Annotated in this window: 54 protein-coding genes and 2 pseudogenes (1 of these 56 only partly in view); 39 read left to right on the forward strand and 17 right to left on the reverse strand. The window is 39.2% G+C overall.

Annotated features, from left to right (window positions below):
* The 15 genes and pseudogenes from NT175_04960 to NT175_05030 all read left to right on the forward strand — a co-directional run.
* A protein-coding gene (locus NT175_04960; GenBank protein MCX6234065.1) for a hypothetical protein crosses the window boundary here: on the forward strand, window positions 1-101 show its end. It extends 436 nt beyond the left edge of the window; 101 of the gene's 537 nt are visible here — the last part of the coding sequence; its start codon lies off the left edge, out of view; its stop codon occupies window positions 99-101.
* 33 nt (window positions 102-134) lie between these two features.
* Entirely contained in the window at window positions 135-473 is a 339-nt protein-coding gene (locus NT175_04965) for a cupin domain-containing protein (protein ID MCX6234066.1), read from the forward strand.
* 130 nt (window positions 474-603) lie between these two features.
* Window positions 604-759: a lmo0937 family membrane protein gene (locus tag NT175_04970; protein MCX6234067.1), complete on the forward strand. Its 156-nt coding sequence runs from the start codon at window positions 604-606 to the stop codon at window positions 757-759.
* Between the two features lie 27 nt (window positions 760-786).
* Window positions 787-1,107 (forward strand): hypothetical protein, encoded by a 321-nt coding sequence (locus tag NT175_04975; GenBank protein MCX6234068.1) that lies wholly within the window; start codon window positions 787-789, stop codon window positions 1,105-1,107.
* Between the two features lie 19 nt (window positions 1,108-1,126).
* Window positions 1,127-1,405, forward strand: a complete 279-nt coding sequence (locus tag NT175_04980) for a YtxH domain-containing protein (protein MCX6234069.1) — start codon at window positions 1,127-1,129, stop codon at window positions 1,403-1,405.
* A gap of 21 nt (window positions 1,406-1,426) precedes the next feature.
* Window positions 1,427-1,768: a hypothetical protein gene (locus NT175_04985; GenBank protein ID MCX6234070.1), complete on the forward strand. Its 342-nt coding sequence runs from the start codon at window positions 1,427-1,429 to the stop codon at window positions 1,766-1,768.
* A 6-nt stretch (window positions 1,769-1,774) separates the two neighbouring features.
* Window positions 1,775-2,173 carry a hypothetical protein gene (locus tag NT175_04990; GenBank protein ID MCX6234071.1) on the forward strand — a complete coding sequence of 133 codons (399 nt, stop codon included), beginning with the start codon at window positions 1,775-1,777 and terminating at the stop codon, window positions 2,171-2,173.
* Window positions 2,170-3,297 (forward strand): AI-2E family transporter, encoded by a 1,128-nt coding sequence (locus NT175_04995; GenBank protein ID MCX6234072.1) that lies wholly within the window; start codon window positions 2,170-2,172, stop codon window positions 3,295-3,297. The genes NT175_04990 and NT175_04995 overlap by 4 nt, the downstream gene beginning before the upstream one ends.
* A gap of 310 nt (window positions 3,298-3,607) precedes the next feature.
* On the forward strand, window positions 3,608-3,769 hold the full coding sequence (locus NT175_05000; protein ID MCX6234073.1) for a DUF5670 family protein: 162 nt from the start codon (window positions 3,608-3,610) through the stop codon (window positions 3,767-3,769).
* A gap of 217 nt (window positions 3,770-3,986) precedes the next feature.
* Window positions 3,987-4,133, forward strand: a complete 147-nt coding sequence (locus NT175_05005) for a hypothetical protein (protein MCX6234074.1) — start codon at window positions 3,987-3,989, stop codon at window positions 4,131-4,133.
* A 226-nt stretch (window positions 4,134-4,359) separates the two neighbouring features.
* A complete protein-coding gene (locus NT175_05010; protein MCX6234075.1) occupies window positions 4,360-4,719 on the forward strand; it encodes a hypothetical protein in 360 nt (119 codons plus the stop codon).
* Between the two features lie 193 nt (window positions 4,720-4,912).
* A complete protein-coding gene (locus NT175_05015; protein ID MCX6234076.1) occupies window positions 4,913-5,398 on the forward strand; it encodes a universal stress protein in 486 nt (161 codons plus the stop codon).
* A gap of 22 nt (window positions 5,399-5,420) precedes the next feature.
* Window positions 5,421-5,570 (forward strand): annotated as a pseudogene (locus NT175_05020) (alkene reductase).
* A 470-nt stretch (window positions 5,571-6,040) separates the two neighbouring features.
* A complete protein-coding gene (locus NT175_05025) occupies window positions 6,041-8,971 on the forward strand; it encodes a PAS domain-containing protein (GenBank protein MCX6234077.1) in 2,931 nt (976 codons plus the stop codon).
* Window positions 8,968-9,531 (forward strand): PAS domain-containing protein, encoded by a 564-nt coding sequence (locus tag NT175_05030; GenBank protein ID MCX6234078.1) that lies wholly within the window; start codon window positions 8,968-8,970, stop codon window positions 9,529-9,531. Before NT175_05025 ends, NT175_05030 begins: the two co-directional genes overlap by 4 nt.
* Window positions 9,532-9,599: 68 nt before the next feature.
* On the opposite strand, the gene NT175_05035 is transcribed toward NT175_05030, so the two are convergent.
* From NT175_05035 to NT175_05045, 3 genes and pseudogenes are all read right to left on the reverse strand, one after another.
* Window positions 9,600-11,186 (reverse strand): hypothetical protein, encoded by a 1,587-nt coding sequence (locus NT175_05035; GenBank protein MCX6234079.1) that lies wholly within the window; start codon window positions 11,184-11,186, stop codon window positions 9,600-9,602.
* Window positions 11,187-11,227: 41 nt separating this feature from the next.
* Window positions 11,228-11,440: a hypothetical protein gene (locus tag NT175_05040; protein MCX6234080.1), complete on the reverse strand. Its 213-nt coding sequence runs from the start codon at window positions 11,438-11,440 to the stop codon at window positions 11,228-11,230.
* Between the two features lie 43 nt (window positions 11,441-11,483).
* Window positions 11,484-11,639, reverse strand: a pseudogene (locus tag NT175_05045) (lmo0937 family membrane protein).
* A 302-nt stretch (window positions 11,640-11,941) separates the two neighbouring features.
* Between NT175_05045 and NT175_05050 the strand changes: the two are divergent.
* The 4 genes from NT175_05050 to NT175_05065 all read left to right on the forward strand — a co-directional run bounded on the left by NT175_05050 (window position 11,942) and on the right by NT175_05065 (window position 14,697).
* Window positions 11,942-12,301, forward strand: a complete 360-nt coding sequence (locus tag NT175_05050) for a hypothetical protein (protein MCX6234081.1) — start codon at window positions 11,942-11,944, stop codon at window positions 12,299-12,301.
* Window positions 12,302-12,431: 130 nt separating this feature from the next.
* The gene (locus tag NT175_05055; protein ID MCX6234082.1) at window positions 12,432-13,319 is read left to right on the forward strand and encodes a J domain-containing protein; all 888 of its coding nucleotides are present in this window, start codon (window positions 12,432-12,434) and stop codon (window positions 13,317-13,319) included.
* A gap of 17 nt (window positions 13,320-13,336) precedes the next feature.
* Window positions 13,337-13,636, forward strand: coding sequence for a chaperone modulator CbpM (locus tag NT175_05060; protein MCX6234083.1), 300 nt, complete (start codon window positions 13,337-13,339; stop codon window positions 13,634-13,636).
* A gap of 500 nt (window positions 13,637-14,136) precedes the next feature.
* Complete coding sequence (locus NT175_05065; GenBank protein ID MCX6234084.1) at window positions 14,137-14,697, forward strand: AraC family transcriptional regulator; 561 nt, start codon at window positions 14,137-14,139, stop codon at window positions 14,695-14,697.
* 119 nt (window positions 14,698-14,816) lie between these two features.
* Here NT175_05065 and NT175_05070 read toward each other — a convergent pair whose 3' ends face one another.
* From NT175_05070 to NT175_05085, 4 genes are all read right to left on the reverse strand, one after another.
* A complete protein-coding gene (locus tag NT175_05070) occupies window positions 14,817-16,493 on the reverse strand; it encodes a hypothetical protein (GenBank protein MCX6234085.1) in 1,677 nt (558 codons plus the stop codon).
* A gap of 244 nt (window positions 16,494-16,737) precedes the next feature.
* Complete coding sequence (locus NT175_05075; GenBank protein MCX6234086.1) at window positions 16,738-17,481, reverse strand: MlaD family protein; 744 nt, start codon at window positions 17,479-17,481, stop codon at window positions 16,738-16,740.
* A 43-nt stretch (window positions 17,482-17,524) separates the two neighbouring features.
* A complete protein-coding gene (locus NT175_05080; GenBank protein MCX6234087.1) occupies window positions 17,525-18,310 on the reverse strand; it encodes an ATP-binding cassette domain-containing protein in 786 nt (261 codons plus the stop codon).
* A gap of 58 nt (window positions 18,311-18,368) precedes the next feature.
* Window positions 18,369-19,070, reverse strand: coding sequence for an ABC transporter permease (locus NT175_05085; protein MCX6234088.1), 702 nt, complete (start codon window positions 19,068-19,070; stop codon window positions 18,369-18,371).
* A 791-nt stretch (window positions 19,071-19,861) separates the two neighbouring features.
* On the opposite strand from NT175_05085, the gene NT175_05090 reads away from it, so the two are divergent.
* Together NT175_05090 and NT175_05095 are read left to right on the forward strand one after the other, a co-directional pair.
* Window positions 19,862-21,466, forward strand: a complete 1,605-nt coding sequence (locus NT175_05090; protein ID MCX6234089.1) for an OmpA family protein — start codon at window positions 19,862-19,864, stop codon at window positions 21,464-21,466.
* A 165-nt stretch (window positions 21,467-21,631) separates the two neighbouring features.
* Window positions 21,632-24,286: a DUF5110 domain-containing protein gene (locus NT175_05095; GenBank protein MCX6234090.1), complete on the forward strand. Its 2,655-nt coding sequence runs from the start codon at window positions 21,632-21,634 to the stop codon at window positions 24,284-24,286.
* A 7-nt stretch (window positions 24,287-24,293) separates the two neighbouring features.
* Here the strand turns inward: NT175_05095 and NT175_05100 are convergent, their stop codons facing one another.
* The 3 genes from NT175_05100 to NT175_05110 all read right to left on the reverse strand — a co-directional run bounded on the left by NT175_05100 (window position 24,294) and on the right by NT175_05110 (window position 27,177).
* Window positions 24,294-25,016: a prolyl oligopeptidase family serine peptidase gene (locus tag NT175_05100; protein ID MCX6234091.1), complete on the reverse strand. Its 723-nt coding sequence runs from the start codon at window positions 25,014-25,016 to the stop codon at window positions 24,294-24,296.
* Window positions 25,017-25,128: 112 nt separating this feature from the next.
* Window positions 25,129-26,316 carry a class I SAM-dependent methyltransferase gene (locus NT175_05105; GenBank protein MCX6234092.1) on the reverse strand — a complete coding sequence of 396 codons (1,188 nt, stop codon included), beginning with the start codon at window positions 26,314-26,316 and terminating at the stop codon, window positions 25,129-25,131.
* 60 nt (window positions 26,317-26,376) lie between these two features.
* On the reverse strand, window positions 26,377-27,177 hold the full coding sequence (locus tag NT175_05110; GenBank protein MCX6234093.1) for an RNA methyltransferase: 801 nt from the start codon (window positions 27,175-27,177) through the stop codon (window positions 26,377-26,379).
* Window positions 27,178-27,249: 72 nt separating this feature from the next.
* Between NT175_05110 and NT175_05115 the strand changes: the two genes are divergently transcribed.
* Both NT175_05115 and NT175_05120 read left to right on the forward strand, forming a co-directional pair.
* A complete protein-coding gene (locus tag NT175_05115) occupies window positions 27,250-28,167 on the forward strand; it encodes a class I SAM-dependent methyltransferase (protein MCX6234094.1) in 918 nt (305 codons plus the stop codon).
* A 13-nt stretch (window positions 28,168-28,180) separates the two neighbouring features.
* Entirely contained in the window at window positions 28,181-29,026 is an 846-nt protein-coding gene (locus NT175_05120) for a histone deacetylase (GenBank protein ID MCX6234095.1), read from the forward strand.
* 16 nt (window positions 29,027-29,042) lie between these two features.
* Here the strand turns inward: NT175_05120 and NT175_05125 are convergent, their stop codons facing one another.
* Window positions 29,043-30,071, reverse strand: coding sequence for a zinc-dependent alcohol dehydrogenase family protein (locus NT175_05125; protein MCX6234096.1), 1,029 nt, complete (start codon window positions 30,069-30,071; stop codon window positions 29,043-29,045).
* Window positions 30,072-30,481: 410 nt separating this feature from the next.
* Between NT175_05125 and NT175_05130 the strand changes: the two genes are divergently transcribed.
* From NT175_05130 to NT175_05140, 3 genes are all read left to right on the forward strand, one after another.
* Window positions 30,482-31,153 carry a hypothetical protein gene (locus NT175_05130; GenBank protein MCX6234097.1) on the forward strand — a complete coding sequence of 224 codons (672 nt, stop codon included), beginning with the start codon at window positions 30,482-30,484 and terminating at the stop codon, window positions 31,151-31,153.
* 36 nt (window positions 31,154-31,189) lie between these two features.
* Window positions 31,190-31,474 (forward strand): T9SS type A sorting domain-containing protein, encoded by a 285-nt coding sequence (locus tag NT175_05135; protein ID MCX6234098.1) that lies wholly within the window; start codon window positions 31,190-31,192, stop codon window positions 31,472-31,474.
* Window positions 31,475-31,669: 195 nt separating this feature from the next.
* The gene (locus NT175_05140) at window positions 31,670-33,067 is read left to right on the forward strand and encodes a hypothetical protein (GenBank protein MCX6234099.1); all 1,398 of its coding nucleotides are present in this window, start codon (window positions 31,670-31,672) and stop codon (window positions 33,065-33,067) included.
* A gap of 101 nt (window positions 33,068-33,168) precedes the next feature.
* Here NT175_05140 and NT175_05145 read toward each other — a convergent pair whose 3' ends face one another.
* The 6 genes from NT175_05145 to NT175_05170 all read right to left on the reverse strand — a co-directional run bounded on the left by NT175_05145 (window position 33,169) and on the right by NT175_05170 (window position 37,519).
* Window positions 33,169-34,068 (reverse strand): cation diffusion facilitator family transporter, encoded by a 900-nt coding sequence (locus NT175_05145; protein MCX6234100.1) that lies wholly within the window; start codon window positions 34,066-34,068, stop codon window positions 33,169-33,171.
* Between the two features lie 13 nt (window positions 34,069-34,081).
* Window positions 34,082-34,696, reverse strand: coding sequence for a class I SAM-dependent methyltransferase (locus NT175_05150; GenBank protein MCX6234101.1), 615 nt, complete (start codon window positions 34,694-34,696; stop codon window positions 34,082-34,084).
* Window positions 34,697-34,818: 122 nt separating this feature from the next.
* Window positions 34,819-35,886, reverse strand: a complete 1,068-nt coding sequence (locus NT175_05155) for a heterodisulfide reductase-related iron-sulfur binding cluster (GenBank protein ID MCX6234102.1) — start codon at window positions 35,884-35,886, stop codon at window positions 34,819-34,821.
* A 3-nt stretch (window positions 35,887-35,889) separates the two neighbouring features.
* On the reverse strand, window positions 35,890-36,522 hold the full coding sequence (locus NT175_05160; GenBank protein MCX6234103.1) for a 4Fe-4S dicluster domain-containing protein: 633 nt from the start codon (window positions 36,520-36,522) through the stop codon (window positions 35,890-35,892).
* 6 nt (window positions 36,523-36,528) lie between these two features.
* On the reverse strand, window positions 36,529-36,930 hold the full coding sequence (locus NT175_05165) for an iron-molybdenum cofactor biosynthesis protein (protein MCX6234104.1): 402 nt from the start codon (window positions 36,928-36,930) through the stop codon (window positions 36,529-36,531).
* The gene (locus tag NT175_05170) at window positions 36,908-37,519 is read right to left on the reverse strand and encodes a DUF134 domain-containing protein (GenBank protein MCX6234105.1); all 612 of its coding nucleotides are present in this window, start codon (window positions 37,517-37,519) and stop codon (window positions 36,908-36,910) included. The genes NT175_05165 and NT175_05170 overlap by 23 nt, the downstream gene beginning before the upstream one ends.
* 131 nt (window positions 37,520-37,650) lie before the next feature.
* On the opposite strand from NT175_05170, the gene NT175_05175 reads away from it, so the two are divergent.
* The 13 genes from NT175_05175 (at window position 37,651) to NT175_05235 (ending at window position 44,107) form a co-directional block, all read left to right on the forward strand.
* Window positions 37,651-37,833, forward strand: coding sequence for a DUF5320 domain-containing protein (locus NT175_05175; protein MCX6234106.1), 183 nt, complete (start codon window positions 37,651-37,653; stop codon window positions 37,831-37,833).
* A 26-nt stretch (window positions 37,834-37,859) separates the two neighbouring features.
* A complete protein-coding gene (locus NT175_05180) occupies window positions 37,860-38,117 on the forward strand; it encodes a DUF5320 domain-containing protein (protein MCX6234107.1) in 258 nt (85 codons plus the stop codon).
* Between the two features lie 207 nt (window positions 38,118-38,324).
* The gene (locus NT175_05185; GenBank protein ID MCX6234108.1) at window positions 38,325-38,684 is read left to right on the forward strand and encodes an iron-sulfur cluster assembly scaffold protein; all 360 of its coding nucleotides are present in this window, start codon (window positions 38,325-38,327) and stop codon (window positions 38,682-38,684) included.
* Window positions 38,685-38,900: 216 nt separating this feature from the next.
* On the forward strand, window positions 38,901-39,218 hold the full coding sequence (locus NT175_05190) for a dinitrogenase iron-molybdenum cofactor biosynthesis protein (GenBank protein MCX6234109.1): 318 nt from the start codon (window positions 38,901-38,903) through the stop codon (window positions 39,216-39,218).
* Between the two features lie 11 nt (window positions 39,219-39,229).
* Window positions 39,230-39,415 carry a DUF5320 family protein gene (locus NT175_05195; protein MCX6234110.1) on the forward strand — a complete coding sequence of 62 codons (186 nt, stop codon included), beginning with the start codon at window positions 39,230-39,232 and terminating at the stop codon, window positions 39,413-39,415.
* 27 nt (window positions 39,416-39,442) lie between these two features.
* Entirely contained in the window at window positions 39,443-39,676 is a 234-nt protein-coding gene (locus tag NT175_05200; GenBank protein MCX6234111.1) for a DUF5320 domain-containing protein, read from the forward strand.
* A gap of 63 nt (window positions 39,677-39,739) precedes the next feature.
* Window positions 39,740-40,132 carry an iron-sulfur cluster assembly scaffold protein gene (locus tag NT175_05205; GenBank protein MCX6234112.1) on the forward strand — a complete coding sequence of 131 codons (393 nt, stop codon included), beginning with the start codon at window positions 39,740-39,742 and terminating at the stop codon, window positions 40,130-40,132.
* A 129-nt stretch (window positions 40,133-40,261) separates the two neighbouring features.
* The gene (locus NT175_05210; protein MCX6234113.1) at window positions 40,262-40,600 is read left to right on the forward strand and encodes a NifB/NifX family molybdenum-iron cluster-binding protein; all 339 of its coding nucleotides are present in this window, start codon (window positions 40,262-40,264) and stop codon (window positions 40,598-40,600) included.
* A 126-nt stretch (window positions 40,601-40,726) separates the two neighbouring features.
* Window positions 40,727-41,473, forward strand: a complete 747-nt coding sequence (locus NT175_05215; protein MCX6234114.1) for an ARMT1-like domain-containing protein — start codon at window positions 40,727-40,729, stop codon at window positions 41,471-41,473.
* 13 nt (window positions 41,474-41,486) lie between these two features.
* On the forward strand, window positions 41,487-41,930 hold the full coding sequence (locus NT175_05220) for a CGGC domain-containing protein (GenBank protein MCX6234115.1): 444 nt from the start codon (window positions 41,487-41,489) through the stop codon (window positions 41,928-41,930).
* A gap of 6 nt (window positions 41,931-41,936) precedes the next feature.
* Window positions 41,937-42,815, forward strand: coding sequence for an ATP-binding protein (locus NT175_05225; protein MCX6234116.1), 879 nt, complete (start codon window positions 41,937-41,939; stop codon window positions 42,813-42,815).
* Window positions 42,790-43,653, forward strand: coding sequence for an ATP-binding protein (locus NT175_05230; GenBank protein MCX6234117.1), 864 nt, complete (start codon window positions 42,790-42,792; stop codon window positions 43,651-43,653). The genes NT175_05225 and NT175_05230 overlap by 26 nt, the downstream gene beginning before the upstream one ends.
* Before the next feature lie 58 nt (window positions 43,654-43,711).
* Window positions 43,712-44,107, forward strand: a complete 396-nt coding sequence (locus tag NT175_05235; GenBank protein MCX6234118.1) for a 4Fe-4S binding protein — start codon at window positions 43,712-43,714, stop codon at window positions 44,105-44,107.
* The last annotated feature ends 136 nt before the right edge of the window (window positions 44,108-44,243 follow it).

Genomic DNA, 44,243 nt, shown 5'->3' on the forward strand with positions numbered 1-44,243 from the left:
TCGATATACATATAGGAACAGAATACCACATAAATAAGCGGTTTGGAGTATTCCTTGACCTCTCAAGCGGTGTTTCAACTATTGGTCTAGCAATTCATTAATTTCAATAAAATGAGAATCAATAATCAAGCAAAATGGATAAGACAGAACTTGAAAAATCAAAAGCGCACATCATAGTAGAAATAATTGAGTATGTTCCTAATTCGGTCGTCTGCAAAACGATTCTAAAAAAATCAACAGGAAATATCAGCGTAATGTCATTTGACAGTGGCGAAGGGTTAACAGAAAAAACCACTCCCTTTGACACCTTCGCCCAAATCATTGAAGGTAAAGCTGAGCTCGTAATTGACGGAACTTCCATGTTACTTGAAACAGGTCAGTCCATTATTATACCTGCTCATAAATCCAATCTCATAAAAGCAAACGGACGCTTTAAAATGATTCAGACCGTAATCAAAAGCGGTTACGAATAACCTGTCTGCCGATAGGCAAATGTGTGAATGATATAATTTATTTCCGAAATTATGTAACGGTTCCCGGAATAGAGGGAGATACCTTTGTTAATGTAATAATTTACTCACAAACTTAAATAAACTTACAGTCATGCGAAATTTACTTTATGTCATAGCCGTAATCTTGGTTGTCGCATGGGCAATTGGTTATATTAGGTACGATGCCGGCGGCATCATACACATTCTTCTTGTTATTGCAATTATTGCAGTAATACTTAGGATTATTCAAGGTAGGAGATCAAATTAAATCAAATAATTTTAAAAATCAAACAACATGAAAAAGATTGCTCTTTGTTTAATGGTAACATTTTTGTCATTAACATTTTGCCCGATTTTATCAATTGCTGCAACTACTGCTGCATCTTCTTCTCCAGTTACTTCAAAACCAGCAGAATCAGCAGAAGCTAAAACCTTACTGCTAAGGTTAGACGAAATTAAGGCGATGGATAAGTCAAACTTAAAGCCGTCAGAGAAGAAAAATTTACGAAAAGAAGTACGTTCAATCAAACACCAGCTTAAAAGAATAGGTGGTGGCGTGTATCTTTCAGCGGGTGCAATAATTATTATCATATTGCTGCTGATTATTTTGCTGTAAACAATTTAAAACAAAAATCATGAGCTCAGGAAAAGTATTATTAGGCGTCTTGGCTGGCGTTGCTGTCGGTGCATTGTTAGGGATATTATTTGCCCCAGATAAAGGTTCGGAAACCCGAAAAAAAATATCAAAAAAGGGAGAGGACTATGCGGAGGCATTAAAAGAAAAATTCAATGAATTTCTTGACAGTATCTCCGAAAAATTTGAACAGGTAAAAGAAGAAGTTTACGATTTCGCTGAACAAGAACAGGCCAAATCAGATGAAGTAAAAAAGGACGTGAAAACTGCCAAGGGTTGAACTGTTATCAAAACCGAACCCATGGAAGATAATTCGAAATTGATTGAATCATTGCTGGAAAAAGCTGCCGACTACGGCAAAGCAAGCTATGAGTTAGTAAAACTTAAAGCCCTGGACAAAACATCGGATGTTGTTTCTTCATTCATACCTCATACTGTTGTCCTTGTCTTAATTGCGTCATTCATTCTTTTCCTCAATTTGGGATTAGCTTTTTGGCTTGGCGAAATCCTTGGCAAAACCTGTTTCGGATTCTTTGTGGTAGGTGCTTTTTATGGTATTATAGCGATTGTTTTACATTTTTTTATGCATAAATGGCTTAAAAAGCTTCTCTGCAATTATATCATTAAACAGGTGCTTAAATAAAATCACATGCAAAACATATCTACCACTGCCGGGCTTAAAAATGCAATTCAATTATTAGAAGTTGATCAAGCTATTAAAGGGCAGCTATTGAAAGAACAATTCTACCTTACTTACGAGCGTTTTAAGCCTATTAACCTACTCAAGGGCACTTTGAAAGATATAGCTTCATCGCCATATTTGATCGATAACATTTTAGGCGCTGCCACGGGTTTAGCTGCCGGGTATCTCTCAAAAAAAATATTTATAGGTGCATCAGACAACATGTTTAGAAAGCTTATCGGCTTTCTTCTACAGTTTGGTGTTACAAAGGTTGTTGCTAAACACCCTGATGCTATTAAATCATTCGGTACGTTTATCATTCAAAATATTCACCACAAAAAAGAAATGAATTCTAAAAAGCCGTGATAATTAAAGAAATAAAATTACCATTTTACGCAAAGGCAATTTTTCTTTTCATCGGCTTATTTGCCTTGTTAACGGTGTTGTATATCGCCCGGGGCATTATTGTTCCTCTCATTTTCGCACTCATTATTGCCATCCTACTCCATCCGGTCGTAAATTTTTTTGTACGGCTAAGAATAAACAGGGTAGTAGCTATTGTGATTACTTTAATCCTTACCTTTTTAGTCATTGCCGCGTTTGGTGGTTTTTTATTTGCGCAGGCACGCCGGTTTAGCGAATCATGGCCAATGCTGGTCGATAAATTTACCGGGATGCTCAACCAAGCCATCGCCTGGGCTTCCGGTTATTTCGATATTGACCCACAAGAAATCAATGAATGGATTACAAAAACCAAAGGTGAAATCATCAATACCAGCAGCGCTGCAATCGGGAAAACACTCATCAATGTCGGTAATGGGTTAGTGATATTGTTTTTAGTTCCCGTTTACGTCTTTATGATATTGTTTTACCAACCCCTCTTACTTGAGTTTATTCGCAGGGTTTTTGGCAAAAGTAATCAAAGTCATGTGAGCGAAATAGTTACCCAGACCAAAACGGTTATTCAACGCTATCTGGTAGGACTGGTTATCGAAGCTGTCATGGTGGGAACACTCAATTCCGTTGCTCTTTTGATACTTGGAATCGATTACGCTATCCTGCTCGGGATTATTGGTGCAATGCTCAACGTCATTCCATACATCGGAGGACTGGTGGCAGTAGCATTGCCCATGATGATTGCCTTGGCCACCAAATCGACAGCCTGGTACGCCCTTTACGTTCTGATAAGCTATTATTTCATCCAACTAATAGACAATAACTACATCGTTCCCAAAATAGTTGCCTCAAAAGTAAAAATCAATGCGCTTTTCTCTATAATAGTGGTACTTGCCGGGAATGCGTTATGGGGCATACCCGGTATGTTTCTTTCCTTGCCGCTCCTTGCCATTATAAAACTCATTTTCGACCATATCGAACCCTTAAAACCCTGGGGATTTTTATTAGGCGACACCATGCCCCATTTATTAAAAATTAAACCGATCCGCCTGAGACGGTTTAAAAATAAAGCTACATGTAAGGGATTAAAATAGAAGCATAGAAGTAAATGTTCGGAAAAAATAGTCATGGGAAGTGTTACGGAAAAAGTTTTAGGTCACACTTCTATACCGCTTTTTATCATTCCAACTAGAAAACACAATTAATTTAAAAAGTCTTAAATACTAACATCTTCCCTATCCGGCAAATTATGCATAAGAGGCACAAACCATTCGAAAATGTGTGAATGATGTAACTTATTTCTAAAGTTGTGTAACATTTTTTTTTGAGGTTGATCATACCTTTGATCCTTAATATTTCATTAGTAGTAAATAAAAAGAGTATTCACATTGTAAATTTAAAGCCATGGCAAGATTGTTATTGATCATTGGGCTAATACTTATTGTCCTTTGGTTGCTTGGATTTTTAGCGTTTCATATATCCACACCAGTTCTTCATGCGCTAATTGTTATTGGTATTATTCTGATCATCCTCGATCTTCTTAACAGTCGCCGAAATTGGTGGTAATTGTCTTTAAATGAAAATTGTCATTAATAACAACAGGAAAATTTTCGCAATTCAGGAAGAATTTAGCAACATGTTTCCTGGTCTGAAAATTGTCTTCTTTGCTAAACCCAGTAAACCCTGAGCTGCTCCATCAACAAAACTGGTCAGGCATAGCAGTAAAACATTGCAGGAATGCAGAGCCATCCACAAGGAAGGGACAATTGAAATTCAACCATCCATGACCATATCGGATTTGAAAGAAAATTTTAGAGATATATATGGATTATCGGTTGAAATATATCAAAAAGCAGGAAACGGCTCTAATGAAAACCCTGTCAGCGATGACCTTACCATCGAAGAAATAAACAGACAGCATTCCATGTAAATGATCTCTCGGATCCTTTTTAAAAAATAAAGCAGACAATAATTATCTTTTAAATTAAAAATCGTTACACACTGAACGATGCAGTGGTTTTTATCATGATTTGCATGAACCAGCTCGTCCGGCGTTCCTTTTAAATGTGTGAATAATGTAACTCTTTTCAAAAGTTGTGTAACACTTATCCGGTTAAAGATTCGCAACTTTGTTCTCTCAAAATTTATTAATGCATATGAAAGAAAAGGGCGACAATACTTACCTGCCCAACCGGCGGGCAGGCGACGAAGAGGAAAATAACCTTCAGGGATACCCTTTATATCCTGCCAGTGAAGATATTTACAATAAATACCAAAAAGAGCAAAATATAAATCCTGAGGATATATCCAAAAAAAAAGAATCAAATGAAAATAATAAAGTTGGAACATGCAACGAAAAAGATTTTAATGACGATGTATCGGGCAGCGACTTAGATATTCCCGGCTCAGAATTAGATGATAAACAAGAAATTGTTGGAAGTGAAGATGAAGAGAATAACTATTACAGTTTAGGGGGAGATGATCATAACGATCTGGAAGAGTGTAAAGGAGAATGAAAAGCACATAAGTACCATTGGTATATTATGACACTAAAGGGTTATACAAAAAGAGGCTGTCTAAAAAAATTATTACTAATACGAATTAAGGATCAAAATAAGTTCTCTGAATTTAGTCTTCTGGGACTTGGTTCTTGACTCTTTGTTCTCATACAAATAGTAACCTCATTCTCAGATAAAACATACAACGAACATGAAAACAAATAAAATGACAAAAGTATTGATTGCGCTGGATTATGATCCAACCGCACAAAAAGTAGCAGAACTAGGGTTTTCATTAGCTAAAACTATGGGGGCTGAAGTTATATTGCTACATGTAATATCAGATCCGGTGTATTATTCCTCAGCAGAATATTCTCCGATAATGGGATTTAATGGTTTCATGGAAACAGGTCCATTGCAATTGAATAGTGTTGATGCTTTGAAAAGGGCATCCTTACATTTTCTTGACAAATCGAGACACCACCTTGGTGATAAATCCATTCAAACTTTAGTAGAAGAAGGTGATTTGGCTGAATCCATATTAAAGACTGCAAAAGACTTGCATGTAGATGTTATTGTCATGGGCTCTCACAGCAGGAAATGGTTAGAAAAAATAGTCATGGGAAGTGTAACGGAAAAAGTTTTAAGTCACACTTCTATACCGCTTTTCATCATTCCAACTAAAAGACACAACTAATTTAGGATTAATAAATAAAAATATGAAAGAATTCAAATTATTCACTCCTGAAAAGGTTGGAATCGTAGAAGTGAAAAATCGTGTTGTTATGTCACCTATGACAAGGTGCAGGGCAATTGGAAATGTGCCCAATGAACTGATGGCAGATTATAAACAACGGTCAGGGGCCGGGTTCATGCAATAATTCACCGTTTGTCTATGAAGCAGGCTTAAAAGCAGGGATTTGGAAACTTTTTGAAATATATGTATCTTTGCTGGTTTCTGACAATATTGTATCAATCACCAGATCATTCATTGCCAGGATACGTTTTGTTTTCAAATTGGATGCATTTGATTTGGTCAGACTGAAAAATGTGCCATAAAAAAAACCATGTATCACTAGTGTCCGATTAATACCAATGCTAAAACATTTAGCTCCTTTGAAGATTTCAAAAAACAATTTTCAAATGCGGGTAAAACAAGTTGTTTAGAATTATGATATTTTTTCATTTATTTTGTATTGACATGTAATCGGATATTACGTAATTCCGATATTTACAGACAATAAAAAACACCGCTCATGAAACATCCATGATACCTCAATCACAAAAAGATATATCATGGATGTTTTACGGGTCAGTAAATTATTTAAAATAATTACGAGTGAAACCCAAGAAACTGAAATCGACAGTATCTTCAAAAGAAAAAACTTCTGATTTAGATAACAGCCAGTTCCCAATAGTCGGTATCGGCGCATCGGCTGGCGGACTGGAAGCGTTGGAGCAATTTCTGGGTAATGTGCCTGAAAACAGTGGAATGGCATATGTTGTTATCCAACATCTGGATCCTACACAGAAAGGCATGTTGCCGGAGTTGCTTCAGCGAAATTCCAAAATGAAGGTTTTTCAGGTAAAAGACCGTATGCCTGTAAAGCCAAACTGTGTGTATGTAATTCCGCCAAACACGAGCATGTCCATATTAAAGGGGATACTTCACCTGTTTGAACCAATAGAAGCAAGAGGACTGCGCCTTCCGATTGATTCTTTCTTTCGCTCGCTTGCCGACGACCGGCAGGAAAGAAGTATCGGTCTCATTCTTTCGGGTATGGGCTCCGACGGCAGTATAGGACTCCGTGCCATAAAAGAAAAAAACGGGATAGTGATGGTACAGGACCCTGCTACGGCAAAATTCGACAGCATGCCCCGCAATGCCATCGATTCCGTGGTGGTCGATATTATGGCTCCCGCCAACGAGTTGCCTGCAAGGCTCATTGATTTTCTTAAACTTTTTCCTGCCATCAAAGCAAATCTGGAGCTAGAGATTAAAGACAAAAGCTCTCTCGAAAAAATAATTATTCTACTGCGGGCCTATACCGGCAACGACTTTTCGCTTTATAAAAAAAATACGGTGTATCGCCGCATCGAAAGGCGCATGGCCGTCCACAAAATTGATAAGATATCTTCATACGTCCGTTTTTTGCAGGAAAATCCAAATGAATTGGATATTCTTTTTAAAGAATTGATGATTGGCGTAACTAATTTTTTTCGCGATCCTATCGTATGGGAAAAGTTGAAAGAGACGGTTATTCCAACTATTATTGCTAACCTGAAAGCCGGTTCAATATTGCGGGCATGGATACCAGGGTGTTCTACCGGAGAAGAGGCATATTCGTTAGCCATAGTGTTCAAAGAAGCGCTTGAAAAAGTCAATCCGCGCGGAGGCTTTTCGTTACAGATATTTGCTACCGATCTCGACAATGACGCTATTGTGATAGCCAGAAAAGGCATATTTCCTGCAAATATTGCTGCCGATGTATCACCAAATCGCCTGAACCGCTTTTTTAATAAAACAGATGACGGCTATCGCGTCAATGATGAAATAAGGGAAAAGGTTGTGTTTGCACAACACAACATTACCATGCATCCGCCTTTTACCAAGATCGATATCCTTTCGTGCCGCAATCTGCTTATTTACATGGATACTGAGTTGCAAAAAAAATTGCTCGGGATGTTTTACTATAGTATTAACCCCGAAGGAATTATGCTGCTGGGCAGCTCCGAAACACTTAGAACGCAGAGTCATCTTTTTACACCTGTGGATGCCAAATTGAAAATTTTCAAACGCTCCGTTACTACCCTGATACCTGAATTATTCGATTTCCCCGCTTCATTTTCCCGGACCAAACCGACCAATATTGAAGAACAAATACCTGCCAAATCAACCCTGAATATTCAAACGCTTGCCGATCAACTGCTGTTGCAGCATTTTTCATCTGCCGGTGTTTTGGTGAACGAAAATGGCGACATCATTTACATCAGCGGACGTACAGGAAAATATCTGGAGCCGGCGGTTGGTAAAGCAAACATGAATATTTTTGCAATGTTACGCGAAGGTTTGCGCGACGAATTTTCAATTGCGTTCCGCAAAGCTGTATTGAAAAAAGAATCTGTGATTTTGAGCAATATCAAAGTAGGTACAAACGGGGATACACAAACCTTAAATATTAACATTAAATGGATTGATAAACCGGAGCCTTTAAACGGCTCGGTAATGATAATTTTTACTGATGTGCCGGAGATTACTGACATCAAACTGAAGGTAGAAAAAAGAAAAAAGACTTTAAGCAGTATCAGGCAATCGGAGTTGGAGAAAGAGCTGCAGCATACACGTGAAGAAATGCAGAACACTCTCGAAGAAATGCAGACTTCGCAGGAAGAACAGAAATCTACAAACGAGGAATTACAATCTACCAATGAAGAACTGCAATCTACCAATGAAGAACTCACGAGTTCCAAAGAAGAAATGCAAAGCCTGAATGAAGAACTTCAAACGGTGAACGTTGAATTGCAGTCGAAGATAGATGATTTTACGCGGGTGAACAATGATATGAAAAACCTGCTCAACAGCACCGATATTGCTACTTTATTTCTCGACAAAGAATTGAATATCCGTCGCTATACCATTCAGGCGACCAAAATTTTTAAACTCATAAAAAGCGACATAGGAAGGCCTTTTACCGACCAGGTTTCCGACCTTATATACCCCGAATTGGCTGCCGATGCCCTTGAAGTATTAAGGACACTAGTATTTATACAAAAACAAATTCCTGCCAAAGACGAGCGATGGTTTTCCATTCGCATTATGCCCTACCGCACCTTCGACGACAAAATAGACGGCCTGGTCATCACTTTTATCGACATCTCCGATCTCAGGCAGGTGGAAGTAAAATTACATGAAACAGGGCAGATGCATCGTTTGCTCTTAAATTCATCCTCAGATGTAATAATTAAATTATCAACCGACTGGAAAATACTGGAGTTTAATCCCGAAGCCGAAAAATTTTTCGGCAAAAAACATGAGGATGCAGTAAACCAAAATTATATTCAGATGTTTATTCCTGAACCGGTGCGAAAAAAGACTGAAAAAGATATGAATAGGCTGCTGAACAAAATGCTTGATGGCAAATTCAAAATGCAGGTAATTGAAGCCGGAGGTTATATGCCAGTTGTTGAATGGTCCGTAAATGTACTGCTCAACAACCTGAAAATGCCAGCAGGAATGATTATTATCACTAAAAAAATAACAAAGCCATGAGTAACGAAGAAATGGATTTTACAGATGCACAAATGCTGCGCATGAAAGCTGAAGAACAACTGAAAGAGAAGCAAAAAAAAATAGACAAGTCGGTTATGGAAACTGACGTGAAAAAGCTCCTGCACGAACTGCAGGTGCACCAGATAGAATTAGAAATGCAGAACGAAGAGTTGCGCCAGGCATATGAAACGGCAGAAACAGCCCTTAAAAAATACACCATGTTGTACGATTTAGCCCCAATGGGCTATTTTACACTCGATTCCGATGGCAGTATCTGCGATCTGAACTTCACTGGCGCCGAAATGCTTGGCGATAAACGCGTTAGTTTGATAAACAGCAACTTTAAGCTATTCGTTTCCGAAGATTCGAAGCCTGTATTTAACAATTTTTTCAGAAAAATTTATGCCAGTAATGCTAAAGAATCGTGCGAAGTGATGCTTGGTTATGACAATAATCCTTTGTGCTTTGTTTATATGGAAGGCATAGTTACAGGCGATGACCGGAAATGCCTTTTGTCGGTAGTTGATATTTCAGGCTTCAAAAAGCAGAGCAATCCTTAAATACTACCATTGAACATTCCAAGAAAGAGGAGTCCAAATAAATCAGCACATCAAATAGATAGTGTCTGTTACGAATTCCTACGCTTCTTCGGGCTTTTAGCAAGGCTGGATTTAATTCCTGACAGAATAGATTTGAAGCAATAATTAAAAAAGGATCTTTCGGGATCTCTTTCATAATCTATAATTCCCTCTCTTACATCTTCATCCGGAAGCGGATTTGAATCCAACACTTTTATATTGGCAATAAATGACATAAATCTCTCTCTAAAGGCGGTTGTATCATCCGTCCGCTTATTCTTAACTGCGATATTCAATCCATGATAAAGCATGGTCATTTTGCCGGTTGCTTTAGCGTTATTTGCCGTAAGGCTGAAATGCATCGCATCTATTTTACCGGATGTAGCATAAATAAAAGCATTTTTCTCCAGCATAGGATTCAATTCACTTGCCTCCATGTCCGAAATAGTTCCATTCAATGAAAAGGTATTATCACTGTCGAATATTCTTCCTTTTAATAAAACAGTCATCTTGCCTTTTCCCATTAACAAGGCATCAGCATTAAGTTCTATAGCAGCGTTTTCTGTTTTGTAAATAGTGTCGTTAGTGATTTTGTAGATTTTAGCATGGAGCGCATTAAAGCTGATCCTTCCTGGCTCGTTTGCCTCCTTAACATGTTCGGTGTACGTGATATTCCCGCTTATAAGACCGATTGAATCAATGCGGATAATGCCGGGATAGTTGTAAATCATATCCTGGAATACGGTCTTGTTCACATGCAAGAATTTTTTTCGATTATCACGAAAAACTTTCATATCCATTTTTTCGATTTCGATATAAGAGCTTATCAGGCTCCTGGATCTGAAATAACCTGCAGCAGAAAAATCGTGAACGTAAATGTTGCTGAACCAGGCTTCAATACGTTCCTTTTGAAATTTATACCGTGATGTGAAATCATAATCTGTGTAATTCGGCTGAATAGAAAAGCTGTTTACCGCTAAGGTATTTGAAGTTGCGGAATAGATTATACCGCTGGCTGTAAACGAATACATGCTGTCGGACGAAACCGAAAGGAGTTCTTCGGCCTCGAAATCAAATTGCCTAACAATGCCAGGGGATAAGGTATCCTGTTTCTCAACCTGTAAATTGTAAATTTTCAAAACGCCTTCTTTCATCGAATAAGACAGTGCGGATGAAGTGTTTTCCATCGCCAGGTCTATTTTATCAAAAAGTATTTTACCTATCCGGATGTTCAAAGGCGAAACTATTGGCGGTATTGCTTCCCCCGAAAATGGAATCTTACCCATAATACTACTATTGGAAATGATTACTTCACTGATGTAAATATCTTTTTTGAATATGGCTTTCGCGAGTTTGATTCCATTGAATCTTATAGACGCTATTTGCCCGTTTACATCCCGGTCGGCTCCCTGCTCCTGCTTTAAGCATACTGTAATACCTTCCAGTTCTATCCCTGATGACATTATCAAAACATGAACCTTGTCTACTTCAACCTTGTAATCTCTGCTGTTTTCATTTAATGCTGCCCGAACTTTTTTCCCAACCCAGGGCTCAACAATGACTAACATTAAGAATACCAGCAATACCGCCAGAGCAACTATCCCGAGTAAAATTTTCAAAAATAATTTCCTTTTCATGATGTGAAATCATTAAACACTTCTTTACCTGACAGGTAAAATCACTTCTTTTTTGCACTGTAGAATAATACAGCCCCACCAATCACCATGACTGCAACTCCGATTAACGGTGACCATGCTAATACATGTATTTTATCCCGGGTGATTTCCACTTTACCTATGTCCACTACTTTCTTTTTTGTTACAAAGTTGAATCCCGTGAAAACGGTAATCAGCAAACCTACTACCAAAATGATGATGCCTACTTTTTTCATAAATTTAATTTTAAGTGACAATTAAATACTGAAGCAGTTATTGTCACACCCGGCTTTTCCCACGGATAATCCGCAGTATTACAGCAATCAATGCAATAACCAGCAATACGTGAATGAGTCCCCCGGCATGAAAACCTATGAATCCAATTGCTCAACCTATTATCAGAATTACGACAACGATGTAAAGCAGATTTCCCATGATTTCGTGTTTTAAGTTGTTTGGAAATTTTAACAATGCAAAGATGCCACCACTTGTTTTCAAAACCGTTACACAATTCCATAAATGAGTTACATCATTCACACATTAGACTATATCAGCACTTTGCGCAACTTTACCTACATTGTAGCTCGCAGATTGTTCCTTCTCACTATAGGCATCTTAAACATAAAAGACGCAAACTACCTGAAAATGTGTGAATGATGTAGCTCTTTTCAAAAGTTGTGTAACACTTATCCGGTTAAAAATGCTCAACTTTGTTCTCTCAAAATTCATTAATGCATATGAAAGAAAAGGGCGACAATACGAACCTGCCTAACCGGCGGGCAGGCAACGAAGAGAAAAATAACCTTCAGGGATACCCATTATATCCTGCCAGCGAAGATATTTACAATAAATGCCAAAAAGAGAAGAACATAAATCCTGAGGATATATCCAAAATTAAAGAATCAAATGAAAATGATAAAGTTGGAACACGTAACGAAAAAGATTTTAATGACGATGTATCCGGCAGCGACTTAGATATTCCCGGCTCAGAATTGGATGATAAACAAGAAATTGTTGGAAGTGAAGATGAGGAGAATAACTATTACAGTTTAGGGGGAGATGATCATAACGATCTGGAAGAGTATAAAGGAGAATGAAAATTCATGAGTACCACTTGTCGATAATTCTGCAATGTGGGCCCCCGAGGTGCCAATGGAACTTAAGAAACTCAAAGGATATACCGATTATCCGCTCTATAAAGCCTGATCAACACAATTCAATAAATACATGATTTTCGTAGACTATTATAAAATATTGGGGATAGATAAAACGGCAACGCCAAAGGACATCAAAAATGCCTATCGGAAATTGGCCAGAAAGTATCACCCCGATTTAAATCCGAATGATAAAGAAGCTAAAAAGAGTTTTCAGCAGATCAATGAAGCAAATGAAGTATTGAGCGATCCCGAAAAACGCAAGAAATATGATCAATATGGAGAGGATTGGCAACATGCGGAAGAATTTGAAAAAGCAAAACACTATCAGGAACAATCATCAAACTCGCGTGGGGCAAGCTATTCAGAAACATCTTTTGGAGGAGATTTTTCCGATTTTTTTAAATCCATGTTTGCTGGATCCGCAGGTGCCGGCAGCAGCAGACAAGTGAAATACAGAGGAGAAGATTACAACGCGGAATTACATCTCGACCTTATCGATGCATATAAAACCCACAAACAAACGTTAACGGTAAACGGGAAAAACATAAGAATTACTATCCCTGCCGGAATTGAAAATGGACAAACAATTAAAATTTCAGGGCATGGAGGCCCGGGAATAAATGGTGGCCCGAACGGTGATTTATATATTACATTTTCAATAGCCAATCACCCAAAAATTAAACGTTTGGGAAATAATTTATATACTACGGTAGATTTAGATTTGTACACAGCTGTGTTGGGAGGTGAAATCACAATGGATACCTTAAACGGAAAAGTAAAACTTAAAGTAAAGCCTGAAACACAAAATGGAAGTAAAATAAAATTAAAAGGTAAGGGATTTCCTGTTTATAAAAATGTAGGGGATTTTGGAGATTTATATGTGACCTATGCCATTAAAATTCCAACAAATTTAACGGATAAGCAAAAAATATTATTTACCGAATTATCTAAATCGTAATTTTTTAAACGTAAACAATGCAAACAGGATATTTAATAGCTGTAAATGAGTTCTGTGCCAACCACAACATTGAGATTTCATTTATCAGTTCATTACAACAAACCGGATTGATAGAAATTACTACCATCAAAGAAACAGGGTTTATTGATGCAAGCCAGCTACAACATTTAGAGAAAATTGTTCGCTTATATTATGAGTTGGATATTAACTTGGAAGGTATTGAGACCATCACTCATTTATTACAGCGAATAAAATCTTTGCAGGATGAAATTATTGCGCTCAGAAACAGGCTTCGTCTTTATGAAATAGAAGTGTAAACTCACCTGAGTCAGCTAGTGTGCATAATTATTCAGCGTATTCTCTGATTGCCCCGATAAGACGATCTTGTCCTGAAGTTCTTGGAATAAATTTCCAAAACCACGTATTTTATGGCGTTCCTGTTCACCAATAGTGAACGATTTTTTTCTTAATTTAGACGAAGTATTTTTTGCAGTATAAAGATTTTGATGTTATATTTGTACTACATTTATTGAAAAGCTTTTCTCGTGGCAAGGCTCTGTCCGGGACAAAATTTATTGCTGTGCACTGCAAATGCCAGCACGTGTTGAAAAAAAATATGCCCGTCCGTGTGGGCATCTTAAATATAAGATTCTTAATTTTATGAAATAAAACAGATGCCCACCTGCATGGCTAACAACACGGTCGGGCCTCTGCAATTGAACGTAAGAGGCAATTGTTTTGACAACAGTACGAACATCTGACTTATAGAATAAAAACATTACGACAAAAAAACATTACCCTATAAGCAACGAATAAATTGAAGCTCTTCATCAAATATATGGTAAGCATTCGCTGCAAAATGGTGGTGAAGTCAGAGTTGGATAAACTTGCGCTGCATTACCGAAAGGTGGATTTAGGTGAAGTGGATGTCAGAGAGAATATTACTCCTGAACAGCGTGATCAATTGAAAACCTCATTATTGAAATCAGGGCTTGAGTTGATGGATGACAAAAAAGCCATTCTGATTGAAAAAATAAAAACTATCATCATTGAGATGATACATTATGCAGACGAACCTCCCAAAACAAATTTTTCCGATTATCTCTGTGAGAAACTCAACTATGACTACACCTACCTCGCCAACCTTTTTTCAGAAGTAACAGGCATCACTATTGAACATTATATTATCGCTCACAAAATTGAACGGGTAAAAGAATTGCTTATATATGATGAACTCAATCTTACCGAAATCTCTTACAAGCTGAACTACAGCAGCGTGGCGCATTTATCCAACCAGTTCAAGAAAGTGACGGGGCTAACGCCTACCTTCTTCAAGCAACTCAAGCGCAAGAAACGCCTCACACTTAATAATGTGTGAACAATGTAACTTAACCGTTACCCACCAGTCCGTTAATCCGCCGGAAAATTTCACCCCGCAAAGCTTCTGCACCAAAAAAGAGTCCGCATAAGCTTATGATGATGATGTATTATTTTACTTTATTGAAATACCATTATATCCGGTTTTCCTATTTCAAAATCTCTGAAGCCGAAATCAGTTGTTTTAAATGAGTTTATTTTAAAAACATTTTGTCCAATACCTGGAATTAAGGGATAAAATGCAATGGATATTTGAAATGTATTAAGAACCAGACTTTCATTTTTAATTAAAACTCCCAACCCTATTTGTGAATACACACTGCTGTTTTTAAATCCTTTTGCATCGCCAAGCATGCCAAGTGAATAAACAAGATAGGGGCCAAAACGGAATCCGATAAAATTCCATGGGGTGTATGATTGTGTTTGCAACGTAAATAATAGGCGGCTGGTACCGGACAATGCAGAACTGTTAAATCCATCCAGACCATAACCTTCATTGAGAGTTAAACTATCGTTAGGGAACCGGTTTATGCCAATAGTAACCTGCGATGTGGCAAATTGCCTGAATTTCCATTTCCCTAATTCTATCAATCCTGTAAAATAAATTACGCTAACCGATAACATTCCCTGCTGTACATGTGATGCACGAAAAAAAGTTCCGTATTCGAAGTCAGAGCTAAGGTATCCCCATGGATAATAATTGCCAAAAGAAATACGCGCGCCTAAATATAAACGGCCGGTATTATTTTTTTCCTGATAGCCACCTGTCAGACTGTAAACTTTTCCAATAGGTACATCTTCTGTTATGCCGTAATTAAAAATAAATTTGTCCTGCACATATTTTCGTGTCGATATTCCAATGCCTGCCAGGTAAAAATCTTCATTTGAAAACATGTGCTGCGTGTCAAACATCTCAATTGGCTTTTCGAGATAGCGGATTCGTAAAAAACGTACGGTAGAAATAAAATTAGTTGTACGATTATTTTCTGTATTGCCTTTGAATATTTGCAAGGCATTACCCGCCCAATAATCTTGTGCGTTAAATTTAAATCTCTGCAGCAAGAAAAGCGAATCGCTTGTCCGGATGGAATCCTTGCGAAATTGCTGCGTAAAATTTACACCTGCCGCCCACTTTGCAAAGGGCGAAAAAAACGGACGGTCAACTGCAAAACTCTTGGTAAAATTTCCGAATTCGTCCGTGCCATAATGAAGTGTTGTGTTAATATAAGTATTGCGGATGTTGGGAATGAAGTAATTTATATTGCAACCATAGTCACCGGTTGTATGATACCAGGTAAAACCATTTTGTGATTCGTGACCGAACCCTAAAAAATTTTTATCAGTTAAATTAATAGTGAAGTGTGAAGTGGTAACTGCTACTTTAGGAATAATGCTCCAATTATCCAATTCGCGAATAAAAATATCAACCGAGTCGGAGTTTTTTGAAGTAGCTATAACGAAAAATGAAACATCGCGTACATATCCCTGGCTGCGCACCAATCGTTCAGATTCTTTTACAAGCAATGAATCGAATGGTTGGTTTTGCCGGATAAGCAAGAGGTTGCGAATGGCCACACGCTGAGATTTTACATGCAACTTATTTCCGGCTTTAATTAAAAAGTTTTGCGATACTGCAATGGTGTCAGCTATTGAATAACCAAATGGGTCCAGTGTTACGATGTTAATATGCCTGATAATTTTTCCTTCAAAGGCGCTGTATGGTTTTTGTATCAGTTTCTTATATACTTTCTTTTTGGGTGAGGTGGTTGCAACCGGTTTAAAAATTAACCTGTACATAAATTCAGTAAACTTGCTTCGTTTGGAATAGGATTCAATATTCTTATAAAGATTGGTTGAATCTGTTTTGGGAAGAGTTTCTTGTGCAAATGCAAATTCACTTATGAAAATTGAAACAAAAAAAAATAAGAAAATATTTTTGAACCACATTTGCACTTGCCGTTTTTAAATATTGAGAAGTCACCATTCCTATGGCCTGCATCGTTTCCATATTGGTTATGAGTATTTTATATCCAAGTAAGAATTATTTCTTTTCATCTTGTACTTCTTGTTCCGCTGCTTTTTTTTCTTCAGCGTCCTTCTTCTTTTTTTCTTCCACTTTTGCCTTCTTCTTAAAATAACCTTTTAAAAGGAAATTATTTTTGGCTGCTTCCATATTTTCATTTAATCCTTTGGTACTTTGTTTAAGATTCACCATGGTCTGATTAAAATTTTCTGCAATGGTTGAATCATGAATTAATCTGCCAAGTGTTCCGTTTCCGCTGTTTATTTTAATCATAATCTCTGCAAGTTGTTGCGAAATAATTTCGGCATTACCTGCTGTTACCCGCAAACTTGCCATGATGGCATCTGTTTCAACAGGCTCGGTTGATGCAAGGTGTTGTCCTTCTTTTGCTAAAGGAGCATCAGAACTTCCACGCGTAATAATTAAAAGCCGGTCGCCAATAAGTCCTTCTGAACCTATTGCCACTTCACAGTCCGATTTAATAAACTGCTTAACATCTTTTTTAATCAACAAATCTACCTTTACAGTTGAATCGTTAATGATGCTGATGTTGTCAACAGTGCCTACATTAATTCCGGAGAAGCGGACATTATTTCCGACCTGTAATCCGCTTACATTGTAAAAGGTAGTTGTAAGTTTAAAAACAGGATTAAATAAATTCTTTTGCTTTCCGATTATAAATATGGCCAGTACAAAAAGTGCCAATCCTCCTGCGACAAACAGCCCTAAACGTACTTTAAATTTTTGTGTGTGCGTATCCATTTTATTTTTTGATTAAATGTGCTGAATTATTTATTTGACTCAATTATCCATTCAACATAAAGAAAGATTTAATTATCGTGTCGGTTGAGTTTTCAAAGTCCTTTACTTTTCCTTCCATATAAACTTCGCCATCCAATAACATGATAATTCGGTTTGCTGTGTTACGGGCACATTTGATATCATGTGTGATGATCAGTGAAGATGTCTTATATTTTTTCCGGACATCATTGATGAGTGAACTTATTTCATCGGAAGTAACAGGGTCAAGTCCTGTTGTGGGTTCGTCATATAGCATTATCATTGGATCCACAACAATAGTGCGTGCTAGGCTTATTCTTTTTCGCATGCCGCCCGAGAGTTGTGAGGGCATTTTATTCAGTGCATCAGCTAAACCGACATTTTCTAAAACCTCATTTACTTTTTCTTTAATTTCTTTTTCGGTAAGTTTCTTTTTCATTCTTCGCAATGGAAATTCCAGGTTTTGTTTCACCGTCATGGAGTCGTACAATGCACCACTTTGAAAAAGAAAACCAATTTTCTGTCTCAACTCGCCCAATTCTTTTCTGGTTAATGTATTCACATTTTTTTCAAACACATTTATTGTTCCGCCATCAGAACTTAATAAACGAACAATACACTTAATTAAGACAGATTTACCGCTTCCTGATTTACCAATCACGACTAAGTTTTCGCCATTATAAAGCTTCAAAGAAACATCTTTTAATACCTCTTGTTTGCCAAATGATTTCTTAAGATTATGAATTTCAATAACCGGTTCATCGCTTATCGTTTTAAATGAAGCATTATTTTCTGTATTGGCATTATTCATCATCATGATCAAATCTTCTTCTTACATTTTCAAATTTTCAAATTCATTTGTTTTCAAATTATATCAGCATGTCGGTAACTTGTACTGCAATCATATCGACAATTATCACCAGGAGTGATGCTAATACAACAGCAGAATTTGCAGCAATGCCTACACTTTCGGTTCCGCGCCCGGCATTGTATCCTTTATAGCATCCTACTACTCCAATTACTGCTCCGAAAAAAAAGGATTTTATGACAGCAGGTAAAAAATCCATAAACTCAACATGGCTAAATGCCTGTGCGAAAAATAAAACAAACGATACATCGCCTTTAATATTTGCGCCTACCCAGCTTCCTAAGATGCCAAGTGCATCTGCATATAAAATTAATAAGGGTATCATAAGCGTTGCTGCTGACACTCTTGTGACAACTAAAAATCTTATAGGATTAGTGGAGGATACCTCCATGGCATCAATTTGTTCGGTTACTTTCATTGAACCTAATTCTGCTCCCATGCCCGAACCAATTTTTCCTGCGCATATAAGTGCCGTTATAACCGGGCCCAATTCCCTGATAAGAGATACTGCTACCATTCCGGGAAGCATGGTTACTGCTCCGAAATCAACAAGTGCCGGGCGCGTCTGAATAGTTAGCACCAAACCCATTATGGCTCCCGTGATTGAAATAAGCGGTAATGATTTATATCCGATTTGAAAACATTGATGCAAAAATTCTTTAAATTCAAAGTCGCGCGAAAATGTTTCTTTTATGATACGCATTATAAACAAGAAAACATCTGCAAAATCTGTTAAAAAGTTATTTGCCTTTTCAGTTTTTGCCAACGTTTTTTCGCTGAGCCTCATGGATTGCTCCGTTGCAAAACCTTTTACTTTAATAACAGGATTAAATTTTCCCATTTCATTTATGCCTTCGCCGGTTATGTTAAAAGCAATTTACTTTAATTCAAATATCCTTGCGATATCTATGTTATTGTTTCGTGCCCTTCCCTAATGCCTGTCAGAAAATCAGCAGTGCCGGTTTTGTCATACCTTTCACTGCATGCATCGACCTGTTTCCGCAATTGCTAAGTTAATGTTTCGTTAGCTCTTAGAACAAATTTTGCGTAAAACGAAAATTTTAAAGTGGTATACATGGTGATATAACCGGATCGATATAAAATAAATATCCCGTAATCTTTTATTATACACAAATTTATGGGCATTTTCCTGCGAAAGTGTTACATAACTTTTTAAATAAGTTACATGATTCACACATTGAAGAAAATGATTCAGTTTTCAGATAATCAAACTTACTTAAGCCCATGAACAACTTTACTTTACTCAATAATACAGTTACCGGTGTGCGTAAGCGCAGAATTAACACATCCCACTCCATAATCTTAATCAAAAGAAGCACATCACAAGAGGAAATGTGTGAATGATGTAACTCTTTTCTGGAATTGTGTAACGTTTTCCGGAATTATATGACTCACCTTTGTACTTTAAAATTTACTTCCAACTTAAAAACAAAAAAATTCTTGTTAATTAAAATCTAACCAAAAACTACACATATGAAAAAATTATTACAACTTATCAAATTGCAGATCCTTGTTGGGATACTGCTTGTCAGTTTAACCGCAAATGCTCAGAACACCAAATATCCCTGGGCTGTCGGTGTAAGCTGGCACTGGGTCGATTTCTGGGCCGTGGATTTACCCGTCCGGGACCAGCTAACTCAATCCCATTGGGTTGGAGAGAAAGTACCTTCCAAGATATCAATTGGACGTTCTCTTATCCCCTCTCTCAGCGTTGAAGGTTCCTTTGGATTTCAGCAGTATGAGAATTCGGAAATCCGATTTGCCGGTGCTCCAAACGATCCTAATCCTGAAATCATTAAGCTGCAGAATGACTTCGTGTGGAATTCCCACTTTGAGTTACAGTACCAGTTTGCCAATGGATATATCCTGAGCAAAAATTCCATCTTTACTCCTTATATTTTTGGATCTATTGGCGCAACAGGAATGCATTTCGCAAAAGATCAAAACTTAAATGATCAAAACTTAGATCCAAACAAGGTCACTTATTTCACTGCCGGTTATGGCCTTGGGCTTGAGATATGGCCTATTAAACATTTTGGTATTAATTTTACAGCCTCTTATAAATATGTGCCTGATTTCCACGATTATTTGGCTTATTCCCTTGGCCTGAAAGTCAGGTTCGGAAAAGCCAAAGACACAGATAAAGATGGTATTGCCGATAGGGATGATGCCTGCAAATTTGTATGGGGCCTTGAGCAATTTGATGGTTGTCCTGATACCGATGGCGACGGACTGGTAGATAGCCTGGATAAATGTCCATTACAAGCTGGGCCTATGGAATTGATGGGTTGCCCTGACAGAGATAAGGATGGTATTTCGGATATGGAAGACAAATGTCCAGATCAACCCGGACCTGTCGAATTAATGGGTTGTCCTGATAGAGATAAAGACGGTATATCGGATATGGATGATAGATGTCCTGACGTACCCGGACCTATTGAGTCAAATGGTTGCCCTGACAGAGATAAAGATGGTGTTCCGGATATGGACGACAGATGCCCTGATGTTCCCGGACCTGTAGAACTTAAAGGTTGCCCCGATACGGACAATGATGGTGTTGCAGATATTGATGACCTGTGTCCCACAGACCCTGGAGTGATAGCATTACAGGGTTGCCCTGATACCGATGGTGATGGCATACCGGACAAAACTGACAGATGCCCCAAAGAGAAAGGTCCAAAATCAAATAATGGCTGTCCTTTAATTGATACAATCAAGGTCAAAGAAGTTGAAAAAACCATGCAGAGTTTTGCTGATCATATTGAGTTTGAAACAGCTAAATATGTCATTAAGCCGGTATCTTTTCCGAGGCTTGATAACATCGTAAAAATTATGGGTGAATTTCCAAACTCAACATTCGCAATTGAAGGTCATACTGATTGGGTTGGCACTGACGAATACAACCAGACTTTATCAGAGAACCGCGCCTATGCTGTGAGACAATACTTTGTTGATAAAGGTATCGATCCCACACGGTTAACTTTTATTGGATATGGTGAACTACGACCAAGAGATACAAATACCACACCTGAAGGCAGACAAAGGAACAGGCGCGTTGAAATACACTTTGTTCAATAGAAAAATTTGACAGTTTTTCTCATAGTTAAAAGGGCTGTCCGCTTTATTGCGGATGGCCCTTTTTAATTATTTTATCCGGTATAACTTTAGCAACAAAAACAAATATATAAAGACGGTTAATTTATAAATTAGTACCTTCGAATTAGATTATTAATTTCTGTTACAATGAGAATTAAGTCATTATTTCTATTATCATTCCTATTGATGATCACAATTAGTTCAAAATCGCAGAGCTATGATCCTATTGCCAGCAAAGAGGCAATAGTAATCTCAGGGCAGGTCCGATTCACTGTTCTCACTCCACGGGTTATCAGAATGGAGTGGGCGGAAGACGGGCAGTTTGAGGATCACGCATCACTTACTTTCATCAACCGTAACTTGCTTGTACCTGTTTTCACCAGGGAAGAAAACAATGGTTGGCTGATTATTAAAACGGAACAGCTGGAGCTTAAATACCGCATGAACAGCGGAAAATTCGATAAAAAAAATTTTAACATCAGCATCCGGTCAGGTGATCAGAACATAGTCTGGCATCCCGGACTGGAAAACAAAGGCAATTTACTGGGAACAGCGCGCACCCTGGATGGATATGATGGCAATTATTCTGATAACAGAAAGGCATTCCTGGAATTTGATCCAGGCATTATTTCCACCGATGGGTGGGTGATGGTTGATGATTCAAAACGACCCTTGTTCGATAATACTGAATGGCCGTGGGTTATGCCACGCCCGGCAAAGGACCTGCAGGACATGTACTTCTTTGGATATGGAAAGGATTTTAAAACTATTCTCTGTGATTTCACCCAGATAGCCGGCAAGATACCTATGCCACCTAAATTCGCCTTCGGTGTCTGGTGGTCACGCTATTGGGCTTATACCGACCAGGAGTTCAAGGAACTGGTCAATGAATATGAAATCCATAATATGCCGCTGGATGTTTTGGTTATAGATATGGACTGGCATATTGTCGACAAGAAAGAATGGTTTGTCAATGGAGAAAAACAAAATGATCAGGCTGGGGAATGGGCCGGTTGGACCGGTTTCACCTGGAATCCAAAATATTTTCCAGATCCTGTTTCATTTCTAAAATGGACTGCTGAAAAAAAATTGCGGACCTGCCTAAACCTGCACCCGGCATCAGGCATACAACCTCACGAGAAGATCTACCCTGAATTTGCAAAAGCTATGGGCATCGATCCGGCGACAAAAAAATATATTCCTTTCGATATCGTCGATAAAAATTTTGCCGGCAATTGTTTCAAATTAATCATGCATCCGATGCAGGAACAGGGCATCGACTTCTGGTGGCTCGACTGGCAGCAATGGAGTACCACCAAAATAGAAGGTGTAAATCCCACTTTCTACCTGAACTATGTATTTTTCAGCGACATGCAACGTCAGAATAAGGTCAGGCCATTGTTGTATCACCGCTGGGGCAGTCTGGGCAATCACCGTTATCAGATCGGATTTTCAGGCGACACACGCATTACATGGAATTCCCTGCAATTCCAGCCATACTTTACATACACCGCTTCAAATGTTTGTTATGGTTACTGGAGCCATGATATCGGCGGACATTATAAAGGCCCGAATAACGACTTCCGCAAAGATCCTGAGCTTTTTACCCGCTGGGTGCAGTGGGGAGCCTTTAGCCCGATATTCAGGACACATTGCACAAAAGATCCTGAGATAGAACGCAGGATGTGGGCCTACCCTATCGAATATTATTATGCCATGCGTAAAGCGGTCAAGCTCAGATATTCCCTGGTACCATACATCTATACCGCCTCCCATGAAGCTTACGAAACCGGCATTTCGCTGCTTCGACCTATGTATTACGACCATCCGGAAAAAGAAAACGCCTATACTTTCAAAGGACAATATATGTTTGGTGACGATATCCTGGTTTCACCTGTGACAAGAGCCATGAATAAATATGCTGACGGACGTGACAGCCTTTATACACTAAAAAGTACATGGCTTCCGGCCGGCAACTGGGTTGAATGGTTTTCCGGAACAATTTTACCCGGCGACCAGATCATAACCGGCACTTTTCTTCTGGATGACATACCTCTCTATGTAAAACAAGGTGCCATTATCCCCATGCAACCTGAAATGGAACGTATTGGCGAAAAACCTGTCAATCCTCTTATTCTCAACGTCTTTCCAGGCACTTCAGGAAAAACGACTATTTACGACGATGCAGGAAATGACCAGAATTACACGAAAGGAGAATATACTCTGACAGATATCTCATTTACGAAAAATGGTCATACACTAATTATAAAGATTTCCCCTGTGAAGGGCAGCTTCAGCGGTATGATTACTGAACGGGCTTATGAAATCCGGCTTCCTGTTTGCTACCCGCCTTTGTCGGTCAAGGTAAATGGCTCCGACACCCGCTTCTCATCTGAAAAAATGCCAGGATCTTGGATATATGACGGCAATAACCTGACGACAATTGTCTATACCGAAAGATACAGCATCCACGATGAAGTTATTATTGAAATTGTACTGCCCGAAATGGACATTGCCTTACTTTCAGGAAAGGCCGCCACAATCAACAGAATGTTGCATGTAGTCAAACTCATCAACAACCTGCAATGGGAATATAATCATATCTATCTTCTTGAAGATGTGGTTGATATAGCTCAAACAGGGAATAAACTCTCAATGAATCCGGATCCGGCATACGTTGCTCAGCAAATCACCGGCATGGAAAAATCAATTAAGGAGTTCCTCAGCATTCTTGAACAAATAAACAATCCCAAATATATCCCAGTTTATGACCTGTTGAAGACAATGATCATTGATCATTGATCATTGTTTATTTGTACTGCTCAAGAAGCCACTTATACAACTCCGGGTTATTATAGGTGTCGGTCCAGGCATCATGTCCTGCATCAGGATAAATGGTAAATCTGACCTGACCTCCCTCCTTTTTCAGTGCGTTGACCATCACTTCTGATTTGATAACGGGAACCACATCATCCCGGGCCCCATGAAAGACCCAGACAGGGACCTTTTTAAGGTGAACTGTTTTAGATGGATTTCCGTAACCGCAAACAGGGGCAATGGCAGCAAAATAATCAGGATGTTTGCAGGCCAGTTCCCATGTGCCATGCCCGCCCATGCTAATGCCTGTCACATAAATCCGGCCTTTATTAACATGATAGGTCTTCATTGCATACCTAATCAATTTAATGAGGCTGCGTGACGACCAGATATGATCTTCGGCACACTGCGGCGACAGGATGATGAAGGGAAATTGCTGGCCATTTTCAACCAGCATAGGAGGACCATGTTTTTTTACCAGATCGAGGTTGGTTCCTCTCTCCCCGGCTCCATGAAGAAAAAGCATAAGAGGCCACGACTGGTTTGATTTTTCATAATCAACAGGAAGATAAAGCAAATAATGCACCCTGGTTTTATTAAAAAAACCATAGCTGAAAAGATGAGGGGACTGCTGTCCAATGGCATCCATGCAAATAAAGCTTAAAATAGCAATACCGAAGATCAGTTTAAATATTGTGTGTGTCAGAATATTCATACCACTGTTGGAGGTTTATTCACTTCACAAATTTAATTGATCTCTCACTCACCTCTCCCCCCCTCTCCCACAATTTTTAATTTTTGATTTTTGATTTTTAATTTTGAGCCTCCTACCATACCCTGCATGCCATTCCCTTCAAATAACGGCTTTCCGGGAAATTCAGAGCGACAGGATGATCAGCTGCCTGGCCCAAGTACCTGATAATCTGTACATCCCGCCGGGCATCAACGGCAGCATCGGCAACGATTTTCTGGAACAGCGATTCTTCCAGAAGTCCTGAGCAGGAAAACGTAAAAAGGATACCACCAGGTTTCAACAATTTCATTCCCAATAGGTTTATATCCTTATATCCCCGTGTTCCGCTCATCATTTGTTTTACAGAAGTCACAAATTTCGGCGGGTCAAGCACAACGATATCAAATTGGCGCGCCTGGTCACGCAATGACCTGAGAACATAAAAAGCATCCCCGGTAATGTTTTCCATTGCATCGATGTCGAATCTGTTAAATTCCGCATTTTTACGAGCCAAATCCAGACACTCTTCCGAGGTGTCGATATTGGTGACATGAGTAGCACCGGATTTTAGCGCTCTTAAGGCAAAGCCACCTGTGTAGGAAAAACAATTCAAAATGTCCTTTTTCTCAGCATATTCTGTGATGAAGGCACGGTTGTCTCTCTGGTCAAGATAAAAGCCGGTTTTGTGGCCATTTATGATATCGACCTTGTATTTCACGCTATCCTCATGTATGTCAAGAAGCTTTGGAGGCATTTTGCCCGACAGAACGCCTTTGACAGATTCCAGGCCTTCTTTTAACCGGACATCGGCATCCGACCTCTCATAAATTCCTAGCACAGGAAATAATTCCTCCAATTGCCGCACGATCTCCCCTTTCCAATATTCCGCTCCTGCCGACAGAAACTGGCATACCAGGTAATCGGCATATTTATCCACGATCAATCCGGGCAACCCGTCAGCTTCAGAGCTGACCATGCGGTATGCTGATGTTCTGACGCATATATATAGTTCTTCACGGGCTTTCTTTGCTCTCTCAAATCGTTTACGAAAGAACAACCCTGATATGTCTTCACCCTTTTCAAATGACCACATCCTGATGCGTATCTGCGATTGTGGTGAATATGCGCCACGACCCAGCCAGCGTCCATCAGAAGAGATGACATCAACGGTTTCCCCTGAAGAGGGCTCACCTTCAACGGATTTTATCGCTCCCGAAAAAATCCAGGGATGAAAGCGTAACAACATGGCTTCACGACCTGGTTTCAGAATAATTTTTGACATAGCGAATGTGAATATTGATTAATTAATTAACCTGAGCCATCATTACTGTTGCATGCCATGTCAGTACGCAAAGTCACGCTGCTTTTTAGCTTCAAAAATGATTATGGCAGCGGCTGTGGAGACATTCAGCGAATCGATCCGTCCAAGCATGGGTATCTTGATCCTAGCATCAGCATGTGAAGTCCAGAAACCGGTGAGTCCTGTTGATTCTGTTCCCATCACAATGGCACATGGCACCCTGTAATCAGCCTTGTGATAAAATTCCGATGCTTCCAGTGTCGTCGCATACACACGGATATTCCTGGTATTCAGCCAATGCAATGTTTCTGAAGAGTTTGATATGGCAACCTGGATGGTAAAAAGGCAACCAATGCTTGAGCGAACGACATTCGGATTGTAAATATCTGTCTGCGGGTCGCAGATAATGACAGCATCTATTGCTGCAGCATCGGCTGAACGCAATATAGCACCCATGTTGCCGGGCTTCTCGACTTTCTCCAGAACTACAACAAGGGGCTTCTCCGAAAGTTTAAGGGAGCCGAGCGTCAAACTCCTTTGCCGGGCTATGGCCATAATACCCCCACTATCTTCCCTGTAGGCTATCTTTTCAAAGACATTCCTCTCAACTCCGACTATTACGGGTATATGATCAATGGAATACTGAATCTTCGGTAAATGAATATCACCGAGTATCTCAGGACAATAAAAAACAGTTTCCATCAAATAACCTCCGGCCACAGCCAGCTGAACTTCTTTAAGCCCCTCAATGACAAATAGTCCGGTTTTCTTTCTTGTACTGCTTTTTTGCAGGGCAACAAGATTTTTTATATGTGGATTTTTTATACTGGAAATCCGCATAATCATATTGTTTTATCAAAACATATTTTCTCCATTCAAAAATACGTCATTTTACTTACTTTTACAGTAAATATTATGCCTGATAGTCTATCCCTGATGTATAAACTTTTAACACCACCTGTCTGGAAAGAATATGAGCTCATCGATGCCGGTCAATTCGAAAAGCTCGAACGATTTGGTAAGTACATTCTTTACCGTCCTGAGCCCCAGGCCGTATGGGATAAAAAACTTTCTGAACAGGAGTGGGACAAGTTATGGACAGCCAAGTACACACGAACTAAGGGAATCGGGGATTCAAGTACCGGACATGAACGGGGGAGATGGGAAATGCGGCCCGGCATGCCGGAACACTGGTTCATCCAGTATGAATATGAAGCCATGGTGCTCAGTATCCGTCTGGCTTTGACAGCCTTTGGGCATATTGGCATATTCCCTGAACAGGCTATCAACTGGTCATATATTTATGATTTTTTAATGGCCAAAAAAACTCCGGAGTGCCACATTCTCAATCTATTCGCTTATACCGGTGTCGCCTCTCTTGTGTCAAAATACGCAGGCGCCGATATTGTTCATGTTGATTCGGTGAAACAGACAGTTAACTGGTCGAATGTCAATATGCAGGCCAGTCATCTCAAAGATATTCGGTGGGTGGTTGAAGATGTTCTGAAATTCATCAGGAGAGAGGTCATACGAGGCCATAAATATCATGGTATCATTATGGACCCTCCTTCTTACGGAAGAGGACCAATAGGTGAAAAGTGGGTTTTTGAAGAGGGAATAAATGAACTTGTGACCCTGTCGGGGCAGCTGCTCTATGAAATGAACAGTTTTTTTATATTGAATTTTTATTCAATGGGTTTATCTGCCCTGGTCATCGAAAATCTTATTAAAGAAAAATTCGCTTTCCCAAATCCCGAACTCGGTGAATTTTATATTTCATCAAAAACAGGGTGTAAACTGCCACTGGGAACCTTTTTGCGATTTGCACGATAAACAATTGATCATCATGAAAGCCTTATTTAACAGTAAGTTTTTGCAGCATAATCCCGACAGTGACGGTGAAGGTCCTTACCGGATAGAAGAATTTCAGGGGCAGACAGAAGAAGTCGAAGTAAATGGTGAAGAATACATCACACTGGTTCATCCGGAATCCTACAGAAAAAAAATTTATGAGGCATGTAACGATAATAGCATATTGGCAGAAGTGTGGCTGTCGCCCGGAAGCTATGATGCAGCATGTGTGGCCGTCGGTTTGACGGTGCTTGCCTCGCAGCAAAACGATTTCGCAGTCGTCAGGCCACCGGGGCACCATGCCGGTACAAACAGAGAAGCGGGATTTTGCCTTTTTAATAATATTGCCATTGCCACACAAAAACTGGTCAGCGAGGGTAAAAAAGTCTTTATCCTCGATATTGATGGTCACCATGGCAATGGAACACAATCCATTTTCTACAATAGCAATAAGGTCTTTTTCTTTTCAGTACACCAGATTTATGCCTTTCCCTTCAGCGGATTCATGGACGAAACCGGCGAAGGCGAAGGAGAGGGCTTTACCATGAATGTGCCTTTATTCGCCGGCAGCGGCGATATGGAATTTCTTGCCGCCGTCGACATGGCTATAAAAAAGGCAGAAAAGTTCTGCCCAGATGTCGTAGCTGTATCAGCGGGCTTTGATGGTTATTCAAAAGACAGGATACTGGGACTGAATTATTCGCTGAATGCCTTTTATGAATGTGGATACAGGGTGGGAAAATCTTTTAAAAATGTTTTTGCCGTCCTTGAAGGAGGGTATCACTATGATATAAAGAAATGCATCGACCTGTTCATGGAAGGAATAAACAAATCGTTGTGAGTTCAACCATAACGGATCAGCTTATTTTCAGCACCTTGGCTCCCCTGATCTTCCGGTTTTTTAGCTCAATAAGGGCTTCATTTGCCTCATCCAATGGATATACCTGCACCTCAGGATGAATAGCCATTTCTGCTGCCAGTTGAAGAAACTCCCTGACATCGGAACGGGTCACATTAGCCACACTTTTAATCTCCTTTTCCATCCACAGGTGCACAGGATAATCCAGGTTCAGGAGGGATTCCTTGTCATGATTTTCTTTCCGTATGGCGTTGATCACCAATCTTCCGCCGGGCTGGAGATACTGCAATGCCCTGACAACAGGTTGCCACACAGGTGTGGTGTCGATGATGGTATGCATCAGTTCGGGGGGAGTATCCGTAATATCTCCCGCCCAAGCAGCTCCCAGAGACCTGGCAAAAGCTGTTTCTTCTTTGTTGCGTGCAAAGACATAGATTTTCACATCAGGGAATTTATGTCGGACCATTTTAAGCACCAGGTGGCCGGAGGCGCCGAAGCCTGTCAGACCGAGGTTCTGTCCGTTTGCCAGGTTGCTTAGCTTCAGAGATCTGTAGCCAACCGCTCCTGCACATAAAAGTGGCGCTGCCTCTACGTCGGAAAAACCTTCAGGAATGGCATGAGCATAATTTTCATTCACAACCATATACTCTGCATAACCGCCATTTGCATCGCGGCCTGTGGCGCGGAAGTCAGCGCACAGGTTTTCCCTCCCGCCAATGCAATATTGGCAATGTCCGCAGGAAGAATAAATCCAGGCCACACCTACCCTGTCGCCAGTTGAAAATAATCGTGCCTGTTTACCAGCTTCCACAACATGGCCGATGACCTGATGACCAGGTATGACAGGGTAATATGGTGGCGGTGTACGGCCTTCAATTTCGTCAAGCTCCGTATGGCACACACCACAGGCAGCGACCTTAATAAGAATTTCATAATCCTTGGGTACAGGCTGAGGCACCTCGGCAATAATGAGCGGCTTCTCATTCTGTTTCAAATCATATAGATCGGTCAACAGCATGGCTTTCATTGGCTCGAAATTTTAAGTACACCTCAGATTGAATATTGAGTCCACTCCGAAAATAATCATTTTGGACTAAAGTCCGGTAACCAACTGGTTATCAATTACCCCGGCCTTAAGGCCGGGGTAAGGCAAATTGATGGTATATAGGGCTTTAGCCCAATATTGATTTTCAATAACCACCTTTCGGAGTGGACCCGATGTTCAAATTTCGGAAAAATTATAACAAGGGCTAAATCTACTCCCGAATCTTTTTTCTCAAATATTTGCCTTACAGGAATATATAGACTATCTTTAGCCGAAGATTTACAGACTCAATATTGCATCCCAATCTAATAATGGTGAAAAATTGAAAGTGTCAAATTCTTACTGGTACGTTATATATTTATACAATTGATCAAATTATAATACTTTAAAATATGCGAATTTTAATATATATATTGTTTTTCTCCTTTTTATTTGTTTATCAGATTCCCAATTGTCTATCACAAAGATGGGAAACCATATTTGGTGAGCCTGGTAAAAATGAATCTATCGGTGATATATTAGAATATTATGATAAGGGGTACTTGATAAGTGGAAATCATGAACTTCCATCCAATAATGAATATGAAGCCTGGCTTATAAAAACTGATATTAATGGAAATAAATTATGGGAAAAATTTCTATACTGGGAAAATTCTGGAATTGTAATGGGAAGGGCTACAACGGATAATAATGGCGAAGTCGTTATTGCAAGTTGTGTATGGCTCAATAATGAAGAATGCCGGCCATATATTATAAAAATTGATTCATGTGGTGATAAACAATGGTGTAAAATATTTACTGATAATGAGTATACTTATGGTTGGTTTTCAGACGTTCTAATACTTGATAATGGTGATATATTAGCTTTGGCATATTTAGACTCTGATGATGAAATTGAACTGGTATTTCTATTTTATTTTGAAAAAAATGGGGATTTGATATGGAAAAAACCTTACGCTTCAAAAAATAATTATCCTCTGATTAATTCACCTAGTGGAGGTAGAGTTTATAAATTTCAAAAAGATTATATTATTTCTGGATATTGTTATTATCCTTACCCGTGAAATCCATATCATGTTTATCTGAGGCCACTTTTTATAATGATAGACAGCTATGCATCGCTTGAAACAATACCGGTAAAAGCCTTTCCCAACCCGGCACAGGAACAGATCACATTTCAACATGAAAACACACGGTACCACACGAACATAATGTTACAGTGCTTTGATAAGTTAGGCCGCAAAGTGCATGAAGAAAAGATTTACCCTTACCAGGGAGCCAGTGTTGTGGATGTGAACGGGTGGAACGATGGAATGTATGTCGCTGTGGTCACCAGTGAGGGAAAGGTGATTGGAAGGTGCAAGTTTATTATTCGGAGAAAATAAGCTAATTTTGAGTCTGTCTCGAAAGCCCTTTGAGTTCCTTTGTGATTGCCTTTGTGTTCCTTTGTGGTTTACCTAATTAATTGTAACACAAAGATTCACAAAGAATACACAAAGTGACACAAAGTTAAAAAGCAATTCTAAAGTACTTTTGAGACAGCCTTAAATGGTATTATATAGCTTTCAATTGGAATCCGGATGAGGAAAATTATTTTCTTTATAAATCTATTTATTACAGTCACTCTTTCATCGCAAACCTCATCCACTGCGTTCACTCCCGGTGTTATAATTGATACCGTTTGGTGCGACAGCGACCCTCAGCAGAGCTATGCCCTTTACCTCCCCTCCGGTTATAATCCCAGCCAGAAATGGCCTGTGGTGTACATATTTGAACCCGGCGCCAGGGGCGCGCTTCCCTTGCAAAGCTTTTCAAAGGCTGCAGAGACTTATGGCTATATTCTAATCTGTTCGAACAACTCCCAGAATGGGCCGTGGGATCCTATTTTTAAGGCCGGCGATGCCATGATGAAAGACTCTCAGAAGAAGTTTTCAATCAATACCGACCGGATATATACCTGTGGATTTTCGGGCGGAGCACGGGCAGCATCCACAGTAGCTGTCCTGACCGGCAAAGTGGCAGGTGTTATTGGCTGCGGTGCCGGCCTGGCCCGCGAACCTAAATATCAACCCGGCATAAATGCCACCTTCTCCTTTGTGGGCATGGTCGGCGACTGCGATATGAATTACCTCGAAGTCACAAACCTTCAAGACAAACTGACGGAACTCCGCATATCCAATAAGTTAATAATCTTCAGCGGAACCCATGAGTGGCCACCCGAAAAGGCGGCCATCCAGGCGTTCGACTGGCTTGAACTGCAGGCTATGAGAAAGAACCTGATACCCCGAAATGATTCGGTCATACAAATCCTCTTTGATAAGAATCTGCTCAATGCACAGCATGAAGAAAAGGCTGGCAACTTCTATCAGTCGTACCGGATTTACAACGATATGGCAACTGATTTTGAAGAGCTAATGGATATATCAGCGATTAAGAATAAGGTTGCAGAACTTGGTGAACTTAAAAGTGTGAAAGCTGCTATTAAAGATGAAGAAGACTTTGCACAAAGAGAGACAAAACAGCAACTTCTTTGCCTTGAGGCTATCCGGGATCATACAAACGGTACCCTTGACTCTGCAGCCATTGAATGGTGGAAGAGTGAAATAAAATACCTGAACAGCCTGGTAAGAAGTTCCGATAGTGTCAAATCAAAAATGGGTAAACGGCTGAAGCAAATGATCATTTATGGCTGCTATGAGGATGGGAATACCTATAAACGTAACTACCAGTATCAAAAAGCGATAGTGGTGCATGAGATACTTGCTATTGTCATGCCGGATGATGAACATCCTTTTTTTGAGCTGGCGAAAGAATATGCCATCCTTGGCGAATCAAGGGAGTCACTTAGAAATCTGCAGAAAGCTATTGATAATGGATTTAATGACATCGATAAAATAAACAGTGAGCCCGCATTCCAGGGCATGAAGGATAACAGGGATTTTCAAAAGATAGTTAAAAAATTAATTCCTGAAATGTGAGAGATCATATCCCATTCCTGTTATAATCACCGGCCGACACAAACGAGAATAAAATAACCTGTCATTCCCGCTCCCGAGCCAAAGAGTGTGATCTTTGTTTTTTATGGCTGTTTGATCATCGCTTTATCGCCACAAACATTAAATTCTACCTGGAGTGTTGTATGAGTAATATGAAAATTTTTTCTTAAAATGTCCTCAACTTCTTTCAGTAATTCACAAGATTCACTCAGCAACAGATCTTCTGATGTTTCAATATGAGCTTCGAAAAGAATGTCATGATCCTGGAGTTGCCAGCAGTGAACATGATGGATATTCCGGATCAATGGATGTTTTTCAAGATAAATTTTGATCTCATCCAAATTAAGATTTTCGGGTGCGCTTTGCATTAAAATATTAATAGATTCGCGTAAGATTTTAAATGCTTGAAAAATAATCACTACACTGATGATAAGTGTTAACACCGGATCAATCCATACAACCTTTGTGAAATAGATAAGGATGGCGCCTCCAATCACTGCACCCGAAGATAGTGTGTCGCCCAGCAGATGCACATATGGTGCTTTTATATTCAGGCTTTTATTCGAGTCACCGCGCAGAAACAGCATGGAGATAAGGTTGGCAACCAACCCGATGACTGCAATAATGAGCATAAGAGCTGACCGGATAGGTTCCGGATGAAGAAAGCGCAGAATGGCTTCATAAATAAGATAAATGGAAATCGCCGTCAGAATCGATGCATTCATGAACGCCGAAAGTATTTCAAATCGTTTATACCCAAAGGTGCGTCTGGCATTGGGTTTTTTGCCACTTACATTATTCGCCAACCAGGCAAGTATCAAGGCAAGGGTATCACCCAGGTTATGAATGGCATCAGAAATCAATGCCAGGCTGTTGGAGAATATTCCGCCGACAATTTCAGCCAGTGTGATCAAACCGTTCAGTAGGATACTGATAAATAATCTGCCGGAAGGATTTTCATGACGATGTGAATGATTTCCCATATCATGTATATTTCTACCTAAATGCTGTCATTAAAAAAATCGGGTACTCATTAATTTTTTCTGCGGAGACCTCTTTCTGGATAACAAAGCAAGGTACAATTTGACCGTCATGGAAACCTTGTTGAATGAGAAATGTATTCAACTCCTGCGGGTCAAATCCTCGGTGAACATTCACATCGCCATCATGGAATGAACCGTCCTCCTGGTAAAGGTCAGCAATTGCCAATATTCCTCCGGGCATTAATAAATGATAAAACTTCTTGAAGATGGCATTTATATCCTTAATATGATGCAGTACCATTTGGCTGTAGATGATATCGAACGGATCACCACTGTATTCTTCCATTTCAAGATTTAAAAACAATGTTTTGAATTTTGAATGATCACTAGTCTCCATCTTTTGTTCAGCCATTTTAAGCATTTCCCGGGAGCTATCTACCAGGGTAATTTCCGAAAACCGGTCTTTCAGGTAAAAACTGAGTAATCCGGTACCAGCGCCAAACTCCAAAGCCTTCATGTTTGGTGTGATGTGAACCATTTCAATTAGTTGTTTGGCAACTGCCTTAGTACGTTCAAGATGCATCTGATTATTATCCCACTCTTGTGCCTTTTGATCGAATTCGCTCATAATAAGTTAAAATAATTTTGTTTTACGGATTCTCCTGGATCTGCCTTGCCATAATATCTCCGGACAATCTCAATATCTCAAGTCTTATCGAGATTACTACGGCTAAAAAAAACATCAATTTCCTATATTCTCAGGACATCCGGTTTGTCGGGGATTCCAATATTTTCATTCATGTACCCCCTGAACTTTTTCGAAGGATAATACTGAATTCCCATTTTATCAAGTAACGATTCCACTGAAACCTGGTGGAGTTGCATTCCTAAATCCCAGGGATCCATTCCCAATACCAGGCCGGCCATCTCTTCGTAAGTCAGAACAGGTATTCCATATCTATTATTTCCATAAGTTTTACCCGTCATTTCTGCAATGACATATTGCCAGCGATCTAAAAAATAGGTGCATCCGGGACAGTTGGCCACAATAAAATCAGGTTTGTAAGGCTCCATAGAGTCAAATTTTATTTTTGAATTGGCGAGAGAATACCCACGATTTTCTTTGACAATGTAATTCCTGAAGCCGAATCCACAGCAATGACGCCGTTCGGGGTAATCGATAATTTTCCCTCCCCAGGCTTCAACCATACCGACAAGCACATAAGGATATTCCGCTCCGCCTATACCTTTTTTGGGAAACATCTTTGCATAATGACATCCGATATGTTCGACCACTTTTAATGGTTCACCGGTGTTTCTGTTGATCAATTTGTATCTGGCTTGTTCCGCAATCTCCTTCCGGTATTTAAAGATGATGTCGCTTGTATGTGCAATATTTTCCGGACAAGAAAATTCCCTGCCGGTGGCTTCTCTCAGTTGTTGCCGGGATTGATCCAGGGTTTCTGGAAAGTTTTTCCAGGTTTCGATCACTTCAGAATAAACTCCAAAGGAGGTGACACAGGATGGGACAAAATTTTTATAACCTGCCTGGTTCATCAGGGAGAATTGCCGGGCTACAACGGCTCTGGTGGTTTCAAATGGGATCAGCGCTGAATGATAGGCAATTCCGGTACAGGTTGTCTGATGGGAATCGTCATAAACATCTTTATGAAGATAATCTCTTAAAATCTTGAGAAATGCGATTTCAGAACCAGGAAAGAAATTTTGCCTGATACAGCTACGTGCAAAATAATAATGGTCATCTGCAATATCCTTTTGATATTCATCCCAAAGCCGCTGTTTCCCTTCTATCTTCATACCTTATCCAATTTTTAGAATGGCCTCACCATTACAATATTTTTCAATATCTTCAAATCGCTTAGTAGCACCGGTGACTTCGAAAATCCTGTTTAGTTCTTTCAAGTCCTCATCGCTTATTTTTCGCAATGTACCTTTTCCGTCACCCTTGTAATTTGCACCAAGCTTTTTTAAAATGCTGTCGGCATTATCTTTATACCATTGCCAAACAGGACCTTGCTCCGGATGTCCCTCCAGGTCGATTTCATCCAAAAAAACACAATACCCATATTTGATCATGTTTTCACCGACAATTCGTTTGACTTCAAGCTGTTGTCTTCCTTTTTCCGATTTAGTAAAACATCCAAGCTCCTGGGATAGGTTACGTAAGGATTGGACTATATAGCCCGGTGTATTATTCCGTGGGCAACGGGTTTTACAACTCAGGCATTCTCCACAATACCATATGGTGTCTGATTCCAGCAAGGCCAAAATATCAGCCTCATTGCCACGTTGAACCGTTTCAACAATAATCCTGGGGTCGTAAGGGTAAAAGTGGGCAGCAGGGCAGATTGCTGTACAGGTGCCACAGCTGATGCACGCATTCAGACCCTCTTGAAATCTGACATCTTTCTTTAATAATTCAACCAGGCTCATGGTCAATTATTCATGATGGCTACAGGCTTCCTTGTCGCTTTTTAATTCATCAGCCAGAAACATCTCCGCGGCTTTACGGGTTTCGGGCTGGGAGGTAATATAGATTCTTTTTCCGGCATCGGTAAGGTCATCTAATAACCTGCGCCCCATCCCTCCCGCTATCACAACTTCACAGTCGTTCAATGCACTCCGTATTCTTCCATGCGAATGTTGGGCATGATCCTCATGTTCAGCGCCATGATGCTGATGTTCCTGATGTTGTCCCATGGCATGCCCGGTAAAGGTATTGGGTCGATACTCCTGATTAATGATCTGGCCGTTGGCGATTTCAAAAATTGTAAATCCCAGGGTTCTCCCGAAATGTTGAGATAAATAGGTTCCTTCGTCACTGGGGATTGCGATTTTCATCTTTTATTCCTTTCTTTTTTAAATATAATTGATGATGATAACTGTTTTCCCTGACCATCTTTTTTCCGCATTGGGGACATGTACTTTCCCTGCATGGGATGCCCTGTTGATGAGGGATCTTTGTATTGCAGTGCAGGCAAATGCAAAACCCCGGATGTTCTTCGTGTTTCTGATGATCCATTTTAAATAGCTTATCTGTTAATGGTCTGATTTTGTCCGATTCGCAATACGAGCATGATAAGATCTCTTTTTCACTGATCAGTAGTTTATAACATGCTTCACAACGGTACCAGAACTCGTCGGTATGATAATCGCCTCCTTCGATAAAAATGGCTTTCCCCTCAACAAATGCCGCAGCAATGGTCCGGCGGGCTTTTTCGTAAATACGCGTAAGGGTAGGTCTTGAAACAGCCATCTCCCGGGCTGCCTCCAACTGGGTCATGCCTATATAATCCAATAAACGGATGGCTTCATATTCTTCAAAAAAAAGAATAACCGGCTCCAGATCAGTAATTGGAATACCAAAGGGTTTGAATCCCTCCATCATGGGAGGATGGGTTACATTACGTTTTCTTTTTGGTCGTGGCATAGTGTGACAAAATTACTAATAATTATGAACATAAGTTCAAAATAATAACTAATTTTGAAGATTATTTCAGAAAATTTAAAAGGAAACTGATTTTCATAGAAAATTGTAAAGATAACTAAAAGCTCAAAATAATGCCAAAACTTGATGGGACAGGTCCAGAAGGAGAAGGTTCTCGTTCCGGACGTAAATTAGGAAAATGTAGTAATGCTACAGAGAAAGAAAAATTAAAAAAACTTGGGAAAGGAATGGGTAAAAAACGTCTTTCCGGAGGAGGGGAGGGCAAAGGAAAACGCTTAAAAAGCGGTTTAAAATAGTATTAACCAATAAAAAGGAGGCCATTATGCCAGGATTTAATCAAACAGGCCCAAATGGACAAGGTCCAATGACAGGGCGCAGAATGGGGCGTTGCACCGATTTTGGTGCAAACCTAAAAAGTCAAACTGATACTGATAACGAAAACCCAGACAAAAGCACTTCTGAAAATTTGCCCGGAAGAGGATTAAGTTATGGCAGGGGAAGAGGTTTTGGTTTTGGACGTGGCAGAGGTGGAATTGGCCGCGGTATGGGTCGACAAAACCGTTTCAGAGGGGGCAATTAATTAATTTAATCACGGAGGATTCTTTTCTCCGTGGTATTTATTTATGAAACTCAAATTTTAAGAACGTAGTGAATTAAAATTTGTTAGTTGAACAATTCCGCCAAAGGCGGAGGGAATAATTCCCCGTCCCTCTGGGACGGAACATGGGTCCAAGGCTTGCCCTAGGGTACATACCCGTGATTTTTTTAATAATTAACAAACAAAATTATGAGTAAGGTACGTGACTTATTAAAAACGTCTGGATATTCGGATAGGGCTATTGAATATTATGAAAATCATTTAAATGTCGGGAGTAGCGAAAACCCGGATGCCCATTCCATATTTACAGGCCTTTGCGGCGATACGATGGAACTATTTCTGAAGATTACATCGAATGTCATTACAGACGCAAAATTCCAAGCTATAGGATGTGCAGGCTCTTTCACATCAGGTTCAGCTCTTACTAAGATGATAAATGGTAAAACGCTGAAGGATTGTGAGAAGTTGAACGAGAACGATATACTAAATCATCTGGGCGCGATGCCGCAGCAGAAAGTCCATTGTGCACGGTTAGTTATAATGACTTAAAAAACGATTGAACAATATGAGAAAAAGGAGTAACTATTGAATAAACTGGAAAATAAGAGGAGGTAGATGAAATGAAAGTATGTGTTTGTCCAAAGTGCGGATTTGAACAGGAACATCAACTCGGCAAACCCTGTATTAGTGAGATTTGCCCGCAATGAAAAACCATTTTGTGCATAAAAGGTAGTCCACATAGTAGAAAATTTAAGAATAAATAAAATGAAAGTAGCTATTACAAGTACAGGAAATAGCTTAGAAAGCAATCTTGACCAGCGTTTTGGTCGTTGTGCATTTTTTGTTATTTACGATACGGAAACAAAAGGGATGGAATATATACCCAATCCGAACAAAGAGGCGCAGGACGGAGCTGGCCCTGCTTCAGCACAGTTGGTGGCATCATGTAATATAAAAAAAATAATTTCAGGTGAATTTGGGATTAAAATAAAATCCTTGCTCGACAGCCGGAAAATACAGATGATTATTTTTAAAGAACCAGAGAGGAAAATTAAAGAAATTATAGAAATGCTAAATCATTAAAAAAAAGGAATATGCCAAAACTTGATGGTAAAGGTCCCGAAGGAGAAGGTTCTCATTTCGGACGTAAATTAGGGAAATGTAGTAAAACTACAAATGATGAAAAAATAAAAAATCTCGGTAAAGGAATGGGTAAAAAACGTCATTTCGGTGGAGGAAAAGGAGGTAAAGGAAAACGCTTAAAAAGCGGTTTAAAATAGTATTAACTAATAAATAAGGAGGTCATTATGCCAAGATTTGATCAAACTGGCCCAATGGGACAATGTCCTATGACAGGCCACAGAATGGGGCGGTGTAATGCTTTTGGTGCAAACCAGAAAAATCAAAATTCGGCACAATCTGAAAATCCTGACCAGAATCTGCCTGAAAATTTTGCAGGTCGTGGTTTTGGCATTGACTGGGGCAGGTGTGGAAGAGGTCGCGGTATGGGACGACAAAACCGTTTCAGAGGCAGCAATTAATTTAAACATGGAGTATAATATCCTCCGTCTTATATGTTATTTAAATAATTAATCCCTAAAATTATGAGTGAGGTATGGAATTTATTAAAAACCTCTGGATATTCGGATAGGGCTATAGAATATTATGAAAATCATTTAAATGTCGGGAGTATCGAAAACCCGGATGCCCATTCCATATTTACAGGCCCCTGCGGAGATACGATGGAAATATTTTTGAAAATATCGGATATCATAACCGATGCAAAATTCCAAGCTATAGGTTGTGCAGGCTCTTTCGCATCAGGTTCTGCTCTTACTGAAATGATAAAAGGTAAAACGTTGATGGATTGTGAGAGGTTGGACGAGTACGATATACTAAACCATTTGGGCGCGATACCGCTGCAGAAAGTCCATTGTGCACGGTTAGCCATATTGACTTTAAAAAAGGCGATTGAACAATACAAAAAAAAAGAGTAACTATTGGGAAATGCTATGGCTGTTAGAGATTGTTGCATGGGGTGTTGCATACGTTTCGGAGGGGGGCAATTAATTAGTTAAAAACATGAAGAATTATTTTTTCGGTAGTATTTATTAAAAAAAAATAAAATGAAAAAAATCATTGCAATTCCGTTAGAAAACGGACAGTTATGTTCACATTTCGGGCATTGCGAACAGTTTGCCATTCTTGAAACAGAAAATGGCAACGTAGTTTCTGAAAATTTAATTACCCCGCCTCCACACGAACCGGGCTTACTGCCTGCATGGTTAGCTCAAAAAGGCGTTACCGATGTTATTGCCGGCGGTATGGGGCAAAGAGCCATTGTTCTTTTTAATGAACAAAAAATTAATGTGTTCGTGGGGGCACCGGTTAAAAGCCCCAAGGCACTTGTTGCTGATTTTCCTAGCAATAAATTAGAAGTGGGTGCAAACTATTGTGACCATTAGAATTTAGCAATGTTGAAAGATGTACGTTGTATAGTCTGTTTTCAGAAAACGTATGATCGTCTGTTAGACAAGTTCCAGCTTTCGCTAACACAAAAAGCTGAATTTTCAGAATACTTTAATCATGTGATGGCTGAAAGTGAGAATTTGTCAAGTCCGGAATTACAGCGGAAGTTGCAACATAGATTTTCTCTGTTTAGTGGCGTTGATGATCCATTTGCTGATGAAAAAAAACGCAGCAATCTTATAGCCCTTGATTTGTATAAACAGTGGCAACCTAAGGTAATTAAATCAGAAAACCCCTTTGATATGGCTTTGCGTTTAGCAATTGCAGGTAATATTATGGATTTCGGCGCGAATCATAATTTTAATATTCATGAAACTATTGAAAAGGTACTTCATGCTGATTTTGCAATTGATCATTCATCATTGTTAAAACAACGTATAAGTGCTGCTAAAAGCATTCTTTACCTGGGTGACAATGCGGGTGAAATTGTTTTTGACAAACTCTTTCTTGAAATTCTTATGAATCACAATGTAACCTATGCTGTTAAAGGTGGACCAATAATAAACGATGTTACTATTTTTGATGCATCTGAAGTTGAAATAGATAATGCTGCCGATGTAATTTCAAATGGATATGATGCTCCCTCTACGGTATTGGAAAAGTCCAGTCAGGAGTTTAAAGACCGTTTTAACTCGGCTGATTTAATCATTTCCAAAGGTCAGGGGAATTTAGAAGGTCTAATATCATTAAATGATAAAAGAATATTTTTTTTATTGATGGTGAAATGCGATGTAATTGCAGAATTACTTTGGGCGCCGGTTGGTTCTTTTGTGGTATATAATTCACAATTTATTAATGCAAAAATCTAAAGGTGTATTTGTTATGGAAAAAATAAAAATTGGAATTATTATTTGTGACAGATACCGTTCTTGCGCCGGAAGTAAATGCTTTAAAGCATTTCAAAACAGAGAGGGTGCATTTTCGCTATACAAAAATACGGATGCTGAAATAGCAGCCTTTACATCTTGTGGCGGTTGCCCCGGTGGAAATATTGAATATGCGCCGGAAGAAATGAAAAAAAACGGAGTTACCCACATCCATTTTGCAACTGGTTTTTTGGTGGGCTATCCGCCTTGTCCTTACATGAATTATTTTGAGAAATTTATTACTGAAAAATATGGTATAACGGTAGTTTTTGGAACGCATCCGATTCCTCAAAAATATTTTATTCCCCACAATAAACTGAATACATGGAAAGGAGATTTTTCTCAGAAGGTCATTCAAAACACTTTAGGTGATGAACAAACCAGATTAAATTATGATTAATACTTTATGATGAAAATAGCCATTGCCAGCGGAAAAGGAGGTACGGGAAAAACCTTTGTTGCAACCAACATTTTTTATTCTTTATGTAAGAATAACCGGAGTGCTATGCTTGTGGATTGCGATGCCGAAGCCCCAAACGCCATAGCTTTTTTTGATGTTAACTTAGTTAATTCAGATGATGTTTCTCAGAGAGTACCTGTTATCAGTTCAAATGCTTGCACTTATTGCGGCAAATGCCACGACTGGTGCAATTACAATGCTATTTTTATACTGCCTCCGGTTAAAGTTATTCAGGTTATAGAGGATTTATGCCATGGATGCGGGGCATGCGTTGTTGCTTGTCAATATGATGCGATAACTGAAAAACTTGTTTCACTTGGCAAGGTGAATTCTTACTTATTAAATGGTGTGGTTTCGTTGATTGAAGCCCGTATGAATATTGGCGTAATGTCCCCTGTATCTGTTATTAAAGCAGCATTAAAAAAAGCTGATACTATGGCTGATTTTATTATTCTGGATTCCCCTCCGGGTACATCGTGTCCTTTTATTCAAACGGCATTAGCAGCCGATTTTGTAATACTCGTTACCGAGCCAACTCCTTTTAGTTTTAGCGACTTAAAGCAAAGTGTCGAAACGCTTAAAAAAATAAATAAACCCTTCGGAGTAATAGTAAACAAGGCTGGGCTGGGTAATGCCGATATTTATTTTTATCTCGAAAAAGAAAAAATTCAACTATTACACGAAATACTTTTTGATATAGAAATTGCAGAATTATATTCAACAGGGAAAATTGTTGCAGAAACAAAGCAATATCTTGAAATAGAATTTTATAATATGATTAAAAAAATAATGCGACAATATGGAAATAGCGATAATCAGCGGTAAAGGGGGTACCGGTAAATCAATCATCAGTGCTGCATTTGCTACATTAATCGAAAATGTAGTACTTGCAGACTGTGATGTGGACGCAGCCAATTTGTATCTTATTTTTAACCCTGTGCATGAGGAAGAAAAAATTTATATTGGAGGTCATAAAGCTGTTATTGATTATGATAAATGCTCCATGTGTGGGCTATGTATCAGTTATTGCCGTTTTGAAGCCATCACGACTGTGAATAATAAAATTACTATTTCCGAGACATCCTGCGATGGCTGTTTTTTATGTACCCGTATCTGTCCAGAAAATGCAATAAACATGATTCAAAATGATAAAAGCCGTATGTTTTCTGGGTCCTTTCGCAATGGAAAAATGGTTTATGGACGCCTTGCGCCAGGTGAAGAGAACTCCGGCAAGTTGGTCAATATGGTACGTGAAAAAGCGAAACAGGTAGCAAAAGAAAATGGGATAAAAATGATTATCCTCGATGGTCCGCCGGGTATTGGTTGTCCTGTTATTTCAACCATTACAGGAGTTGACAAAGTGGTAATTGTAACAGAGCCCTCCGTTTCTGGCCTCCATGATATGAAGCGTACAGTTGAAATAGTAAAAAAGTTTAATCTGAATCCATGGATAATCATCAATAAATTCAATCTGAATAATGAAATGAGCCGGCAGATTGAAAACTGGTGTAAGAAGCATAAAATTTCTGTTGCTGGCTATCTGCCTTTTACTTCACAAATTGTCAATGCCATGGTTCAGCAGATGAGTATTATCGAATACAACAAGAATTCAGAAATAAGCAAAACGCTTGGTACAATTTATAATACTATAATACATGAATAGTTTTTGAAATATTGTATTTGCAATTTTTGAAATTAAATGCCATTGTAAAATATCTTTTATGTTCGGAAACAGAAAAAATAAAAATAAAAACGCTAACCAAGGGCGTGGGGCAAAAATTTCATCAGGTCTTTGTATGTGTCCTCAATGCAATTATTCGCTTGCGCATAAACGTGGCGTGCCTTGCTTTACATTAATATGCCCTACATGCAATGTTCCACTTGTAAGGCAGGCTCAGTTTGAAAATAATAATAAACATATTGGTTTTAATGATAATGTAGATATTGCCAACTATCCAAAAGTTGATACTGAACTATGTTCAGGTTGTGGGGCATGTGTAAATGAATGTCTTTCTGGAGCTATTATTATTGAACATGGTAAAGCAAAAATAATAAACGAACAATGTGTAAAATGCCATGCATGTGTAAATGCCTGCCCTGCAGAGGCCATTACTTAACCTGAATAATTCATAAATCCAAAATTCGGATAAAAAGCTATACTATTTCCAGGACGAATACAAAAAATTAGGCAAGCTGGGATAATTTGTAAGATATTGATGCAGTTTTTGTTTTGACAAAATTCATTGTTCAGGT

It is taken from the genome of Bacteroidota bacterium (assembly GCA_026391695.1).
Lineage (GTDB): Bacteria > Bacteroidota > Bacteroidia > Bacteroidales > JAGONC01 > JAPLDP01.

Excerpts from the sequence above, each read along its gene's own strand:
- NT175_04965 (MCX6234066.1), top strand. The coding sequence starts at position 135 with ATGGATAAGACAGAACTTGAAAAATCAAAAGCGCACATCATAGTAGAA.
- NT175_04970 (MCX6234067.1), top strand. The coding sequence starts at position 604 with ATGCGAAATTTACTTTATGTCATAGCCGTAATCTTGGTTGTCGCATGG.
- NT175_04975 (MCX6234068.1), top strand. The coding sequence starts at position 787 with ATGAAAAAGATTGCTCTTTGTTTAATGGTAACATTTTTGTCATTAACA.
- NT175_04980 (MCX6234069.1), top strand. The coding sequence starts at position 1,127 with ATGAGCTCAGGAAAAGTATTATTAGGCGTCTTGGCTGGCGTTGCTGTC.
- NT175_04985 (MCX6234070.1), top strand. The coding sequence starts at position 1,427 with ATGGAAGATAATTCGAAATTGATTGAATCATTGCTGGAAAAAGCTGCC.
- NT175_04990 (MCX6234071.1), top strand. The coding sequence starts at position 1,775 with ATGCAAAACATATCTACCACTGCCGGGCTTAAAAATGCAATTCAATTA.
- NT175_05000 (MCX6234073.1), top strand. The coding sequence starts at position 3,608 with ATGGCAAGATTGTTATTGATCATTGGGCTAATACTTATTGTCCTTTGG.
- NT175_05005 (MCX6234074.1), top strand. The coding sequence starts at position 3,987 with ATGACCATATCGGATTTGAAAGAAAATTTTAGAGATATATATGGATTA.
- NT175_05010 (MCX6234075.1), top strand. The coding sequence starts at position 4,360 with ATGAAAGAAAAGGGCGACAATACTTACCTGCCCAACCGGCGGGCAGGC.
- NT175_05015 (MCX6234076.1), top strand. The coding sequence starts at position 4,913 with ATGAAAACAAATAAAATGACAAAAGTATTGATTGCGCTGGATTATGAT.
- NT175_05030 (MCX6234078.1), top strand. The coding sequence starts at position 8,968 with ATGAGTAACGAAGAAATGGATTTTACAGATGCACAAATGCTGCGCATG.
- NT175_05035 (MCX6234079.1), bottom strand. The coding sequence starts at position 11,186 with ATGAAAAGGAAATTATTTTTGAAAATTTTACTCGGGATAGTTGCTCTG.
- NT175_05040 (MCX6234080.1), bottom strand. The coding sequence starts at position 11,440 with ATGAAAAAAGTAGGCATCATCATTTTGGTAGTAGGTTTGCTGATTACC.
- NT175_05050 (MCX6234081.1), top strand. The coding sequence starts at position 11,942 with ATGAAAGAAAAGGGCGACAATACGAACCTGCCTAACCGGCGGGCAGGC.
- NT175_05055 (MCX6234082.1), top strand. The coding sequence starts at position 12,432 with ATGATTTTCGTAGACTATTATAAAATATTGGGGATAGATAAAACGGCA.
- NT175_05060 (MCX6234083.1), top strand. The coding sequence starts at position 13,337 with ATGCAAACAGGATATTTAATAGCTGTAAATGAGTTCTGTGCCAACCAC.
- NT175_05070 (MCX6234085.1), bottom strand. The coding sequence starts at position 16,493 with ATGTACAGGTTAATTTTTAAACCGGTTGCAACCACCTCACCCAAAAAG.
- NT175_05075 (MCX6234086.1), bottom strand. The coding sequence starts at position 17,481 with ATGGATACGCACACACAAAAATTTAAAGTACGTTTAGGGCTGTTTGTC.
- NT175_05080 (MCX6234087.1), bottom strand. The coding sequence starts at position 18,310 with ATGAATAATGCCAATACAGAAAATAATGCTTCATTTAAAACGATAAGC.
- NT175_05085 (MCX6234088.1), bottom strand. The coding sequence starts at position 19,070 with ATGCGTATCATAAAAGAAACATTTTCGCGCGACTTTGAATTTAAAGAA.
- NT175_05090 (MCX6234089.1), top strand. The coding sequence starts at position 19,862 with ATGAAAAAATTATTACAACTTATCAAATTGCAGATCCTTGTTGGGATA.
- NT175_05095 (MCX6234090.1), top strand. The coding sequence starts at position 21,632 with ATGAGAATTAAGTCATTATTTCTATTATCATTCCTATTGATGATCACA.
- NT175_05100 (MCX6234091.1), bottom strand. The coding sequence starts at position 25,016 with ATGAATATTCTGACACACACAATATTTAAACTGATCTTCGGTATTGCT.
- NT175_05105 (MCX6234092.1), bottom strand. The coding sequence starts at position 26,316 with ATGTCAAAAATTATTCTGAAACCAGGTCGTGAAGCCATGTTGTTACGC.
- NT175_05115 (MCX6234094.1), top strand. The coding sequence starts at position 27,250 with ATGCCTGATAGTCTATCCCTGATGTATAAACTTTTAACACCACCTGTC.
- NT175_05120 (MCX6234095.1), top strand. The coding sequence starts at position 28,181 with ATGAAAGCCTTATTTAACAGTAAGTTTTTGCAGCATAATCCCGACAGT.
- NT175_05125 (MCX6234096.1), bottom strand. The coding sequence starts at position 30,071 with ATGAAAGCCATGCTGTTGACCGATCTATATGATTTGAAACAGAATGAG.
- NT175_05130 (MCX6234097.1), top strand. The coding sequence starts at position 30,482 with ATGCGAATTTTAATATATATATTGTTTTTCTCCTTTTTATTTGTTTAT.
- NT175_05135 (MCX6234098.1), top strand. The coding sequence starts at position 31,190 with ATGATAGACAGCTATGCATCGCTTGAAACAATACCGGTAAAAGCCTTT.
- NT175_05140 (MCX6234099.1), top strand. The coding sequence starts at position 31,670 with ATGAGGAAAATTATTTTCTTTATAAATCTATTTATTACAGTCACTCTT.
- NT175_05145 (MCX6234100.1), bottom strand. The coding sequence starts at position 34,068 with ATGGGAAATCATTCACATCGTCATGAAAATCCTTCCGGCAGATTATTT.
- NT175_05150 (MCX6234101.1), bottom strand. The coding sequence starts at position 34,696 with ATGAGCGAATTCGATCAAAAGGCACAAGAGTGGGATAATAATCAGATG.
- NT175_05155 (MCX6234102.1), bottom strand. The coding sequence starts at position 35,886 with ATGAAGATAGAAGGGAAACAGCGGCTTTGGGATGAATATCAAAAGGAT.
- NT175_05160 (MCX6234103.1), bottom strand. The coding sequence starts at position 36,522 with ATGAGCCTGGTTGAATTATTAAAGAAAGATGTCAGATTTCAAGAGGGT.
- NT175_05165 (MCX6234104.1), bottom strand. The coding sequence starts at position 36,930 with ATGAAAATCGCAATCCCCAGTGACGAAGGAACCTATTTATCTCAACAT.
- NT175_05170 (MCX6234105.1), bottom strand. The coding sequence starts at position 37,519 with ATGCCACGACCAAAAAGAAAACGTAATGTAACCCATCCTCCCATGATG.
- NT175_05175 (MCX6234106.1), top strand. The coding sequence starts at position 37,651 with ATGCCAAAACTTGATGGGACAGGTCCAGAAGGAGAAGGTTCTCGTTCC.
- NT175_05180 (MCX6234107.1), top strand. The coding sequence starts at position 37,860 with ATGCCAGGATTTAATCAAACAGGCCCAAATGGACAAGGTCCAATGACA.
- NT175_05185 (MCX6234108.1), top strand. The coding sequence starts at position 38,325 with ATGAGTAAGGTACGTGACTTATTAAAAACGTCTGGATATTCGGATAGG.
- NT175_05190 (MCX6234109.1), top strand. The coding sequence starts at position 38,901 with ATGAAAGTAGCTATTACAAGTACAGGAAATAGCTTAGAAAGCAATCTT.
- NT175_05195 (MCX6234110.1), top strand. The coding sequence starts at position 39,230 with ATGCCAAAACTTGATGGTAAAGGTCCCGAAGGAGAAGGTTCTCATTTC.
- NT175_05200 (MCX6234111.1), top strand. The coding sequence starts at position 39,443 with ATGCCAAGATTTGATCAAACTGGCCCAATGGGACAATGTCCTATGACA.
- NT175_05205 (MCX6234112.1), top strand. The coding sequence starts at position 39,740 with ATGAGTGAGGTATGGAATTTATTAAAAACCTCTGGATATTCGGATAGG.
- NT175_05210 (MCX6234113.1), top strand. The coding sequence starts at position 40,262 with ATGAAAAAAATCATTGCAATTCCGTTAGAAAACGGACAGTTATGTTCA.
- NT175_05215 (MCX6234114.1), top strand. The coding sequence starts at position 40,727 with ATGGCTGAAAGTGAGAATTTGTCAAGTCCGGAATTACAGCGGAAGTTG.
- NT175_05220 (MCX6234115.1), top strand. The coding sequence starts at position 41,487 with ATGGAAAAAATAAAAATTGGAATTATTATTTGTGACAGATACCGTTCT.
- NT175_05225 (MCX6234116.1), top strand. The coding sequence starts at position 41,937 with ATGATGAAAATAGCCATTGCCAGCGGAAAAGGAGGTACGGGAAAAACC.
- NT175_05230 (MCX6234117.1), top strand. The coding sequence starts at position 42,790 with ATGGAAATAGCGATAATCAGCGGTAAAGGGGGTACCGGTAAATCAATC.
- NT175_05235 (MCX6234118.1), top strand. The coding sequence starts at position 43,712 with ATGTTCGGAAACAGAAAAAATAAAAATAAAAACGCTAACCAAGGGCGT.